The following is a 57671-nucleotide window of genomic DNA, read 5'->3' on the forward strand; positions in this document are numbered from 1 at the left end:
GCGTTCGCGGGATGCATGCCCGCACTCTGTCGCCGGAGGTGCCCACACGGACGACCGCGAGCCGATCTGTGGACAACCGCCGCGCCTCCCGGCCGCGCACCGTGCTCGCGAAAGCGACAGTTCACCGCCGACGGTTCGGGCGGAACTGTCGCTTTCCGATGGGAAACGTGCGCCGGGCGGTGAGAACTGTCGCTTTCGCGAGCACGGTGCGCGGCCGGGAGGCGCGGCGGTTGTCCACAGATCGGCTCGCGGTCGTCCGTGTGGGCACCTCCGGCGACAGAGTGCGGGCATGCATCCCGCGAACGCCGTCGACCTGTTCCGGACCGACCCCGTCGACCGAGCTGCGGCGCGGGACCTCCAGCGCCGTTGTCGGTCGGGCGACCTCGTGCGGGTCCGACACGGTGTCTACGTCGGGCGCGACGCGTGGGAGGGGCTCGACGGGCGGAGCCGCCACCTCGTCCGGATGCGTGCGGCATCCCCGCTGCTCCGTCCTGCCGCCGTCTGGGCGCTCGACTCCGCGGCGGCCGTGCTCGGCGTGCCACGGCTCGACGCATGGCCGGACCGCGTGCACGCCATGGTCCCGGGGATCGAGCACGACCTGCAGCGCGTCGGGCTCACCCTGCACGCCGGGGTCCCGCGCCCGTCGGGACGGCACTTCCACGGTGTCGGTTTCACGGACCTCGCCCAGACCACCGTCGAGATCGCACGACGGGGATCGCTCTCGACGGCGGTCGTCGTCCTGGACCACGCACTGCGCGACGGTGTGGACGTCGAGCTGCTCGGTCGGCTCGCGCTCGCGTCCGGTCCGTGGGGGAGTACCCGGGTTGCACAGGCCCTCGACCACTGCGACGCGCGGCACGAGTCGGTCGGTGAGTCGTACTTCGCCGCGCGCGCAGCGGAGTTGCGGTGCCCGCCGATAGAGCCGCAGCGCGAGTTCCGTCACGCGGACGGGACGGTCGACCGGGTCGACTTCTGGCTGCCGAGGGAAGGGATCGTCGTGGAGTTCGACGGACGGCAGAAGTACGAGGACCCGGCGATGCTCGCGGGCCGGAGCAGTGCTGGGGCGGTCTGGGTCGAGAAGCTCCGCGAGGACCGCATCCGCGCCCGACCCGAGGTCAACGGCTTCGTCCGTGTCCACTGGGGTCATCTCGTGAAGCCGGAGCTGCTGCGCGCACACCTGCGCCAGCACGGCGTCCCGTGTCGTTGATCCGACGCGGTCGCTGAGCCGCCGGATGTCCGGTGAGTCCCTCGGGAAAGCGACAGTTCGCGCCGGGGCCGCCCCGAGCCTCCCGTCAAAGCGACAGTCTCGTCCGGATGATCGGCGGCGAACTGTCGCTTTCGCGATCCGTCCGGGTGGTGGGGAACGGACCGGGGGCGGCGCGCGGGGGCGGCGCGCGAGGAAGGAGGTCGCGAAGGCGAGGGCGCCCGCGGGTCAGTGCAGGGTGCTGTGGCGGCGGCCGTAGGCCAGGTAGAGCACGGCGCCGACGACCATCCACACGCCGAACGCGATCCACGTCCCGGCGCCGAGGAACACCGCGAGCAGCACGCAGCACAGGGTGCCGAGCACCGGGACCACGGGGAACAGCGGGACGCGGTAGGAGCGCTCGAGGTCGGGGCGGGAGCGGCGCAGCACGATGACCGAGACGTTCACGAGGGCGAACGCCACGAGGGTGCCGATGCTCGTCGCGTCGGCGAGCTCGCCCAGGGGCACGAGTGCGGCCACGACGGTGACGACGATGCCGACGACGAGCGTGCCCGCGACGGGTGTCCCGGTCCGTGCGGAGACGCGGCCGAAGAGTTTCGGCACGAGGCCGTCGCGCGCCATCGTGAGCAGGATGCGGGTCTGCCCGTACAGGACGGTGAGCACGACGCTCGCGATGGCGATGACGGCACCGATCGAGAAGACGAGCGCGACGACGGGCTGCCCGGTGACCTCGACGACGATGCGGACGAGCGAGGCCTCGTCGGACGAGAACGACGTCCAGGAGCGGGCGCCGATCGCCGCGATCGCCACGAGGATGTAGAGCGCGGTGATGAGGGCGATCGACCCGATGATGGCGCGGGGGAGGTCGCGGCGGGGGTCCTTCGCCTCCTCGCCGGCGGTGGACGCGGCGTCGAAGCCGATGTACGAGAAGAACAGGCGCGATGCCGCCGCGGTGACGCCCGCGGCGCCCATCGGTGCCAGCGGCGTGAAGTTCTGCGCCTGGAACGCCGTGAACGCCACGACGACGAAGAACACGAGCAGGGCGATCTTCACCGCGACCATGAGCGTGTTCACCCACGCGCTCTCCCGCGCGCCGGGCAGCAGGACGACGGTCGCGAGGAGCACGAGCACCGCGGCGGGCAGGTTCACGACGCCGCCGTCCCCGGGCGGGGCCGCGAGCGCGGTGGGCAGGTGCAGCCCGAACACGCGCAGGGTCTCGTCGACGTACTCGCTCGCACCGACGGCGACCGCGGCGACGGAGACCGCGTACTCCAGGACGAGGCACCAGCCGCAGACCCAGGCGATGCCCTCGCCCATGGTCGCGTAGGTGTACGAGTAGCTCGACCCTGACGTCGGCACGGCCCCGGCCATCTCGGCGTACGACAGCGCGGACAGGAGCGCGGCGACGCCGGCGACCACGAAGGAGATCCAGACCGCCGGCCCGGCCAGCGGGACCGCGGTGCCGAGGACCACGAGGATGCCCGTGCCGAGCGTCGCGCCGACGCTGATCATCGTCAGGTGCCAGACCCCGAGCGACCGACGCAGCGGGCGGCCGTCGACCCCGGTGGACGCCTCGGCCTGCAGGCGCTCGACGGGCTTGCGGCGTGCGAGCTGCTCGCGGAGCGACGGGGGACGGGGCGGCGCGGACGTCATGGGACCTCGGACGGGGCGGTGGGACGGGGACGCACGATGGTGGCACGGCCCCTGAACAGGGTCAAATACGCCGGGGACGGTCGGTGTCGCAGGGCGGGGATAGGTTTGCCCCATGAGCATGGGGCACGGAGCACGCGGGGGCGGCGGTCCGCGCGGGGTCGGCCGGATCTCGAGCGGCGACACCGCCGCGCAGAAGGCCGCGAACGCCGAGGCTCCCCGGATCCCGCACCTGCTGCGCCGGATCGCCGGGCTGTTCGCGCCGCACCGTCGCGCGATCGTCCTCACGGTGGCGCTCGTGCTCGTCGGCGCCGCGGTGTCGGTCGTGCCGCCGCTGCTGACCCAGCAGGCCTTCGACCGCGGACTGTTCCCGCCGGGCGGCCGCCCCGACGTCCCGGTGCTGCTCGAGCTCGTCGGCGCGATGGTCTTCCTCTGGATCGCGAGCGCCGGCATCGGCATCTGGCAGACCTACCTGACCGCGACGGTCGGCAACCAGGTGATGGGGTCGATGCGGATGCGCCTGTTCGGGCACCTGCAGCGCATGGAGCTCGCGTTCTTCACCCGCACGAAGACGGGCGTCATCCAGTCGCGGCTGCAGAACGACGTCGGCGGCGTCGCGAGCGTGCTGAACAACACGATCTCGTCGGTGCTCGGCAACACCGTGACGGTGATCGCGGCCGTGGTCGCGATGCTGCTGCTGAGCTGGCAGATGACCGTCGTCGCCGTCGTCCTGCTCCCGCTGCTCGTGTTCGCGCAGCGGCGGGTCGGCCAGGTGCGGGCGCGGATCGCGGCGCAGACCCAGGAGTCGCTGTCCGACATGACGGCGATCACGCAGGAAGCCCTGAGCGTCTCCGGCATCCTGCTCGCCAAGAGCTTCAACCAGCAGCGCAGCGAGACGCAGCGCTACGAGGACGAGAACCGCAACCAGATCCGGCTGCAGGTCCGGCAGCAGATGTCCGGGCAGTGGTTCTTCGCCATCGTGTCGATCTTCCTGTCGATCATCCCCGCGATCATCTACCTCGTGGCCGCGTGGCTCATCATCGGCGACGTCCCGATCACCGCGGGCACGATCGTCGCCTTCACCACCGTGCAGTCGCGGCTCCTGTTCCCGACGGTCGGGCTCCTCCGGGTCGTACTCGACCTGCAGACCTCGGGTGCGCTGTTCGCCCGGATCTTCGAGTACCTCGACCTGAAGCCCGCGATCACGGACGCCCCGGACGCGCAGCAGGTCGACACCACGCGGGTCGGGCACGTCGCGTTCGACGACGTCACGTTCGCCTACCCGGACGGCGAGCCCGACAAGCCCACGCTCCGCGGGGTCTCGTTCGAGTTGCAGCCCGGGCAGTTCGCGGCCTTCGTCGGACCCTCCGGGGCGGGCAAGACCACCATCTCGTACCTCGTCCCGCGGCTGTACGAGGCGTCGTCGGGCACGGTCCGGTTCGCCGGCACCGACGTCCGCGCGCTGCAGCACGAGGACCTGATGCGGCACGTCGGCATCGTGAGCCAGGAGACCTACCTGTTCCACGCGACGATCGGCGACAACCTGCGGTACGCGAAGCCGGACGCCACCGACGCCGAGCTCGAACGCGCGGCACGGGCGGCGAACATCCACGAGACGATCGTGTCGTTCCCGGACGGGTACGACACCGTCGTCGGGGAGCGGGGCTACCGACTGTCCGGCGGCGAGAAGCAGCGGATCGCGATCGCGCGCGTGCTGCTCAAGGACCCGCCGGTGCTCGTGCTCGACGAGGCCACCAGTGCGCTCGACTCCATCTCCGAGTACGTGGTGCAGACGGCCCTCGACACGGCGGCGGCCGGACGGACCACCATCTCGATCGCACACCGGCTGTCGACCGTCCGCGACGCCGACGTCATCTTCGTGCTCGACCACGGGCAGATCGTGGAGCAGGGGTCGCACGACGAACTCCTCGGCCGCGACGGCACGTACGCGGCCCTGTACCGCCAGCAGGCCGCGCCGGTGACGGCCGACCGTCGCGGCTGACGCCCGCGCGGGGGCCGTCCCGGTCGGGAGGCGCGGCGCGGCTCCGCACCGTCCGTCCGGACCCAGCGCACGCGCCTCCGGGACCGGCGTCACCTGCCGGGACCGCGCCGCGCCTCCGGGACCGGCGTCACCTGCCGGGACCGCGCCGCGCCTCCACGGCCGGTGGGACGGTCCGGCCCGCGCTCGCACGGTCCGGCCCGCGCTCCCACGGTCCGGCCCGCGCTCCCACGGTCCGTCTCGCGCGCCCACGGTCCCACCCGGAAGCCGCGCGGACGACGCGGAGCGCCTCCCGGCGCCTCCCGGCGCCGCCCGGACGACGCGGGGCGCAACGTCCCAGCCGTGCCGCACCGCCGCCACCTAGACTCGCCGCGTGCGCTACGCAGACTCCGTCGTCGACCTGGTCGGCGACACCCCGCTCGTCCGGCTGAACCGCGTCACCGAGGGCCTCCGCGCCACCGTCCTGGTCAAGGTCGAGTACCTCAACCCGGGCGGCTCGTCGAAGGACCGCATCGCCACGCGGATCCTCGACGCGGCCGAGGCCTCGGGCGAGCTCCGCCCGGGCGGCACGATCGTCGAGCCGACGTCGGGCAACACGGGCGTCGGCCTGGCCCTCGTCGCCCAGCAGCGCGGGTACCGATGCGTGTTCGTGCTGCCGGACAAGGTCGGCGAGGACAAGCGCAACGTCCTCACGGCCTACGGCGCCGAGATCGTCGTCACGCCGACCGCGGTCGCGCCCGACCACCCGGAGTCCTACTACTCGGTGTCCGACCGCCTGGTGCGCGAGATCCCGGGTGCGTACAAGCCGAACCAGTACGCCAACCCGAACGGGCCGCGCAGCCACTACGAGACCACCGGGCCGGAGATCTGGCGCGACACCGAGGGGCGGATCACGCACTTCGTCGCGGGCGTCGGCACAGGCGGGACGATCTCGGGCACCGGGCGGTTCCTCAAGGAGGCGTCCGAGGGGCGCGTGCGGATCGTCGGAGCCGACCCGGAGGGCTCCGTCTACTCCGGCGGCACCGGCCGTCCGTACCTGGTCGAGGGCGTCGGCGAGGACTTCTGGCCGGCCGCCTACGACGCCGGGATCCCGGACGAGATCATCGCCGTCACCGACGCCGAGTCGTTCGCGATGACCCGCCGCCTGGCGCGCGAGGAGGGCCTGTTGGTCGGCGGTTCGAGCGGCATGGCCGTCGTCGCCGCCCTCCGCGCCGCCCGTGACCTGACCGAGGACGACGTCGTGGTCGTGCTGCTGCCGGACGGTGGCCGCGGCTACCTCGGCAAGATCTTCAACGACCGCTGGATGCGCTCGTACGGCTTCGCCGAGACCGACGACGCCCGCACGGTCGGCTCCGTCGTCGCGGGCAAGGACGGCCGGTTGCCGGACCTCGTGCACGCGCACCCGTCCGACACGGTCCGCGACGTCGTCGAGATCATGTCCACGTACGGCGTCTCGCAGATGCCGGTGCTCGCGGCCGAGCCGCCGGTCGTGATCGGCGAGGTGGTCGGGGCGGTCGCCGAGAAGGACCTGCTCGAGCAGGTCTTCACGGGCGCGGCGGCGATGACGGACGCGGTGAGCGGCTTCGTCGGCGACCCGCTCCCGCTGATCGGCGTCGGCGAGTCGCTCGCGGCCGCGCGGCGGGCGCTCGAGACCGTCGACGCCCTGCTCGTGGTCGACGACGGCAAGCCCGTCACGGTGCTCACCCGCCACGACCTCCTGACCTCCCTGTCCGAGTGACCCGCGACCACGACCCGCGACCGGGAACCGGGCGCGACCACCGGGCAGCGCCCGGGCGCGACCCGCGACCAGCCCGCCGCCAGACCAGCACGCACGACCCCGAGGAACCAGCACGCATGACCGAGTTCAGCACCCGCGCCGTCCACGCCGGCCAGACGCCCGACCCCACCACGGGCGCCGTGATCCCGCCGATCCACGTCACGAGCACCTACGTGCAGGACGGCGTGGGGAACATGCGCAACGGCTACGAGTACTCCCGCGGCGGCAACCCCACCCGCGACGCCCTGCAGACGCTGCTCGCCGACCTCGACGGCGGTGTCGCGGCGTACTCGTTCGCGTCCGGACTCGCCGCCGAGGACGCCCTGCTCCGCGCCTACCTGGAGCCCGGCGCCCGGGTCGTGATGGGCAACGACGTGTACGGCGGGACGCACCGCCTGGTGAACCGGCTGCACGTGCCGTGGGGCGTCGAGCTCGTGGTGGTCGACACCGGCGACGTCGACCGGGTCCGCGTCGCGCTCGAGGGTGCCCCGGCGAAGACCGTCCTCTGGGTCGAGACCCCGACCAACCCGCTCATGAAGATCGCCGACATCGCCCTGCTGTCCGAGATCGGGCACGCGGCCGGCGCGCTCGTCGTGGTGGACAACACCTTCGCCTCGCCGTACCTGCAGCAGCCGCTCGCCCTCGGCGCGGACGCGGTGTCGTACTCGACGACGAAGTACCTCGGCGGCCACTCCGACGTCGTCGGCGGTGCCGTGGTGCTCCGCGACGAGGAACTCGCGTCGCAGGTCGGCTTCCTGCAGTTCGGCGCGGGCGCGATCGCGTCGCCGTTCGACGCGTTCCTCACCACCCGCGGCATCAAGACCCTGCCGGTCCGGATGGAGCGGCACTCGTCGAACGCACAGGCCGTCGCCGAGGCGCTGGTCTCCGCCCCCGGCGTGGAGCGCGTCTTCTACCCGGGTCTGCCCGACCACCCGGGCCACGACGTCGCCGCGAAGCAGATGCGCGGTTTCGGCGGCATGCTCTCGGTCGCGCTCGACGGGGGACCGGAGGCCGCGAAGCGGTTCGTCGAGTCGACCGAGGTGTTCACGCTCGCGGAGTCCCTCGGCGGCGTCGAGTCGCTCATCGGGTACCCGAGCGAGATGACGCACGCGTCGGTGAAGGGCACGGAGCTCGCGGTCCCGGAGAACGTCGTCCGCCTGTCGGTGGGCATCGAGGACGCCGGCGACCTGGTCGCCGACGTCCTGCAGGCGCTGTCGCGCTGACGCACCGCACGCGCACCCGCCCCGTCGACGCGGCGCGCGTCCCGCAGGTGGGGACGGGCGGACGGGAGGCCCGTGGCGGCGCCGCCACGGGCCTCCCGTCCGGTCGTCGCTCGCGTGCACCGCGGCCGCCGCTCGCGCCGGTCGGTGGCCGCCGGTAGCGTGACGCGGGTGGGCGACGAAGCGGCGGGGCGGACCGGCATCCTGAGCGGGCGCTACGCGCTCGCGACCGTCGGCATGGTCGCGATCGTCGGGGTCGCCGCGTTCCAGAACCTCGCGATGACCACGGTGATGCCCGAGATCAGCCGCGACCTCGACGGGGAGACGCTGTACGCGCTCGCGTTCGCGGCCCCGCTCGCCGCCGGGGTGCCGGGCATGGTGCTCGCGGGCAACTGGGCCGACCGCGCGGGTGGCCGGGTCGTGGCGTGGGTGTCGGCTGCGCTGTTCGCGATCGGCACGGCGATCGTGATGCTCGCCCCGACCATGGTCGTGTTCCTGGTCGGACGCCTGGTCGAGGGGTTCGGTGCTGGCGCGATCGACGTCGTGCTGTACGTCCTCGTCGCCCGGATCTTCCCCGCCGAGCTGCACGGTCCGGTGTTCGCGGGGTTCGCGGCCGCGTGGGTCGTGCCCGCGCTCGTCGGACCGGCGCTCGCCGGGATCGTCACCGACGTGTGGGACTGGCACTGGGTCTTCGCCGGTGCCCTCGCGATCGCCGTGGTGTCCTTCGCACTGCTCGTGCCGACCCTCCGACGACTCGGTCCGCCCGCCGAGGGGGTGCGGCCGCCGTGGCAGCGCGTCCGGATCGGCTGGTCCGTCGGCGCCGCGGCCGCGATCCTGCTCCTCAACGTCGCCGCCGACCTCGCCTCGTGGGCGCGGATCGTCGCGGTCATCGTCGGGCTCGTCGGCACCTGGGCAGCGCTCCGCCCGCTGCTCCCGGTCGGCACCTTCCGCGCGGCGCCGGGCCTGTCGTCGGTGGTGCTCGTCCGCGGGCTCGTGGCGGCCGCGTTCTTCGGCAGCGAGGCGTACGTGCCGTTCCTCCTGCAGGCCCGGCACGACCTGTCCGCCTCCGCCGCCGGGCTCGCGCTGACGGTCGCGGCGCTGAGCTGGGCCGGTGCGAGCTGGCTGCACGGGCGGCTCGGCGAAGCGCGGCTCACCGCGGCACGGACCTTCGGCGGCGGGCTCGTGCTCGTGCTCGTCAGCCTGCTCACCGCGCTCGCCGTGGCGACCCTCGACCTGCCGTGGTGGGTGCTCGTCGTCGGCTGGTTCATCGGGGGAGCGGGCATGGGCGCCATCTACCCGCGGGCCTCGATGCTGACGCTGCGGTTCTCCGGCGAGGGTGACGACGGGTTCGCGAGCTCGGCCCTGACGATCGCCGACGCCTCCGGCAGCGTGGTCGGTCTCGCGGTCACCGGTCTGCTCTTCGTGGGCGCCGGCGGGGCCGAAGGGGCGTGGTCGTTCCCGCTCGTCTTCGTCGCGATGACCGCCATCGCCCTCGTCGCGACGGTGGCGGTCCGGCGGCTCGGACCCGTGCCTGCGGTCCCGTCGACGCCGTCCGGGGGGAGCAGGGTGCCGGCCGGGGCCGGCGGGTAGCGTGGCAGACGGACCGAGCGGAGGACCACCGTGCGCAGCGTCAGCCTGACCCGACCCCGGCGTCCGTGGCGCGTGTCCGTCGCGGCGCGGGCCGCGGTGGTGGCGGTCGCGGCGTGCACGGTGCTCGCGCTCGCCGGATGCCAGGGACCGACGACCGCCGCACCGACGCCCGTCCGGAGCAGCGACCTGACGAGCTCGGACGGCGGTTTCGACCAGCACGCCGTCGTCGGCGTCGTGCTGCCCGCCGGTCGGGAGGCACTCGGCACCGACCTGGACCGGCGCCTGTCCGACGCCGGGTTCCGACCGGACGTCCGGGTCGCGCCCGCCGACGACGGCCCCGGCGCGCAGCAGCGGGCCGTGACGGAGCTCGTGCGCGGGGGAGCGAAGGCGCTCCTGGTCGAGCCGGTCGACGCGTCCGCGCTGACCGGGGTGGTGCAGGCCGCGCACGACGCCGGTGTCGTCGTGGTCTCCCTCGGGCAGGCGCTGCCCGCGAGCGGGACCGGCGGCGACGGGGTGTCCGCCGACCACCGGGTGCCGGCCGACGAGGACCCGGACGTCGTGGCACGCACCGCGACCGACGTCGTGCGGACGCTGCAGCGGGGGCAACGGCCCGCGTCGGGCGACTGAAGGGCCCGGGCGTTCCCGGGTGGGGGACGGGTCCGGACGGCCCGGCTGCGGCGTCCGGTCAGTGCCACCAGGCCGGGAACGACCGCGTGATCGTGTCGACCAGCGAGCGGCGGGACCGTCGGGGGCCGCCGAGCCAGACCTCGATCGCGCCGACGAACCCCTGGGCCACGAAGCCCGCGGCGACGTCGTCGAGCAGGGCGGGTCGGTCGGCGGTCGGGAGCTCCTGGATGTGCTGCACGCTCGACACCGTGAAGTGCTCGACGAGCAGCCGGTGCAGCGAGGCGTCGGCCGAGTCGGGCAGGCCCTTGGCGTAGATGTCCCGGTGCGAGACGACGTGCTCGACGACCGCGTCGATGCCCCGTCGGGTGATCGCCGCGAGCTCGTCGGGACCGGCGCCCCGGTCGGTCGCGGCACGGCGGGCCGCGACGTCGTCCTCGCGGATGCGGTCGAGCTCGGGGGTCAGGACGTCGGCGAGCAGCGACCCGGGCGACACCGCGTGCGAGTAGAACGTCGCGCGGTTGATGCCGGCGGCGCGGGTGACGTCGGCGACCGTGATGGTCGAGACGGGTCGGTCGGCGGCGAGGCGGAGGATCGCCGCACGCAGCGCCGCCGTGGTGTGCAGGACACGGGCATCGACCACCGTCGTCCCCCTCTCGTCGGTGTGCGTCGGCCGCGCGGGCCGGGCAGTCCGACGCTACCGCACCGGGGGCCGCGGGACCGGTCACGGACGGGTCACGGAACGCGGTCCGGCCGCTCCGGTCGCCGACAGGTGTTCCGTGAGCGCGCACGCAGCCCGTAGGATGGTTCCACGGCCGAATCGATTCGATCCGACCCGGTCCGCGCACCGATCCGTTCGTGCCTCGGCCCGGTCCGATGACGCCGGCCTCCTCACCAGTCTCTCTCCTGTCGAAGGACCGCCCTCCCGTGACCGCGCCCGCCACCACCGGTTCGCTCCGCGTCGTGCTGCACCCCGGTGACTCGCTCACCCGGCGGCAGCGCCTCGTCTACGTCTTCGTGCTCGGGGCGCTCACCGCGCTCGGCCCGTTCACCATCGACCTGTACCTGCCGGCGTTCCCGTCGCTCGAGCGCGAGTTCGGGATCTCCGAGGGGGCGGTGCAGCTCACCCTGACCGCCACGACGCTCGGGTTCGCGTTCGGGCAGCTGCTCGTCGGGCCCTGGAGCGACAAGGTCGGGCGCCGCCTGCCGCTCATCATCGCGACGACCGTGCACGTCGGCGCCTCGATCGGGGCCGCGTGCGCGCCGAACGTCGAGGTGCTCGCACTGTTCCGCGTGCTGCAGGGCATGGGCGCCTCGGCCGGCGGTGTCGTCGCGATGGCCACGGTCCGCGACCTGTTCGGCGGCAAGCCCCTCGTCCGGATGCTCTCGCGCCTCGCGATGGTGAACGGCCTCGCGCCGATCCTCGCCCCGCTCATCGGCTCGCAGATGCTGCAGTTCGTCAGCTGGCGCGGGGTCTTCGTCTTCCTCGCCTGCTACGGCGCCGCGGTCGTGATCGCCTCGGTGCTGCTCATCGTCGAGACGCTCCCGCCGGCACGCCGCCACGAGTCCGGGCACTCGACCATCGGCCAGCGGTACCGGGCGCTGCTGTCCGACCGGATCTTCGTCGGGGTCGCCCTCATCGGGGCGATGGTCTTCAGCGGGCTGTTCTCGTACCTCAGCTCGTCGCCGTTCCTGTTCCAGACCGTCTACGGGCTCAACGCCCAGCAGTACGGCCTGCTGTTCGCCGTGAACTCCGTCGGCGTGGTCGTCGGGGTGCAGGTCTCCTCGCGCTTGGCGCAGCGCGTCGGGCCCCAGTGGATCCTGGCGTGCTCGACCGCGACGCTGTTCCTGTCCGCCACCGCCATCGTCGTGCTCGACCAGCTCGGCGCGGGCCTGGTCGGCGTGCTCGTCCCGCTGTGGTTCTTCATCGCCGCGTGCGGGTTCTCGTTCCCGCTCGTGCAGGTGATCGGCCTCGCGGCGCACGGCAAGGAGGCCGGGACCGCCGCGTCGCTCCTCGGCGCCCTGAACTTCGGCGTCGCCGGGCTGGTCTCGCCGATCGTCGGGTGGCTCGGCATCACCGCGGCGACCCCGATGGCCGCCGTGATGGCGTGCACCGCGGCGGTCGCGATCCTGGTGCTGTGGGTCGTCGTGCGGCCGAGGACGGTCCCGGCGCTCTCGCACTGACGTCGCATGGTGCGACAGGTCCGCTGTCGTCCGACGACCGCGGTGTCGTTCCGCGTCGATCTTCGCCAGGGGCCCGGACCGAGCGCCTCGTGCGTCCGTAGGCTGCGGACATGAGCGACGCGGTGGAGCAGGCACGAGCGGCTGCGGCCGAGGCACGGGCGGCAGCGGAGGAGGCCCGCCGGCTCGCCGACGAGGCAGCTCGGCGTGCCGAGGAGCTCGCGGCAGCGCTGGAGCAGGCGGCCGGAGCACCCGCGGGAGCGACGACCGAGCGCGACGGCACGACCGCGCCCGACGCGACCACCGGGGGCGACGCGACCGCCGCGCCCGTCGCGACCACCGCGACCACCGCGCTCGACGCGACCGACTCGGCGACGCAGGCCGCGTCGACGACCGGCACCGTGCCTCCCGACCGGTCGCCCGCACCTGCCGCGCCGAGCACTCCGGCCGACACGAGCACACCCACCGCACCGAGCACGGTGCCCTCGCCCGGCCCCCTCGGCCCGGACGCGGTCGCACGGATCCGTGACGGGTACACCGTGACCGGCAGTGCCCTCGAACTCGGCGCGCTCGTCAACGGCGAGGCGATGCCCGAGGTCCAGGTGCGGATCCCGCTCGGCATGCTGAACAGGCACGGCCTGGTCGCCGGGGCGACCGGTACCGGCAAGACCCGCACGCTGCAGGTGCTCGCGGAGCAGATCGCAGCGCACGGCGTCCCGGTCTTCGCGGCCGACGTGAAGGGCGACCTGTCCGGCCTCGCCACGGCCGGCGAGCCGAGCGACAAGCTCCTCGCCCGCACGGGCGGCATCGGGCAGCAGTGGCGGGGCGTCGCGAGCCAGGCCGAGTTCTACGCCCTCGGCGGGAAGGGCACGGGCGTGCCGGTCCGGGCGACGGTCTCCGGGTTCGGTCCACTGCTGCTGTCGAAGGTCCTCGGCCTGAACGAGACGCAGGAGTCCTCGCTCGGCCTCGTCTTCCACTACGCCGAGCAGGCCGGTCTGGCGCTCGTCGACCTCGCCGACCTGCGGAGCGTCCTGACGTTCCTGGTGAGCGACGAGGGCAAGCCCGAGCTGGCGGCCCTCGGCGGCCTGTCGAAGCAGACCGCGGGCGTGATCCTCCGCGAGCTCGTCACGTTCGCCGACCAGGGCGCCGACGCGTTCTTCGGCGAGCCCGAGATCGACACGCAGGTGTTCCTCCGCACCGCGGCCGACGGCCGGGGGATCGTGAGCCTGCTCGAGGTGCCGGGCGTGCAGGACCAGCCCGCGGTCTTCTCCACCTTCCTGATGTGGCTGCTCGCCGACCTGTTCAACGAACTGCCCGAGGTGGGCGACCTCGACGCGCCGAAGCTCGTGTTCTTCTTCGACGAGGCACACCTGCTGTTCTCGGGCGCCTCGAAGGACTTCACCGAGCAGATCGTGCGCACCGTCCGGCTCATCCGGTCGAAGGGCGTCGGCATCGTCTTCGTGACGCAGACCCCGAAGGACGTGCCGAACGACGTGCTCGCGCAGCTCGGGTCGCGCATCCAGCACCAGCTCCGGGCACACACCCCCGACGACGCGAAGGCGCTGCGGGCGACGGTCTCGACGTACCCCACGAGCGACTACGACCTCGGTGAGGTGCTCACCTCGCTCGCGACCGGTGAGGCGATCGTCACGGTCATGGACGAGCGCGGTGCACCGACACCGGTCGCCTGGACACGGCTCCGCGCCCCGCAGGGCTCGATGGCGCCGTTGCCGGCACCCGACCTGGAGGCGCGGGTCGCCGCGTCCCCGCTGCTCGCCACCTACGGCACGAGCGTCGACCCCGACTCGGCCCGCGAGGTCCTGGCACGTCGCCTCGAGGCCGCTGCGGCGCAGACGGCCGCCGCCGACGCGGCGGAGGCCGCAGCGACCGCGCAGGCCGAGGCCGAACGGGAGGCCGCGCGTGCGGCCGCTGCGGCGGCGAAGGAGGCCGCGGCGCGGGAACGGACCGAGGAGCGCGAGCGGCGCGCGGCCCAGCAGGAGTACGAGCGGGCACAGCGCGAGTTCGAGCAGGCGGAGCGGAGTGCGCGGGCACGGCGGTCGCCGCGGAGCACGGGTCGGACCTCGACCACACGGCGGGCGGAGGACCCGCTGACGGGCCTGCTCGGGTCGTCGCTCGGGCGGTCGATCGCGAAGGAGGTCGTCCGCGGGGTGTTCGCGACCCTGCGTCGGCGGCGCTGACGGTCCTGCCCGGCCGGTCCTGGCGGCCGCGGCGGTGTGCTCGGCGGTCGCGGCGTGGGAGGCGGTGTGCTCCGCGGTCGCGGCGTGCGAGGCGACGTGCGGGACGGTCGCGGCGCGCGGGGCGGTGGGCTCGGCGGCGCGTCAGGCTGCGAGCAGGCGCACCGTCTCGACGGCGAGGAGCCCGACGACGAGGACCACGGCCGCGAGTGCGGCGACGAGGGCACCGGAGCGTCGCTCGTACCACGCACGACTCGTCGGCCAGCGGCGCGCGATCTCGGCCGGCGGCACGACCCGCGGCTCCCGGTCGACCCGGACGTCGAGCTCGTCGACGACGCGGTCCAGCGCGGCGTCACCCCACACGTCGGCGCGCATCCGGAACAGGTGCCGTCCCGTGACGTCGAACGCGAGCAGCTCGCGCACCGTGCGGTCCGGGGTCGACCCGTGGGTCGAGGCGACGACGACGTGGTCGACGCGGTCGCGGGCGATCCGCCGGTTGGCCGAGACCACCCCGTTCAGTACGACGGCGTCGGCGGCGATGCCGAGGAACGCCGAGCGGAGCCGGACGAACAGCACGCCCACGACGACCGCGAGGACCACCACGAGTGTCGCCACGAGTGCCCACCACCGGACCGGCAGCGACACCCAGACGAGCGCGACGGCCAGGGGCACGGCGGAGAAGACGATGCTGAGGACCGTCGAGCGGACGAGGGACCGGCGGGGCCGGAGCAACACGTCGAAGGTGGGCGCGCGGAGGCGTCCCGTCACCGGTACCGTCGTGTCCCCCACGTGCTCTCCTCGTGCTCGGGTGCGCAGGCAGCGTCGTACGCTCCCCGCGGGCGACGCCCCTGCCGCCCGAGATGCACCGTGTCCGACCCGTCCCGGGGCCGTCCGTCGATCTCACCATAGGGCGTGACGGGGCAGGAGGACAGTGCGTTCCACCCCGGGTGCGCGTGTACCGGCCAGCTCATGGCGGACGGGGGGCACGACGGTCCCGCACACGGGGGACACGACGGCCCGGTCGGACGCCGCGGCCGGAGCGCCCCGGCCGGGAACGGCGTGCCGGGGCGATCTCCCGGGAACGACGAAGGGCACCCGTCGCCGGGTGCCCTTCGTCGTGCTGGCGGAGAATGGGGGATTCGAACCCCCGAGGGCTTGCACCCAACACGCTTTCCAAGCGTGCGCCATAGGCCACTAGGCGAATTCTCCTGGTGCCGTCTCGCGACGACACCCCATGGTACAGGTCTTCGAGGGTGTGGACGACCACGTCCCTCCACAGCCCGTCCGGTTCCCAGAGCGCCCGGCGGCCACCGGGCTAGCCTGGGGACGTGTCGACCCGCATATTCATCACGTCCGCAGAGGGGCACACCGGCAAGAGCACCGTGGCCCTCGGTGTCCTCGAGACCCTCGCCCGGTCCGTCGGCCGCGTCGGCGTGTTCCGACCGGTCGCCCGGTCGGTCGCCGAGCCCGACTACGTGCTCGAACTGCTGCTGCAGCACAGTGCCGTCGGGCTCTCGTACGACGAAGCCGTCGGCGTCACCTACGACGACGTCCACGCCGACCCGGACGCGGCGGTCGCCACGATCCTGACCCGGTTCGCCCAGGTCGAGCGCCGCTGCGACGCGGTCGTGGTCCTCGGCTCCGACTACACCGACGTGGGCAGCCCCACCGAGCTCTCCTTCAACGCGAAGGTCGCCGCGAACCTCGGCGCGCCGGTGCTGCTCGTCCTCGGCGGGCGCGACACGTCCGAGCGCGGTGCCCGCACCCCCGAGGCGATGGCGCAGGTCGCCGACGTGACCACGAGCGAACTGCGGGCGGAGCACGCCCAGCTGCTCGGCGTCGTCGTGAACCGTGCCGACCCCGACGCCCTCGACCCGATCGTGCACAGCGTCGAGCGCGCCGTGCACGACCACCACCCGGACACCCCGGTGTGGGCGATCCCCGAGGACAGCGTGCTGGTCGCCCCGACCGTGCGGGCGCTGCTCCAGGCGACCGACGCGACGCTCGTGCGGGGCGACGACGCCCTGCTCGACCGTGAGGCGCTCGGCACGGTCGTCGCCGGCATGAGCATGGAGAACGTGCTGCCGCGGCTCATCGACGGCGGCATCGTCGTCGTCCCGGGCGACCGCAGCGACGTGCTGCTCGCCACGGTGCTCGCGAACCAGTCCGAGACCTTCCCGAGCCTGGCCGGCGTCATCCTGAACGGCGGGTTCGACACGTCCCCGCAGATCACCCGGCTGCTCGACGGTCTGTCCAGCCCCCTGCCGATCGCGCGCAACGACCTCGGCACGTACGACACGGCGCTCCGGATCACGCACACCCGGGGCCGGCTCGCGGCGGACTCACCGCGGAAGGCCGACCTCGCGCTCGCGCTCTTCGAACAGCACGTCGACGCGGACGCCCTGCGGGACCGGCTCCAGCTCACGCCGTCCGGCGTCGTGACCCCGCTGATGTTCGAGCACGGGCTGCTCGACCGGGCGCGCGGCTACGGCAAGCACATCGTGCTGCCCGAGGGCGACGACGACCGCATCCTCCGGGCCGCCTCGACCCTGCTGCAGCGCCAGGTGTGCGAGCTGACGATCCTCGGCGAGCCGACCGCCGTGCGGGCCCGCGCGACCGAGCTCGGACTCGACCTCGACGAGGCGCACGTCGTCAGCCCGTTCGACCCCGAGCTGCGCGAGCGCTTCGCCGAGGAGTACACGCGACTGCGCGCCCACAAGGGGATGTCGATCGAGCTCGCGCGGGACACCGTGACCGACGTGTCGTACTTCGGCACGCTCATGGTGCAGCTCGGCCTCGCCGACGGCATGGTCTCCGGCGCGCGCCACACCACGGCGCACACGATCCGGCCGTCCTTCGAGATCATCAAGACCCGCCCGGACACCTCGATCGTGTCGAGCGTCTTCCTCATGGCGCTCGCCGACCGCGTGCTCGTCTACGGCGACTGTGCCGTGATCCCGGACCCCACCAGCGAGCAGCTCGCCGACATCGCGATCTCGTCCGCCGAGACGGCCGCGCAGTTCGGCATCGACGCGCGCGTGGCGATGCTCAGCTACTCGACCGGCGACAGCGGCTCCGGCGCCGACGTCGACAAGGTGCGTGCCGGGACCGCGTTCGTCCGCGAGCGTCGCCCGGACCTCCTGGTCGAGGGGCCGATCCAGTACGACGCGGCCGCCGACCCGACCGTCGCGGCGACCAAGATGCCGGACTCGCCGGTGGCGGGTCGCGCCACGGTGTTCGTCTTCCCGGACCTCAACACCGGCAACAACACCTACAAGGCCGTGCAGCGCTCGGCCGGCGCGGTCGCGATCGGTCCGGTCCTGCAGGGCCTGCGCAAGCCGATCAACGACCTGTCCCGCGGGGCGCTCGTCAGCGACATCGTCAACACCGTGGCGATCACGGCCATCCAGGCCGGCACCGCGACCGACGCGGCGTGACCGACCGACCGGCACCGTTCCTCCAGGCCGGGTGCCCCGTCGCGGACGCGACGCGACCCCGGACCGCGACCACCACCCGTCCGACCCAGGAAGGCACCACCCCGTGACCGCAGCCCTCGTCGTCAACTCCGGCTCGAGTTCGTTCAAGTACCAGCTCATCGAGCTCGAGGACGAGCGCACGCTCGCCTCCGGACTGGTCGAGCGCATCGGGGAGTCCTCCGGTGCCTGGAAGCACACCAACGCGCTGACGGGGGAGTCGACCTCGAACGACAGCGCCGACGTCCCCGACCACGCAGCCGGGTTCCAGGCGATGATCGACGCGTTCGCCAAGGTCGGCCCGTCGTTCGACGAGCACCCGCCCGCCGTCGTCGGACACCGCGTCGTCCACGGGGGCACCACGTTCGACCGCGCCACCGTCGTGACGGACGAGGTCGAGGGGCAGATCGAGGCGTTGAACAGCCTCGCACCGCTGCACAACCCGGCGAACCTCGAGGGGATCCGGGCTGCGAAGCAGGTGTTCGCCGACGTGCCGCACGTGGCCGTGTTCGACACCGCGTTCCACCAGACGATGCCGCCGCACGCCTACACGTACGCGATCCCCGCCGACCTCGCCGAGCGGTACCAGATCCGCCGCTACGGCATGCACGGGACGAGCCACAAGTACGTCTCCGAGCAGGCAGCCGCGTTCCTGGGCCGGCCGCTGTCCGAACTCAAGACCATCGTCCTGCACCTCGGCAACGGCGCGTCCGCCGCGGCGATCGACGGTGGCCGGTCCATCGAGACCTCGATGGGGCTGACGCCGCTCGAGGGCCTCGTGATGGGGACGCGCTCGGGCGACCTCGACCCGGCCGTCCTGCTGCACCTGCACCGCGAGGCCGGGCTCGACTTCGACGAACTCGACACCATGCTCAACAAGCAGTCCGGGCTGCTCGGCCTCACCGGCAACGGGGACATGCGGGACGTGCAGGACGCCGCCTCGCGGGGTGACGAGACGGCCGAGGCAGCGCTCGCCGTGTACCGGCACCGCATCCGGCGCTACGTCGGCGCGTACACGGCCCAGCTCGGCGGCCTCGACGCCGTGGTGTTCACGGCCGGCGTCGGGGAGAACAACGCCCTGCTGCGCCGACGGGTGCTCGCCGGCCTCGAGCACCTCGGCATCGAGGTCGACCCGGACCGCAACGAGCTCGCCTCACGCGAGGCCCGCCGGATCTCGACGGACGCCTCGCGGGTCGCGGTGCTCGTGATCCCGACGAACGAGGAACTCGAGATCGCGCGGCAGTCCGCCGCGGTCGCGCTCTGAACCGGGGGTGACCGAGCAGCACGCCCCGGGTCGGGTGTGCTGCTCGGTCACCGGCGTCAGCTGATCGCCTGCAGGGCGGCCGCGATCGGGGCGTCCCCGCTCGTGACCTCGAACTGCACGCCCACCGCGGTGTCGTCGAGGAGCGCGTGCAGCACGACCGCCGCGACGTCGGCACGGGGGATCGATCCGCGCGGCACGGTGCGGCCGACCCTGACCGTGCCCTGCGGTGGCGTGTCGAGCAGGGCACCTGGCCGGACGATCGTCCAGCGCAGGTTGCGCGCCCGGAGGTCCGCGTCGGCCTCGGACTTCGCGCGCAGGTAGACCTGGAAGACGTCGTCCTCGGAGCGGGCCGGCACGACCGCACGCTCCGGGTCGTACGTGTCCGCCGCCATCGAGGAGATCATCACGTAGCGGTCGATGCCCCGCCGCTCGGCGGCGTCGGCGAGCAGGATCGCCGCGTCGCGGTCGACGGTCTCCTTGCGCTCGGCGCCGCTGTTCGGGCCGGCGCCGGCGGCGAACACGACGGCGTCGACACCGCGCAGGCGGATGGCCAGCTCGTCGTCGTCGAGCTGTTCCAGGTCGGCGACCAGTGCGGTCGCGCCCTGCTGTTCGACGTCGGCGACGTGCGCCGGGTTGCGGACGATCGCGAGTGCGTCGTGGCCGGCGTCGGTGATGAGTCGGGCGAGGAGCAGGGCGATCTGGCCGTGTCCTCCGGCGATGGCGATCTTCATGCGTTCGATACTGCCCGTGACGTCCGGTAGACTTCCGGAGGCTCCTCACGTGACGCCATCCAGGCCAACTCCCCCAGGGCGGAAACGCAGCAAGGGTAACCGGGCTCTGGCGGGTGCGTGAGGAGTCTTCTTCGTTCCCGGGGTCCGTCCACAGCTGGTCGGATCCGGCGTCGAGGTGTCGGCCGTCCCGGCTACCCTTGTCGCGTGGTCACCGCCCTGTATCGCCGTTACCGGCCCGAGAACTTCGCCGAGCTGATCGGGCAGTCGCAGGTCACCGACCCGCTGCGCACCGCACTCCGGACGAACCGCGTGAACCACGCGTACCTGTTCAGCGGCCCGCGCGGGTGCGGCAAGACGACCTCGGCGCGCATCCTCGCCCGCTGCCTGAACTGTGCCGAGGGCCCGACGGACACCCCGTGCGGTGTCTGCCCGAGCTGCGTCGAGCTCGCCCGTGGCGGGAGCGGGTCGCTCGACGTGATCGAGATCGACGCGGCGAGCCACAACGGCGTCGACGACGCGCGCGACCTGCGGGACCGTGCGGTGTTCGCCCCGGCGCGGGACCGCTACAAGATCTTCATCCTCGACGAGGCGCACATGGTGACGCCGCAGGGCTTCAACGCGCTGCTCAAGCTCGTCGAGGAGCCGCCGGAGCACGTCAAGTTCATCTTCGCGACGACCGAGCCCGAGAAGGTCATCGGCACGATCCGGTCCCGCACCCACCACTACCCGTTCCGACTCGTCCCGCCGGCCACCATGCTCGAGTACGTCGAGCAGCTCTGCGCGACCGAGTCCGTCTCCGTCGCGCCGGGGGTGCTGCCCCTCGTCGTCCGCGCCGGTGGTGGATCGGTCCGCGACACGCTCTCCCTGCTCGACCAGCTGATGGCCGGCAGCGAAGACGGCGCGATCACCTACGAGCGCGCGGTCGCGCTCCTCGGCTACACCGACGCTGCCCTCCTCGACGACGTGGTCGACGCGCTCGCCGTCGCCGACCCCGCCTCGGCGTTCGCCGCGATCGACCGGGTCGTGCAGACGGGGCAGGACCCGCGGCGCTTCGTCGAGGACCTGCTCGAGCGCCTGCGCGACCTCATCGTCGTCGCCGCGACGAACGAGAGCGCGGCAGCGGTCCTGCGCGGGGTCTCGCCCGAGGAACTCGACACCATGACCCGCCAGGCCGGCGTGTTCGGCGCCACGGCACTGTCCCGGTCGGCGGACATCGCGAACCGCGCCCTCACGGACATGACCGGTGCGACCTCGCCGCGGTTGCACCTCGAGCTCATGACGGCGCGGATGCTCGTGCCCGAGGCCGACGACACCCAGCGCGGCGCGCTCGCGCGGGTCGAGCGGCTCGAGCGACGGGTGGGCGTCGGCGAGCCCGCCGAGCACCAGGTCGGAGGCGCGGCTCCCGATGCCGGGGCCCGGTCGCGTCCGGCGTCGGACGCCGGTCGGGGGACCGGCGCGGTGCCGCAGTCCGCTCCCGCGACCGCCACGCAGTCCACTCCCGCCGCAGGCGCGCAGTCGTCGGGTGCACCGGCAGCCGGCGGTGCTCGTGCCACCGCTCCGTCCGCCGCCGCGCCGGCGCAGCAGGCCGACCAGGGTCGGGCGTCCGGTGGAGCCGGTGTGGCCGACCCCGGGGCTGCAGCGCGCGATGCCGCCGCCTCCTGGGCAGCGGTCACCCCCGGCACGGCGGACCAGGGGACGCCGAGTCAGGGCGTGCCGGACCAGGCAGCGCCGAACCAGGCAGCGCCCACCACGAACGGGTCGACCGACGACCGTCCCGCTGGACTCGCTCGCACGGCGGCCGGTGCCGGTCAGGCGGACGACGGGGATCGGACCGCCGCCCCCGGTGCCGGCACGCAGGGCCCCGGTCGTGACGAACCGTCCGGCGAGGTCAGCCCGTCGTCGACCGGCCAGGGCACCGCGGTGGGCGACGAGCCCGTCGTCCGTCCGGTCGCCGCAGTCGGGTTCCAGCAGCTGCGTGACGCCTGGCCGCAGGTCGTCGAGCACGTCCAGCACGCGAAGCGCTCGGCCTGGTCGGTGGTCGTCACCGCACAGGTGACCGCCCTCCGCGAGGACGTGCTCACCCTCACGTTCCCGAGCCAGCAGGACGTCGCCTCCTTCAAGGAGATGAGCGACCCGTCGACGAGCGTGAGTGAACTGCTGCGGTCGGCGATCCTCGACGTGCTCGGGCTCCGTGTGAAGTTCGTCGCCAAGGGCCCCGGCCAGCAGGGACAGCCGCCTGCCGGGCGACCGCCGCAGGCACCGGCGCCGCAGGGATCTGCGCCGCAGGGATCTGCGCCGCAGGGATCTGCGCCGCAGGGATCTGCCCCGCAGGGCGCGGGTCGGCAGGCTGCGGGCCAGCAGGGTGCGGGTCCGCAGGGGGCGGGCGGCCAGCAGGACCGGCAGCAGGGCGCGCAGTCGCAGCGACCGGAGCAGTCGCAGCCGGGTGCGCAGCAGCCCACGACCGGACCGCGGCCATCGACGCAGCAGCAGGCTCCGACGCAGGAGTCCCAGCAGGCCGGGCAGTCCCGGCAGGCCGAGCAGTCCCGTCCGTCGCCGCAGCCGCAGCCGCAGCCGCAGCCCGACCGGAGCGCCGGGACCCCCGAGCCGTCCGGCTCGGCGCCGGCGCCGTCAGCGACCCCGCCTGCCTCCTCGACCCAGGCTGCCTCCTCGACCCCGGCTCCCTCGGGACCCGTCACCGACTGGGTCGTCGCCGCCATCCCTGCCACCGACCCGACCTCGGGTGCCGTCCCGGAGCACGTCGAACCGAGCTGGTCCGCGCCGTTCGGCACGACGGACACCGGTGAACCGGTCGCCCCCGTCCGGACGGTGTCCGACCCCGCCGTCGACGCCGCCCTCGCGGCACAGCTGCGCCCGGCGTCCTCACTCGGCGGGCAGCAGGCGGGCCGCCCCGCAGCGGCCGCAGGGGCCGCAACGCCCGACTCCGAGCGGCCACAGGCCTCCGGCTCCGCGACTGCGGACGCCCCCGTGGCCACGACCCCGGCCACCTCAGCGGGCGCGGGCGACGAGCAGTCGACGGCCGTACCGGCCGGCAACGGCACGGCCCCGACCGCAGCGTCAGCACCCACCGCACCGGGCACGGGCCCCGACGTCCCGGTCGACGACTACCCGCTCGACGACGACCCCTACGACGACGGGGCGCCGTACCCCGACCCGGGCGTCGGCGGCTCCCGCGGTGGAGCCGGTGGACCCGCGCCTGCCAGGTCCGGGGCAGCCCCCGCGTCGACGCCGTCCGCCGCCCCGGCTGCACGCCGGACCCCACCGGCCGCTCCGCCCCAGGTCCGCCGCACACCCGTGTCCGGCCGCTACGGTGAGGCAGTCGTCCGCGAGATCCTCGGTGCGCAGTTCATCGAGGAGACCGCCCTGCACGAGGAAGGCGCCTGATGTACGACGGGATCGTCCAGGACCTGATCGACGAGTTCGGCCGGCTCCCGGGCATCGGCCCGAAGTCAGCGCAGCGGATCGCCTTCCACATCCTGCAGACCGAGTCCTTCGACCCGAGCCGGCTCGCGGAGCTCCTCGCTGACGTCAAGGAGAAGGTCCGATTCTGCGAGGTGTGCGGCAACGTCACGGAGTCCGAGCGCTGCAGCATCTGTCGCGATCCGCGGCGGAACCCGGCGACCATCTGCGTCGTCGAGGAAGCCAAGGACGTCGCGGCCATCGAACGGACCCGTGAGTTCCGCGGGCTGTACCACGTGCTCGGCGGTGCGATCAGCCCGATCGACGGCGTGGGACCCGACGACCTCCGCATCCAGCAGCTCATGACCCGCCTGGCCGACGGCACCGTCGACGAGGTGATCATCGCCACCGACCCGAACCTCGAGGGCGAGGCGACGGCCACGTACCTGAGCCGCCTGCTCGTCCCGATGGGGATCCGCACCACGCGGCTCGCCTCGGGCCTGCCGGTGGGCGGCGACCTCGAGTACGCCGACGAGGTCACCCTCGGCCGCGCGTTCGAGGGCCGTCGGGTCGTCGGCGGCTGACGGACGCCGACCACTCCGGCCCACGCAGGATCGTTGCGTCCGGCCGGCCTCCGACGCAACATCCGCGGAACACGCACTACCATTGTCGAACCGCGTCACAGTCGCGGATCCTCGTCCCCGGGAGTACCAACCAGTGGCCCTGATCGTGCAGAAGTTCGGTGGTTCGTCCGTGGCGGACGCCGAGAGCATCAAGCGCGTGGCGAAGCGGATCGTCCAGACGAAGAAGGCGGGCAACGACGTGGTCGTCGCTGTCTCCGCGATGGGCGACACGACCGACGAACTCGTCGACCTCGCGCACTCCGTCACCCCGATCCCGGCCGGTCGTGAGCTCGACATGCTCCTGACCGCGGGGGAGCGCATCTCGATGGCGCTGCTCGCGATGGCGATCAAGAGCCTCGGCGTCGAGGCGTCGTCCTACACGGGCAGCCAGGCCGGCATGCTCACCGACGCACAGCACGGCAAGGCCCGGATCGTCGACGTCACCCCGAAGCGGGTCCGCGAAGCACTCGACGCCGGTCACGTCGCGATCGTCGCCGGCTTCCAGGGCTTCAACCGCACCACGGGTGAGATCACGACGCTCGGCCGTGGCGGCTCGGACACCACCGCGGTGGCCCTGGCCGCGGCGCTCGACGCCGACGTGTGCGAGATCTACACCGATGTCGACGGCATCTTCACGGCCGACCCGCGCGTGGTCCCGAAGGCCCGGAAGGTGGACCGGATCACGAGCGAGGAGATGCTCGAGCTCGCCGCGTCCGGTGCCAAGGTCCTCTACATCCGTGCTGTCGAGTACGCCCGTCGGCACGGCGTCACCCTGCACGTCCGCTCGTCCTTCAGCAACGCCGAGGGAACCATCGTCTACAACCCTGCAGAGGGGGAAACCGTGGAAGAACCGATCATCACCGGGATCGCCGGAGACCTCTCGGAGGGCAAGATCACCGTCGTCGGTGTGCCGGACACCCCGGGCAAGGCCGCCGAGATCTTCACGATCGTCGCCCGCGCGGGCGCGAACATCGACATGATCGTGCAGAACGTGTCCGAGGCCGTCACCGGCCGCACGGACATCTCGTTCACGCTGCCGAAGGACCAGGGGCAGGGCGTGCTGACCGCGCTCGAGGTCGCCAAGGCCGACATCGGGTACGAGGGCATCCAGTACGACGACCAGATCGGCAAGCTCGCGCTCGTCGGTGCCGGCATGCGGACCAACGCCGGCGTCTCGGCCGCGCTCTTCCGCGCGTTGCACGAGGCGTCCATCAACATCGAGATGATCTCGACCTCCGAGATCCGCATCTCGGTCGTGACCCGCGCCGACACCCTGAACGAGGCGATGCGCGTCGTGCACGCCGCGTTCGGGCTCGACGCCGACCAGGAAGCCGTCGTCTACGCCGGCACGGGTCGCTGACCCCGGCGTCGCGCCGCAGCCCGATCGACGACCCCACCAGGAGCACCACATGAGCACCCTCACCGTCGCCGTCGTCGGCGCCACCGGACAGGTCGGCGCGGTCATGCGTCGTCTCCTCGAGGAGCGCGCCTTCCCGGCCGACCGGGTCCGCTTCTTCGCGAGCGCCCGGTCCGCCGGCACGACGCTGCCGTTCCGCGGCGAGGAGATCGTCGTCGAGGACTCCGAGACGGCCGACCCGTCGGGCATCGACATCGCGCTGTTCTCGGCCGGTGCCACGGCGTCCCGTGCCCTCGCGCCGCGGTTCGCCGCCGCCGGTGCCGTGGTGGTCGACAACTCCAGCGCCTGGCGCATGGACCCGGACGTGCCGCTCGTCGTGAGCGAGGTGAACCCGCACGCGATCGACCAGGCACCGAAGGGGATCATCGCGAACCCGAACTGCACGACCATGGCGATCATGCCGGTGCTGAAGGTCCTCGACGGCGAGGCCGGCCTCCGCCGACTCGTGGCGACGACGTACCAGGCCGTCTCCGGCTCGGGCCTCGCGGGGGTCGAGGAACTCCTCGGGCAGGCACGCGCCGCCCTCGAGCAGGACACCGCTGCCCTCACGCACGACGGGTCCGCGGTCACCTTCCCGGAGCCGGTCAAGTACGTGCGGCCGATCGCGTTCGACGTCGTCCCGCTCGCGGGCTCCATCGTCGAGGACGGCCTGGGCGAGACCGACGAGGAGAAGAAGCTCCGCAACGAGAGTCGCAAGATCCTCGAGCTCCCGGACCTCCTGGTCGCCGGCACCTGCGTGCGCGTGCCCGTGTTCACGGGACACTCGATCTCGGTCCACGCCGAGTTCGACCGTCCGCTCTCGCCGGAGCGCGCGACCGAACTCCTCGCGGGCGCACCGGGCGTCGAGCTGTCCGAGGTGCCGACCCCGCTGCAGGCGGCGGGCCAGGACCCGACCTTCGTCGGCCGGATCCGCGCGGACCAGTCGGCCCCCGAGGGACGCGGACTCGCGCTCTTCGTCAGCAACGACAACCTCCGCAAGGGCGCCGCGCTCAACGCGGTGCAGATCGCCGAGACGATCGTCGCGCGCCGCTCGGTCGCCGCGTAGCGGCGGTCGCCGACGCGACCAGCAGACGGACGGGAGGCCCGTGGCGGATCCGCCACGGGCCTCCCGTCCGTCCCGTGGTCGGCCCGCACTCGGCCGCACGACGGTAGGATCGACGGGTGGCAGTGAAGCAGGTGGACCCCATCGACGTCGTCCTGGTCGGGGGAGGGATCATGAGCGCCACGCTCGGCGCCATCATCCATCGCCTCGAACCCACGTGGAAGATCCGCGTGTACGAGCGGCTCGGGTCGGTCGCGCAGGAGTCCTCGAACCCGTGGAACAACGCCGGGACCGGGCACTCCGCGCTCTGCGAGCTGAACTACACGCCCGAGATGCCCGACGGCCACGTCGACATCGCGAAGGCCGTCACGGTCAACGAGCAGTTCCAGGTCTCCCGGCAGTTCTGGGCGCACCTCGTCGAGACCGGGGCGCTGCCGCAGCCGAGCAACTTCATCAACCCCACGCCGCACATCTCCTTCGTGTGGGGTGCCGAGAACGTCGAGTACATGCGCAAGCGGTACGAGGCGCTCAAGGACCACCCGCTCTTCGCGGGCATCGAGTACTCCGACGACCCCGCGAAGATCCGCGAGTGGGCGCCGGCACTGGTGCCCGGCCGCAAGAAGGACCAGCCCATCGCGGCGACGTACTCCGCGGCGGGTTCGGACGTCGACTTCGGGTCGCTGACGCGTCAGCTGTTCGACGAGCTCGAGATCGCCGGCGTCGAGTTCGAGCCCTCGCACCAGGTCCGGAAGATCACGCGGTCGAAGGTGTCCGAGGGCTGGGCGCTCGACGTCCGGAACGAGGTCGGACGCTCGACGCAGCGGATCGCCGCGAAGTTCGTGTTCGTCGGCGCCGGTGGTGGGGCGCTGCACCTGCTCCAGAAGTCCGGGATCCCGGAGATCCGCGGGTACGGCGGCTTCCCGGTGTCCGGTGAGTTCCTGCGCACCGACGACCCGGAGGTCGTGCAGAAGCACGCGGCGAAGGTCTACGGCAAGGCCAGCGTGGGCGCGCCGCCGATGTCCGTGCCGCACCTCGACACGAGGATCGTCGACGGGTCGGCGTCGCTCATGTTCGGCCCGTACGCCGGGTTCAGCCCGAAGTTCCTCAAGCAGGGCTCGGTGCTCGACCTGTTCCGCTCGATCCGGCCGCACAACCTCCGGCCGATGCTCAGCGTCGCGTTCTCGAACTTCGACCTCGTCCGCTACCTGGTCGGGCAGCTGCTCGCGTCGAAGGAGACGAAGTTCGACGCGCTGCGCGACTTCATGCCCACCGCCGAGGCCGAGAACTGGCACCGCATCACCGCGGGACAGCGGGTCCAGGTCATCAAGCCCGACCGTGAGAAGGGCGGGGTGCTGCAGTTCGGCACCGAGGTCATCACGTCGGCCGACGGGTCGATCGCCGGGCTGCTCGGGGCGTCCCCGGGCGCGTCGACCGCGGTCCCGATCATGTTGACGATGCTGCAGCGCTGCTTCCCGGACCGCTGGGCCGGGTGGGAGCCCGCGGTGCGCGAGATGGTGCCGACGTACGGCAAGGACCTCGGCTCGGACGCGCAGCTCGCCGACGAGACGCTCGCACGCACGGCGAAGGTGCTCGGCCTGCACCACTGACCGGCCCGTCCCGGCCCACCACGGTTGCGCCGGGTTCGAACATGTGTTCGAATGGCGCGATGCGGTGGAGTGGACAGGCGATCGATGCCGAGCGGGACGACGCCCTGCCCGGCCTCGGCTCGAACAGCGGACTGGTCCGGAGCGTCACGACGCCGGAGTTCGCCGGCGTGACGTTCCACGAGGTCCTCGCGAAGAGCGCCCTCAACCGGGTGCCGGCGGCCGACGGCACGGGGACCTACGGGTGGACGATCAACCCGTACCGCGGGTGCAGTCACGCGTGCGTCTACTGCTTCGCGCGGCCGACGCACACCTACCTCGAGTTCGACGGCGGCGCCGACTTCGACCAGCAGATCGTCGTGAAGACCAACGTCGCCGACGTCCTGCGTCGGGAGCTGCGCCGGCCGAGCTGGGACCGCCACCCCGTCGCCCTCGGGACGAACACCGACCCGTACCAGCGCGCCGAGGGGCGGTACCGGTTGATGCCGGGCGTGATCCGGGCACTGGCCGAGTCCGGGACGCCGTTCAGCGTCCTGACCAAGGGCACACTGCTGCGCCGGGACCTGCCGCTCCTGGTCGAGGCCGCCCGTTCCGTCCCGGTCGACCTCGCGATGTCGATCGCGGTCTACGACGACGACCTCCAGCAGCAGGTGGAGCCCGGGACCCCGACGACCTCCGCGCGGTTGGCGACCGTCCGTGCGATCCGTGACGCCGGTCTCGACTGCGCCGTGTTCCTCATGCCCGTCCTGCCGTTCATCACCGACACCCGCGCGCACCTCGACGACGCCGTGGGTCGCGCCGCCGCGGCCGGCGCGACGAGCGTCATGTACTCGGCCCTGCACCTGCGACCGGGTGTGAAGCCGTGGTGGTTCGCGTGGCTCGAGCGGACCAGGCCCGACCTGGTCGCGCGCTACCGCTCGATGTACCTCGACAACACGTACGCGCCGGCCGACTACCGACGGTGGCTCGCCGAGCGCGTGCGGCCGATCCTGCGGGCGCACGGGGTCGACCTCGGACGGGTCGACCCCGCCACCGGGTCGATGGGGTTCCGTGACCGGCCGGACACGATGCGTCCGGCGCCGCTGCTGCGTCCGAGCGTGTCGTCCGCGTCGCCCGAGGAGCAGTCCCGCCCGTCGGCGTCGCCGCTGAAGCGCGCCGACCCGGGGTGGGACCGTCGCGCTGCCGCCGTGCCGGCGCCGTCGGGCCCGACCCTGTTCTGAGGAACGTCCGTGTTCCGCGTCCGGGGGACACCGCGTGTCAGCGATCGGCGGTACCATCGGGCGAGTCGCCGAACCGCGCTCGATTCGGGGTACACGGCCACCGCTCCCGGTGGCCGGGTCCGGCGGCTCAGACGTCTCCCGGAAGGACCCACCGCACGTGCTCGGCATCCCCACGCACCTCGCGCCCCGCGTGAATGCCTGGTCGACCGTGCGCGCCTTCCACGCCGCCGCCGTGGGCTCGGTCGTCGCAGCCGCGGTCGTGCTGCTGCTCTGGGGACTCGCTGACCCGCAGGTCCGGGTCGGGAGCGCCGTCCTGGCGCTCCTGCCGATGCTCGTGATGGTCGGTGTGCACGTGCAGTTCGCCACCTGGCGGTCGGCGGTGGCCTTCCTCGTCGTGGGCGGCCTCTGCACGTGGTGGTTCGCGTCCGCCGTCCAGGACCAGGTCCCGGCCGGCTGGGTGGTCGGCTACCTGCTGTCCCTCGCGGTCATCCCGCTCGTGCTCGTCGGCGGAGCGGGCGCGGTACCGGGCCGGGTCGTGCTGTGGTCGGTCGGCGGGTTCCTCGTCGGTCGGACCGCGACGTCCGTCGCCCTCGTGCAGGCCGGTGCGCCGCCGCAGCCGCTCGTGCTCGCCTGGGTGACCCTCGGCTTCGTGGTCGCCCTCGTGCTCGTCACCAGCCGCAACACCGCCCGGTCGGAGCGGGTCCAGCCCGAACTGCTCCGCTCGGCCCGCGAGGAACACGTGTCCGCCTACCGTGCGGGCGTCGAGGCCGAGGCCGCCGCGATCCTGCACGACACCGTCCTGAACCACCTCGGCGCGATCGCCCTCGCACCCTCGGGTCCGATGGACCCCCAGCTCGCACGGACGATCGAGTCCGACGTCGCGATGCTGACCGGCAGACAGTGGCTCGGCACGGACACGAGCGACGCGGAGCCCGAGCCGGACGCCGTGTCGCGCGCCTTCGAGGCGATGGTCGACGAGCACCGGGCCGAGGGGCTCGACGTCGTCGTGACGGGGGACGCCGGTGTCCTGGGCTCCCTCGGGAGCGACGCGTCGACCGCGCTGCTGCGCGCGGTGGGGCAGTGCCTCGCGAACGTCCGGAAGCACGCCGGCACCGACAGCGCCGAGGTCAGCGTGTTCGACGACGGCTCCTCGTGCACCGTCATGGTGGTCGACGACGGCCGCGGCTTCGACGAGCAGGAGACGGGTGCCGACCGCATGGGCCTCCGTGGTTCGGTCCGCGAGCGCATCGGTCGTGTCGGCGGCGACGTCCAGGTCTGGTCGTCGCCGGGGTCGGGGACGAGCGTCATGATGACCGTGCCCCGGTCCTCGTCCGCGGGCGAGCACGCCTCGGTCGGTGCCGGGCCCGACAGCGGGCGCCTGCGCTCCTCCGGGTCGTTCACCTGGCCGCCGCCCGGGTTCGACGGGGTCATCGACCGGGGGACCGGTCGGTGAGCCGCGTCGACACGACTCGTCTGCACGCCCGCGGTGACCGGACCGCCCAGCAGTACGACCCACTCGGTGCGATGGGGTCGCGACCGCTCGCCGTCGTGCTCGGTGCCGGTGCGGTGCTCTGGGCGCTGCTCGTCTCGGTGTTCGACCGCGACGTGGTCGGGAGCCCGACCCTCAGCGCGGTGACCGTCCTCCTCCTCGCCGCGTCGGGGGTCGTGGTGGTCGTGGCGTCCTCGCCGTTCCGGGCCCCGTTCCCGCGGTGGGCGTTCGCCCTGCACGTCGCCCTCCTCGCCGCGGCCGCGGCGACCAGCGTGGCCGCGCAGTGGGGGCCGGACCGGAACGCCCTCAACGACTTCATGTGCCTGCTCACCGCGACCGGGATCGTCATGACCGCTCCGTACCGTCCGTGGCGCGACCTCGCCGTCGGGGGAGTGGTCCTCGCCGTCGTCGACGGTGTCGCGTGGGGTGTCGCCGCCTCGGTCTTCCCGCACGCCACACCCGTATCGGTCGCGGCGTTCCTGGCGGCGGCTCCGACGCTCGTGCTCACCGGTGCGTCGGTCGTGTTCGCGTGGACGTTCGCCGGCCTCGCCGAGCGGGTGCAGATCCGTGCGGGTTCGTACTCGGTGGCGCGCGCCGAGCGGGACGGCATCGCGGCCAGTGTGCAGCAGGAGCGATCGAACGTCCTCGCCCGCGACGTGGCCCCGTTCTTCGCCGAGCTCCGCGACCGCGAGGTGATCACCGACGCCGACCGGGCGCGGGCACGGGCGATCGCGGACGGCATCCGACGCGGCATGGTCGCCGACGCGGACCGGACCTGGTTCGAGCACGCGGTCGCGGTGGACGGCGGGAGCACCACGGCCGTCGACGACCCGGAGGGCCTCATCGCCACGCTCGACGCCGACCAGCGCACGGTCGTCCGCACCTTCCTGCGTGCCGCGTTCGACGACGAACACGTCGACCCCGCGGGCTTCCACGCGACCGTCCGCCGCACCCCCACGCTCGACGGCGTGCCCGCGCGCGTCGCCGTCTCCATCGACCTGACCGTCGACGACTCCGACGTCGGCATCCACCGCACCTTCGACCCCTACTTCGCGGTCCTCCGCGTGACCTTCCCCGACCTCGACGTCGCGGTCCGCCCGTCGTCCCTCGCACTAAGGTTCTCCTATGACCAGCACTGACCCGACCCGGACCTCGGAGGGCGTGCCCCCGCTCCCGCAGCCCGGAACCCGACGCGTGCGGCTGGCGATCCTCGACGACCACGAGGTGCTGCTCGACAGCCTCTCGAGCTGGATCGCCGTGAACGCCTTCGACTTCGACCTGGCCCTCACCGCGCACACGTGGCTCGAGATGGTGCACAGCGAGAACTTCCCGACCGACCTGGTCTTCCTCGACTTCCAGCTCAAGGAACCCGTGTCGATCGAGGCGCGCGTCCGCACCTGCCGTGCGGCGGGCGCGAAGGTGATCGTCCTGTCGAGCGTCGACAGCCGTGAGTCCCGCGACCGTGCCCTCGCGGCCGGAGCGGCGGCGTTCCTGTCGAAGTCGCTGCCGATGCGCGAGGTGATGGACATCGCCCGCGAGGTCATGGGCGTCTCCCGCGAGACCCCGCCGCAGCGCGACTGGCGTCCGCTGCCCACCGGGGCGAACGCGCACCAGCGGCCCAAGCTCAGCAACGGCGAGGAAGAGGCCCTGCGGCTGTACGTCTCGGGCTACTCGACGAACGAGGTCGCCGCGCAGATGAACGTGCAGTACGAGACCGCGAAGACCTACCTGCGCCGCGTCCGCGAGAAGTACAGCAAGGTCGGGCGTCCGGCGTCGAAGAAGTCCGACCTGATCCGTCGGGCGGCCGAGGACGGGTTCCTCGCGTAGTGGCGAAGCTCTACTTCCGCTACGGGGCGATGAACAGCGGCAAGAGCACCGGGCTGCTGCAGGCCGCCTACAACTACGAGGAACGCGGGCAGCGCGTGCTGCTCGCGAAGCCGTCGGTCGACACCAAGGCCGACGGCGCGATCGTGTCCCGGCTCGGGGTGACGCGGTCCGTCGACCTGGTGTTCGGTGCCGCTGACGACGTGCGCGCCGCGGTGGCCGACGCCGGGGCGACCGACCCGGAGTCCGACCGGCTCGACGGCGTGGTCCGACCGGTGAGCTGCGTGCTCGTCGACGAGGCCCAGTTCCTCACCCCGCGACAGGTCGACGACCTGCTCCGGATCGCCGTGCTCGACGGCATCCCGGTCCTCGCGTACGGCATCCGGACCGACTTCCGCACCGAGGCGTTCCCCGGCAGCGCGCGCCTGCTCGAGGTCGCCCACTCGCTCGAGGAGTTGAAGACCATCTGCCGCTGCGGCCGGAAGGCCGTCTTCAACACCCGGAAGGTCGACGGCCGCTTCGTCTTCGACGGCTCGCAGGTGGCGATCGACGGCGCCGGGGTCACCTACGAGTCGCTCTGCGCGAACTGCTACCTCAGCGAGTCCGGTGGCCGCCTGGACGGCGACCTCGGGCACTGACCCCGGACGCTGACCACGTCGTGTCCGGGCCGGTCCTGCGGGGCCCGGCCACCGGGGTGGTCGGGCCACGGTCGGACGGGAGGCGCGGGTCGGCGCCGCCCCGTGCCTCCCGTCCGGAACGGGGCCGGGACGGCCCCGCGCGCACGGCGGTCGGCGAGCCGACCGGAATGCCCGACGGATGCCCGCGGTTGCCTCCCGCATGAGCGACGCAACCGTGCACCTGTCCGTCCTCGACCTGGCCACGCGTGAGTACGGCCAGACGAACACCGAGGCCCTGCAGGGCACCATCGACACGGCGGTGCACGCCGAACGGCTCGGCTACGAGCGGATCTGGGTCGCCGAGCACCACGGCATGCCGGGCATCACCTCGTCGGCGCCCGCGGTGCTGCTGAGCGCCGTCGGTGCGGCGACCTCCCGGATCCGCATCGGGTCGGGCGGCGTGATGCTGCCGAACCACGCGCCGCTCGTCGTCGCGGAGCAGTTCGGGACGCTGCGCGCGCTGTACGGGGACCGCGTCGACCTCGGCATCGGGCGCGCCCCGGGCACCGACGGCGCGACCGCGATGGCACTGCGCCGCACCGACCGGCTCGACGTCGACGACTTCCCGCAGCAGCTCGCCGACCTGATCGGCTTCTTCACGGGGATGGACGCCGAGAACCCGCTGTCGCGCATCCGGGCGGTCCCCGGGTACGGCGACGTGCCCGAGTTCTGGCTGCTCGGGTCCTCCGGGTACAGCGCGCAGGTGGCGGGAGCGCTCGGCGTCTCCTTCGCCTTCGCGCACCACTTCGCGTCGGACAACACCGAGGCGGCGCTCGCGCTGTACCGCGACTCGTTCCGGCCCTCGCGCTTCCGGCAGACCCCGAACGCGCTCATCGGCGTGCAGGTCGTCACCGACGAGGACCCGGCGGTCGTCGAGGAGCAGAGCGCCCCCGGGATGATCTCGTTCATCCGGATGCGCCAGGGGATGAAGCCCGAGCCGGTGTCGATGGACGAGGCGCGCGCGTACACGTTCTCGGACCTCGAGCGTCGGTTCATCGCCGCGCGCACCGAGCGGCAGGCGTACGGTTCGCGGGACCAGGTCGCGGCGAAGATCAACGAGCTCGTGGCGTCCACGGGTGCGGATGGTGTGATCGTCGCTCCTGGGGCCGCCCAGGCGCGTTACCGGCACCAGGCGCTCGACGTCGTGGCGTCGCTGCAGGCCGAGGGGCGGCTCGTGCCGGCGGGGGTCGCCGCGGCGTAGCTGCTCGGCGGGAGAGCGGGCGCCGGCGCGCGGTCCTCGCGGCGTCGGCCCGCGGCCCTGGCGGCGTCGGCCCGCGCTGCCGTCTCGGCGTGAGCCCCGGGCTGTGGGCCGGGACGCGCGATGCGCGGGGACGCGCCGGAGCGCCTCGTGCCGCGCGGTGCCGGCGCACAACCGGAGGCACGTCGCACCACGGGATCGCGTGGCGCGACGTGCCTCCGGTTGTGCCGGAGCAGGTCGCGCCACGCAGGCGCGCACCGAGCGCCCCGCACCGGACGGGCGGCGCGCACCGCGCACGGGCGGCGCGCTGCTGGGCGTCTGCGCGCACGGGCGGCGCGCCGCTGGGCGTCTGCGCTCTCGGTACAGGGGTGACAGGTCCGGACACGACAGGTCCGGACATGACAAGAGGCCCTGGTTCCGGAGAACCAGGGCCTCTTGCGTACTGTCTCAACACAGTGTCGGGGTGACAGGATTTGAACCTGCGACCTCCTCGTCCCGAACGAGGCGCGCTACCAAGCTGCGCCACACCCCGCGGTGTGATCACTCCGAACCGGAGCAACCCCAGAAGTCTACCGGATGATCGGGGGTGCTCACGACCATCGCGGTGACGCCCGGGCGCGTCGTCCGGACGCGTCAGTCCGTCCGCGCGGTCAGGGTCACGACGACCGCCTCGGGGCGGCACGAGAACCGCACGGGCGCGTAGATCGACGTCCCGATGCCCGCAGAGACCTCGAGCCACGACCAGTGCGCCCGGTGCTGCCACTTGTGCAGCCCGCTGACGTACCGGCGGGGCAGGTCGGAGTTCGTGACGAGCGCCCCGACGCCCGGCACCTGGACCTGGCCGCCGTGGGTGTGCCCGGCGAACACGACGTCGGCACCCTGGTCGACGAACGCGTCGAGCACGCGGCGGTACGGCGCGTGCGTGATGCCGATCGCGACGGGGGAGGGGCCGTCCTCGTCCTCGGTCCACGGGACCGTGCTGCGCATCTCGTCGACGTTGGTCGGCAGCAGGTCGAGTCGGTCCCAGCCGCGGTGCGCGTCCGAGGTACCGAACAACTCGAAGCGCGAGCCCTTGAGTTCGATCGCGTGCGCCTGGTCGTTGACGTCGAGCCAGCCGAGCGACTCGAAGAACGCCGTCTGCCGGTCGACGTCGAGCTCGACCGGACGGGCGCCTGAGTGATGCCGACTCGGCCCGGTGAAGTACTTGAACGGGTTCCGGGGCTGCGGACCGAAGAAGTCGTTCGAGCCGTGCGCGAAGGCTCCCGGCACGCCGCGGAACGGCTCGAGTGCGTACTCGATCGCCGCGTTGGCCGTCGGGTGGCCCAGGTTGTCGCCGGTGTTCACGACGAAGTCGGGCTCCACCAGGCTCAGGTCGCGCAGCCACTGCTGCTTGTCGGCCTGCCAGGGCGCCATGTGGATGTCGGACAGGTGCAGCACCGTGACGTCACGGGAGCCCGGCGCGAGGACGGGCACGGTCTCCCACCGGATGCCGAAGCGGCGACGCTCGACGAGGGTGCCCCACGCCGTCGTCGCCGCTCCGATGGTCGCGCCCGCTGCGATGATCCCGAGCGCCGCGCGACCGCGGGTCACTGGCAGCCCTTCGGAGCCTTGCCGTCCTTGTCGCCGAACAGCTGCAGCGTCACGGGCGTGGACTTCGCCGCGCTCGTGCCGGCTCCGGGGTTCACCCCCGCGACCGTGCACTCCGCGCCACCGGCGGCGAACTGGTCCGACACGGCGACCGAGGTGAACCCGGCACCGCCCAGGGCGCCCTGCGCGTCCCGGAGGCTCTTGCCCGCGACGTCGGGAACGGTCGCCTGCGAGCCGTCCGTCGTGTACACCGTGACCGACGAACCGGCCGAGAGCAGCGATCCGGCACCGGGGGAGGTGCTCGACACCGTCCCGGGCGTCCCGGACCCCGGCTGCGCGCCACCGTCGACGTAGGTGAAGCCGGCGCCGGCCAGGATCGAACGGGCCTCGTCGGCCGTCTTGCCGGTCACGTCGGGGACGTTCTGGCTGTTGCCGCGGAGGGCGGCCTGCGACGGGGTCGGGAAGGGCCCGGCCTCGTACATGGCGTTGATCGGGATCATCGCCTGCTGCCAGACGTGGGCACGCTGCGACGCGTAGGAGCCGTACCCGGCTCCCGGGAGGTAGTGGCGGAGGTTGTTCTTGCCACCGTCGGTGTTGCCCTGCCAGTAGGCGGTCGCGACCTTCGAGCTCGCGCCGACGAGCCAGATCTGGTCGGCGTCGTCGGTGGTGCCCGTCTTCGCGAACAGCTGCGTGCCGTCCGGGGTCTGGGCGCCGACCGCGGTACCGGACTGGATCGTCCCGCGCATGGCGAACGCGGCCGATGCGGCGACACCCGGGTCGAGCACCTGCTTGCACTGCTTCGGCTGACCGCCGAGGTCCTTGCCCTCGGCGTTCTTCACGTTGTCGATGGCGATCGGGGCGCAGTAGGTGCCGTTGTTCGCGATCGTCGCGTACGCCGACGCCATGGTCAGGGGCGCGATGTTGTTCGTGCCGAGGATCGACGACGGGTAGGCGTTCAGCTCGGTCTTCTCGTCGGCCGAGTGCACCCCGAGGTCCTGCGCGGTCTGCCGGATGTCGCAGAGGTCGAGCTTCGCGGCCATCGAGGCGAACGCCGCGTTGACCGACAGCGCCGTGGCGCGGGCGACGGTGAAGTTGCCGTTCTCACCCGCGGAGTCGTTCTTCGGCGCCCAGGCGGAGTAGATCGTGTCGCCACACTGCGTCCAGCGCGAGGTGTTGTGCGGCGTCCCGTTCACGGACTCGTTGAGGCCGTGACCGGCCTTGAGCCAGTCGAGCAGCGTGAAGACCTTGTAGGTCGAGCCGACCTGGAAGCCGATCGACCCGCCGTACTCCTTGTCGACGCTGTAGTTGATCGACGTCGCGGTCGGCGGTGACTGCAGGGACTGGTCGTAGTCCTTGTTCTGCGCCATCGTCAGGATCCGGCCGGTCGAGGCCTCGACCGAGTTCAGGGCGCCACCGAGCTTGAAGCGGCTCTCGGTGTTCGGGTCGAACTTGTTGAGCAGGTCCTTCTGCTGACCGTTGAGGTCGAGGTTCAGGGTCGTCTGCACCGTGAATCCGCCGTTGCGCCACGCGGTCGCGCGGTCCTTCTCGGTCGCGCCGAGCTGGGACATCTGCTTGACGACCTTGACGGCGTAGTCGCAGAAGAACTGCGAGCCGTTGCCCGCGGCCGACTGGCAGCCCTGGCTCGGCTGCGTCAGGCGCACGTAGTCGGCCGGCTTCGAGGCGATGGCCTGGTCGTACTGCTCCTGCGTCAGGTGCTTCTGCGCGAACATCGACTTCAGGATCACGTCGCGACGGGCGACGTTGGCGTCGTAGTACTTCGGGTCGGACAGGTTGCGCGTGTTCGGCGACTGCACGATCGCGAGGATCGACGCGGCCTCCTGGGGGCTGAGGTCGGTCGCGCTCTTGTTGAAGTAGTGCTGCGCCGCGGCCTGCACGCCGTAGGTCTGGTCACCGAAGTAGGCGATGTTGAGGTACCCGGTGAGGATCTCCTTGTGCGAGTACTTCTTCGCCAGGCCGATCGCGAGCTTCATCTCCTCGAGCTTGCGGGGGATGGTCTGCTCGACCGCGTCGTTGTAGGCCTTCTGGCGCTCCTCCTGCGAGGGCAGCTCGAGGGCCTGCTGCATCTTGATGTTGCGCACGAGCTGCATCGTGAGCGTCGAGCCACCGCCGGACTCGCCGAGCCCGCCCGCGAGGGATCCGACACCGGCACGGACCAGGGACGTCATGTCGACGCCGCCGTGGTCGTAGAAGCGCTTGTCCTCGCCGTCGATGGCCGCGTTCTTCAGCTGGTCGCTGATCTGGTCGAACTGCAGCTCCTGGCGGTTCTGGTCGTAGACCGTCGCCAGGTGGACGGACTGGCCGCCCGAGTACGCCAGGACCTCGTTGCGCTGCGGCAGGTCACCGATCTCGATGTACTCCGGCAGCGACTCGAACACGCCGATGGTGGAGGTCGTGGTGACCCCGGCGACCGCGATCGCGGGCGTGACGCCGATGGTCACCAGCAGGCCGGCGAGCGCGCTGAAGCCGACGAAGCCGATGAAGGCGCCGATCGCAGAGACGGGCTTGGTCCGCGAGGCAGACGTCTTCTGGGCAGACATAGGATGCAGCCTAAACGACACCCCCGACCGGAAGGCTGGCAAGGATCTCCATGATGCGCTGGGAATACCTCACGACGCCGCTGATCATCCACAACACGACCGCGATCCTCAACAACTTCGGGGACGAGGGCTGGGAGCTGGTCCAGGTCGTCACCGGCCCCGAGGGCGGGCTCGTCGCCTACCTCAAGCGTCCGAGGGCCGAGGCGTGAGCGTCGCCGCCCGACTGGCCGAGCTCGGCCTGACGCTGCCGCCCGTCGCGGCACCCGTCGCCGCCTACGTCCCGGCGGTCGTGTCCGGGCACCACGTGTACACGGCGGGACAGCTCCCGTTCGTGGACGGAGCCCTCCCCGTCACGGGCAAGGTCGGCGCCGACGTCGACGCCGAGACCGCGACCGCGCAGGCGCGGACCGCGGCGCTCAACGCCCTCGCGGCCGTCGAGTCGGTCGCCGGGTCGCTCGACCGCGTCGCCCGGGTCGTCAAGGTCACCGTGTTCGTGGCGTCCGACCCCTCCTTCACCGGCCAGCCCGGGGTCGCCAACGGCGCGTCCACCCTGGTCGGCGACGTCTTCGGTGAGGCCGGCGTCCACGCGCGCAGCGCGGTGGGCGTCGCCGTCCTGCCGCTGGACGCACCGGTCGAGGTCGAGCTCGTCGTCGAACTGACCGACTGACGGCGGTTCCCCGCCCCGTCACGCAGGTCGCGCCTCCAGTCCGGTCGGACGGGAGGCGCGACCTGCGTCCGGCGGCCTACATCAGTTCCGCGATGGTCGCCATGATCGTCGGGTCGGCCAGCGTCGTCGTGTCGCCGATGCGGCGGCCCTCGGCCGCGTCGCGGAGCAGACGGCGCATGATCTTGCCGGACCGCGTCTTCGGGAGCTCCGGCACGACGACCACCTGGCGTGGTTTCGCGATCGCGCCGATCCGCTTGCCGACCCAGTCGCGCAGTTCCTTCGCGACCGCGTCGCGGTCCGCGCCCTCCGCCGCCTCGGCGGTGAGGATGACGAACGCGACGACGGCCTGACCGGTGGTCTCGTCGGCGGCGCCGACGACGGCGGCCTCGGCGACGCCCTCGTGGCCGACGAGCGCGGACTCGATCTCGGCCGTCGACAGGCGGTGGCCCGACACGTTCATGACGTCGTCGACGCGACCCTGCACCCAGAGGTCGCCCTCGCCGTCGAGCCGCGCACCGTCGCCCGCGAAGTAGCGGCCGGGGAAGCGTGACCAGTAGGTCTCGACGAAGCGGTCCGGGTCGTTCCAGATGCCGCGGGCCATCGACGGCCAGGGCTCGGTGATGGTGAGGTACCCGCTCTCACCGGGGTCGGCGCGGTGGCCGTCCTCGTCCACGATCTCCGCGACGATGCCGGGCAGCGGGGTCTGGGCCGCGCCGGGCTTGAGCTTCGTGACGCCCGGCAGCGCCGAGATCATGATGGCGCCGGTCTCGGTCTGCCACCACGTGTCGACGATCGGCGTGCGGTCGTGGCCGATGACCTGGCGGTACCACTGCCACGCCTCGGGGTTGATCGGTTCGCCGACGCTGCCGAGCAGTCGGAGGGACTCGAGGCTGCGGGCCTCGGGGATCTGCCGTCCGGCCTTCATCGCGGCCCGCACCGCGGTCGGGGCGGTGTAGAGGACGGTGACGCCGTAGGTGTCGACGACGTCCCACCACCGGCCGGGCTTCGGCTCGTCCGGGGTGCCCTCGTACAGGACCTGTGTGACGCCGTTCGCGAGCGGCCCGTAGACGACGTAGGAGTGCCCGGTGATCCAGCCGATGTCGGCCGTGCACCAGTAGACGTCCTTCTCCGGGTGCATGTCGAAGACGTTGCGGTGCGTGTACGCGGCCTGGGTCAGGTAGCCGCCCGAGGTGTGCACGATGCCCTTCGGCTTCCCGGTCGTGCCCGACGTGTAGAGGATGAACAGGGGGTTCTCGGCCGGGAACGGCTGCGCCTCGTGCTCGGGGGCGGCCTTCGCCAGCTCGTCGTGCCACCAGCGGTCGCGCTCGGTCCACCCGACCCGGTTGCCGCCGCGCTTCACGACGAGGACGTGCTCGACGGAGTCGGTCCCGGGGCCCGCGAGCGCCTCGTCCACCGCCGGCTTGAGCGGTGAGACGGCACCGCGTCGCCAGCCGCCGTCCGCGGTCACGACGACCTTCGCGCCGGCGTCCTCGATGCGCGTGCGGAGGCTCTCGGCGCTGAAGCCGCCGAAGACGACCGAGTGCACGGCGCCGATCCGGGCGACCGCGAGCATCGTGACGACGGCCTCGGGGATGAGCGGCAGGTAGACGACGACGCGGTCGCCCGCACCGACGCCGAGGTCCGTCAGCATGTTCGCCGCGCGCTGGACGTCGGCGGTCAGCTCGGCGTAGGTGATCCGACGCGTGTCGCCCGGTGCGCCCTCGAAGTGGATCGCCACCCGGTCGCCGTTTCCCGCGCGCACGTGGCGGTCGAGGCAGTTCTCGGCGACGTTGAGCGTGCCGTCGTCGAACCACTTCGCGAACGGGGCACCGGACCAGTCGAGGGTCCGGGTGAACGGCGTGCGCCAGTCGAGCAGGGTCCGGGCCTGGTCGGCCCAGAACGCCTCGCGGTCGGCGGCGGCCGACTCGTGCAGGTCCGCGTGGGCGACGGCGTCCGCGACGAACTCGGCGGGCGGCGCGAAGGTCGGGCCGTCCTCGTGACGGGCGTCGGCCTGGGTCGGTGTGGACATCGGGGTCCTCTCGCGTCGTTGCGGCAGGGGTGCAGTCGGAGACTACCCCTCGGGGAGGGGTGGGCCGGCGGGGCGGCCGGGGTGTGTGCGCTGTCCGGGCGGTGTCCGGGTCAGCGTGGGTGGATCGGTTCGGCCGGGTCCGGGGTTGCCGAGCACGGGGCGTCATGGGGTACACTTGTCCTCGCCGGACTCGTTTCCGGTGGCATCGGCTCGGATTCCCCCCAATCCGCTGGTGTCCAGGCGGCACCAGTTCCCCCCAACCGGTGCCGCCTCTTCTTTTTCCCCGACGGGTGTCGCAGAACCCGCCGTGCGGTCCGGGCGCGATCCGCGCGCTGGTGCCGAACGGTGGACAGGTCTGTCCACGCGTCGACGGACACGCGCCGCGGCCGTCGAGCCCGGAGCGAGGTACTTGCGAGGGCCTCCCGAGCTCCCGTCGGTGTACCGCGGTGCCCTGCCCGCCGGTCAGCCGAACGGGGTACGGGATTGCGTTTCGGGGGACAAAACAGCCATCGGCTGGGGACAGCGGCGAACGATCCACGTGCTGGTCCGCGGTGCGCCGTCCGTGCCGAGGCGCTGCCTACCGTGCCGTCCATGCACCGACACCGAGCCGACGGACCGCCCGACCCCGCGCCACGACGTCGCGCCGCCACGACGCGGGGCGCCGGCCGCGAGCGGGACGGGCCAGCGGGCGGTGGGGGCACCGGCATCCGCAGGGTCGACCCGGTCGGTGGCAGCGACGACCGGGCGACCGCCCCCGTGACCGCTGCCGCGACCGGACGCGCGACCGCTGACGTGGCCGGACGGGCGACCGCCGCCGTCACCGGAGCGGTCGGTCGAGGCGCCGGCCCGTCGCCCGTCGTCGACCGGCCGCCCGTGCCGGCCCGGTCGGCGGTCGCCGTGCGCTCGGCGGTCGACTGCCCGGCTCGGGACCCACGCGCGGCGGTCGCGGGACGGACCGACGACGGCGGGCGCCCGGACGGCGCCGCACCCGAGCGGCGGGGCGCCCGACGGAGCAGGACCGCCGTCCACGACCCCCCGTTCCTGCCGCGCGTCGGCAGCCCCACACGCCGACGGGCGGTCGACGCGGCGGCCTTCGAGGAGCTGGCGGCCGTCGTCGCGGACGCCGAGGTGACCGACGTGCTGGTCGTCGGCGACTCCGGCACCTGGGTGGACCGTGGACTCGGACTCGAGCGGGCCGGGCCGATCCTGCCCGAGCGGCGCGTCCGTGCGCTCGCAGCCGAGCTCGTGGCGCTCGGGGGACGCCACGTCGACGAGACGACCCCGTGCGCGGACGTCCGGTTCGGCGACGGGATCCGGGTCCACGCCGTCCTCGCACCCGTCGCGGTGCACGGCACGGCGCTCTCGGTCCGACTCCCGCGGCCGGAACGGCCGACGTTGGCAGCCCTCGAACGCACCGGCACCTTCCGGCTCGTCGGGCGCACGGTGCTCGAGGACGCCGTCGCGGCGCGGCGGAACCTCGTCGTCACCGGGGCGACCGGCAGCGGCAAGACGACCGTGCTGGGCGCACTGCTCGCCGCCGTGCCCAGCACCGAACGGATCGTGACGGTCGAGGACCTCGCAGAACTGCGGATCGACCACCCGCACGTCGTCGCGCTCGAGGCACGTCAGTCGAACGCGGAGGGCGTGGGCGCGATCGGGCTCGACCGCCTGGTGCGTGAGGCGCTGCGGATGCGCCCGGACCGGATCGTCGTGGGGGAGTGTCGCGGCGCGGAGGTGCGCGAGCTCCTGTCCGCGTTGAACACCGGGCACGACGGCGGCGCCGGCACGCTCCACGCGAACGGCCTGGCCGACGTCCCGGCGCGACTCGAGGCGCTCGGTGCGACCGCGGGGTGGAGCCCGGACGCCCTCGCGCGACAGGTCGTCAGCGCCCTCGACCTCGTCGTGCACGTGGAGCGGCACGGTCGGTGGCGCGGCGTCACCGCGCTCGGGGCGTTCGCACTCGAGGACGGCCGGCTCGTCGTGCGCCGTGTGGACCGGTGACGCCGGACGGTCCGGCCGCGGCCCGGGTCCTCGACCGCGTCGCGGTGCTCGTCGGCGCCGGCGTCCCGCCACCGCGCGCCTGGGAGCTGGTCGGCGGTCGGCCGGCCACGGGCGGTCCGGCGTGGAACGACGTCCGTCTCGTGCTCGACGTCGCGGAACGGAGCGGCGCGCCGACGGCGGGGACGCTCCGTGGGCTCGCGTCGGCGATGCGCCGGACGTCCGCCGCCGACCGGGCCGTCCGGGTGGCGCTGGCCGGCCCCCGGGCGAGTGCACGCGTCGTGCTGGCGCTCCCCGCGTTCGGCATCGGGCTCGGCGCCGCGTGGGGTGCCGGGGCCGTCGAGGTGCTGCTGACGCGGCCGGTCGGCTGGACCTGCGTGGTCGTGGCGGGCGTCCTGGTCGCCGTCGGTCGACGGTGGTCCGGTGTGCTGGTCCGGCGGGCGAGCCCGGACGGGCGGATCCCCGGCGTCCTGCTCGACGCGTGGGCCGTGGCGCTCGCCGGGGGCGGGTCGTGGTCGAGCGCAGGTGCCACGGTGGCGGCCGTGCTCGCCGAGCACGGGTTCGACGGCGTCGAGCGTCCGGCACGAGGCGGTTCGCCGGCCGTCGCCCGGGGGCGGGACGCCGCGGCCGACGCCCGCCTGCACGAGGTGCTCGACCTGAGCCGACGCGCCGGGGTCCCGGCGGTCCCCCTGCTGCGTGCCGCTGCCGAGGACGTCCGCGACGACGCAGCCGCCGCGGGTCTCGCAGCCGCGGAACGCCTCGGCGTCCGGCTCGTCCTGCCCCTGGGGGTGTGCGTGCTGCCCGCCTTCGTGCTCGTCGGGGTGGTGCCGGTCGTCGTCGGCGTCCTCTCCTCCACCGTCGGCGGCCTCGGCTGACCTGTCCACAGGAAGCGGGATCGGCGCTCTGCGGCAGGCGGAGATCGGCGATCGTCGGAGGACCAGACACCGAGCGGAAGGAGCAGGACGTGCAACAGACCATCAACCAGGAGGACACCATCGGACACGAGCGTCGTCGCCGGGGCGTCTCGGTGGTCGACCTCGGCGACGACCGCGGGTCGGCGACGGCGGAGTACGCGGTCGTGATCCTCGCGGCGGTCGCCTTCGCCGGGGTGCTCGTCGCGGTGATGCGTTCGGGCGAGGTCCAGCAGATCCTCACGGACCTGGTCCGCGGGGCCCTCACGCCGTGAGCGGCACGACTGCTCCGGCCGGTCGGCGTCCGCGCGGAGCCCGCCCGCGACGGGACCGGCGTCCCGGGGACCGGGGGAGTGCGACCGTGGAGTTCGCGGTCGCACTGCCCGTCGTCACCCTCGTGGTGCTCGGTCTCGTCACCGCGGTCGTCCTGGTCGACCGCGTGGGCCGGATGCAGGCCGCCGCGGGGGCGGCGGCGCGCGCGCTCGGCCGTGCCGACGAGGCGGCCGCGACCCGGGCGGTCAGCACCATCGCCCCCGGTGCGAGCACCACGGTCCGCCGGGTCGACGGCATCGTCTGCGTCGACGTGCACGGGAGCGCCGGCGGCCTGTTCGCCGCGGTGCCCCTGCGCGCCACCGGCTGCGCGGCGGACGGCGGCCGGTGAACCGCGGGCTCGCGCGGTCCGAGCGCGGTTCGGCCACGGTCGTGCTCGTCGCCGCGGTCGCACTGGCGTTGCTGGTCGGCTCGGCAACCGTCCTCGGCGCCCGTTCCCGGGTGCTCGGCGTGCAGGCCCAGGTGGCCGCGGACGCCGGGGCGACCGCGGCCGCCGCTGTCGCGGTCGGTCGGGTGCCGGGGCGTCCGTGCGTCGTCGCCGACCGTGTCGTCGCGGCCGGCGGTGCGCGGTCGACCTCCTGCGAGACTGCGGGCGCGACCGCGCGTGTCGCCGTCGAGACCGGATCCGGACCGTTCGTCGCCGACGCGGTCGCCGTCGCCGGTCCCGCCGCCGGGTCGCCCGAACACAGTGTGTATGGTGTGCACGTCGGCCCCCGGTCACCGTCGTCCCGGTCGACCCGGACCTCGTTGCGGTCCAGGGCCGGCGCGCACCATCGATCAAGGAGTCACGTGCCAGGCACGAAGAAGCTCGTGATCGTCGAGAGCCCCGCGAAGGCGAAGACGATCGCGCAATACCTCGGTGACGGATACGAGGTCCAGGCGTCAGTCGGACACATCCGCGACCTCGTCGAGCCCAAGAACCTCCCGGCGGAGCTCAAGAAGGGCTCGCTCGGCAAGTTCTCCGTCGACGTGGACAACGGCTTCGAGCCCTACTACGTGGTGTCTGACGCGAAGAAGAAGACGGTCTCCGAGCTGAAGCGGGCGTTGAAGGACGCCGACGAGCTCTTCCTCGCGACTGATGAGGACCGCGAGGGCGAAGCCATCGCGTGGCACCTCCTCCAGGTGCTCAAGCCCAAGGTCCCCGTGAAGCGCATGGTGTTCCACGAGATCACCAAGGAGGCCATCCAGCGTGCGCAGGAGGCCACCCGGGAGCTCGACACGGCGCTCGTCGACGCGCAGGAGACCCGGCGCATCCTCGACCGGCTCTACGGCTACGAGGTCTCGCCCGTGCTCTGGCGCAAGGTCGGTCCCGGCCTGTCCGCCGGCCGCGTGCAGTCGGCCGCGACCCGTCTCGTCGTGGACCGCGAGCGCGAGCGCCTCGCGTTCGTCTCGGCGAACTACTGGGACCTGACCGCTCGGTTCGAGAAGGTCGGGGACACCGCGTTCACCGCGCGGCTCGCCCGGCTCCAGGGGACCCGCGTCGCCTCGGGCCGCGACTTCGACGACCGCGGCACGCTCAAGGGCGAGGCCGTCCGGCTCGACGAGGCGTCGGCCGCCGCGCTGACGACCGTCCTCGAGCAGGCCGGCGACGCCGTCGTCCGCAGCGTGGAGTCGAAGCCCTACACGCGCCGTCCCGCAGCGCCGTTCACGACCTCGACCCTGCAGCAGGAGGCGGCGCGCAAGCTCCGCTTCTCCGCCCGTCAGACGATGAGCGTCGCGCAGGGGCTGTACGAGAACGGCCACATCACCTACATGCGTACGGACTCGTCCTCGCTGTCGCAGCAGGCCGTGACCGCCGCCCGCAAGCAGGCCTCGGCGCTGTACGGCCCGGAGACGATCCCGGACAAGCCGCGCAGCTACAGCGGCAAGAGCAAGAACGCGCAGGAGGCGCACGAGGCGATCCGCCCCGCCGGCGACACCTTCCGGACACCGTCCGAGATGAACGGCGTCCTCCGCGGCAACGACTGGAAGCTCTACGACCTGATCTGGAAGCGCACCGTCGCGTCCCAGATGGCGGACGCCAAGGGGTCCACGGCGTCGGTGGTCCTCGGGATCACGTCGTCCGACCCGGTCGCCGGGGTCGCCGCCACGGCGAACGGCACCGACGCGGAGTTCACCGCGTCGGGCACCGTGATCACCTTCCGCGGCTTCCTCAACGCCTACGAGGAAGGCCGCGACGAGGACCGCCACGCCGGCGGGGCCGACGGCGCGGACGCCAAGCTGCCGCAGATGGCGCAGGGCGACCACCTCGGCGTGAGCGAGGTCGAGGCGAAGGGGCACGACACCTCCGCACCCCCGCGCTACACCGAGGCGAGCCTCGTCAAGACGCTCGAAGAGCTCGGGATCGGTCGTCCGTCCACGTACGCGGCGATCATCTCGACGATCATGGACCGCGGCTACGTCACGCAGCGGGGCAGCGCTCTCGTCCCGAACTGGATCGCGTTCAGCGTCGTCCGGCTCCTCGAGGACCACTTCTCCGACCTCGTGCAGTACGACTTCACCGCGAGCATGGAAGAGGACCTCGACCGCATCGCGAGCGGTGAGGAGGACCGGTCCGACTGGCTCAAGGAGTTCTACTTCGGCGGCGGCGACCACCGCGGGCTCCGGACCGTCATCGACAACCTCGGTGAGATCGACGCGCGCGACATCAACTCGGTCGAGCTCGCCCCCGGCCTGACCCTGCGCATCGGTCGCTACGGCCCCTACATCGAGGTGCCGAGCGACGACCCGGAGAAGCCCCGACGGGTGAACGTCCCGGAGGACCTCGCGCCCGACGAACTGACGGTCGACAAGGCCAAGGAACTCGTCGACGCGCCCGTGCTCGGGGACCGCGTGGTCGGTGTGAACCCGGAGACCGGCAAGGAGGTCCTCGCGAAGGACGGCCGGTTCGGCCCGTACGTCACCGAGCGCACCCCCGAGCCCGAGCCGGTCGTCGACCAGGCCACGGGCGAGGTCGTCGAGACCCCGGCTGCGACGGCCGACGCCGCAGCGGCGACGGACGGCACGACCGCGGCGAAGACGACCGCGAAGAAGGCCCCGGCGAAGAAGACCACGAAGAAGCCCGCCGCGCCGAAGGAGCGCACGGCGTCCCTCTTCAAGTCGATGGACCCGCAGACGGTCGACCTCGAGACCGCGCTCAAGCTCCTCGACCTGCCTCGCGTGGTGGGCAAGGACCCGGAGTCGGGTGAGGACATCACCGCGCAGAACGGTCGCTACGGCCCGTACATCAAGAAGGGGACGGACACCCGGACCCTCCCGAGCGAGGACGCGATCTTCGACGTCGACCTGCCGGGCGCGCTCGAGCTGTTCGCGCAGCCGAAGTACGGCGGACGCAAGGCCGCGACGGCAGCCCTCAAGGAGTTCGACGCCGACCCCGTGTCCGGCAAGCCGATCAAGGTCAAGGACGGCCGCTTCGGTCCGTACGTGACCGACGGCGAGACGAACGCGACCATCCCGCGTGGCGAGGACGTCGAGACCGTCGACCACGAGCGTGCGATCCAGCTGCTCGCGGACAAGCGTGCCAAGGGTCCGGTGAAGAAGAAGGCGCCGGCCCGCAAGCCGGCCGCCAAGACGGCCAAGAAGAAGTGACCGGCAGCTTCATCACCCTCGAGGGCGGCGACGGCGCCGGCAAGACGACGCAGGCCGCCCTCCTGACCGACTGGCTCGAGGCACACGGCCGGACCGTCGTGCGCACCCGGGAGCCGGGCGGCACGGACCTCGGGCAGCGGATCCGCGAGATCGTCCTCCACGAGCGCGGTCACGTCGCCCCGCGTGCCGAGGCCCTGCTGTACGCGGCCGACCGGGCGCAACACGTCGAGACCGTCGTCCGTCCGGCGTTGGCCCGCGGCGAGGTCGTGCTGCAGGACCGCTACGTCGATTCCTCGGTGGCCTACCAGGGCGTCGCGCGCGACCTCGGCGCCGAGCAGATCCGTTCGGTGTCCGACTGGGCCGCGGACGGGCTGGTCCCGGACCTGACCGTCCTGCTCGACCTCGACGTCACGGTCGGACGAGCGCGCGTGTCCGCGGCACGGGGAGACACCTTCGACCGTCTCGAGTCCGAGGCGGCCGTGTTCCACGAGCGGGTCCGTCGCGCCTTCCTCGACATGGCCGCCGCGGAACCCGCGCGGTTCCTCGTCGTCGACGCCGCCGCCGACCCGGACGTCGTGCAGCAGCGCATCCGGGAGGCCGTCGCTCCGCTCGTCGGGATCGCCGAGGAGGACCCGTCGTGACGGTGGTCGGCGGCAGGATGGCGTCGTGAGTGTGTGGGACGGCCTGACCGGGCAGGACGACGCGGTCGCTGCGCTCCGCAGCGCCGCCGAGGGTCCCGAGGACACCGGCGGCATGACCCACTCGTGGCTGATCACCGGTCCGCCCGGGTCGGGTCGCTCGAACGTCGCCGCCGCGTTCGCCGCCGCACTGGTCGGTTCCGGCCCGGACGACGACCACACGCTGCGCCTCATCACCGCCGGGACACACCCCGACGTGTCGGTGCTGACCACCCAACGGGTCATCATCACCATCGAGGAGATCCGCAAGCTCGTCACGTCGTCGTACTACTCGCCGTCCGTCGGGCGCTACCGCGTCGTCATCGTCGAGGACGCAGACCGCATGACGGAGCGCACGTCGAACCTCCTGCTCAAGGCGCTCGAGGAACCGCCCGAGCGCACGGTCTGGATCCTCTGTGCGCCGAGCGAGGCCGACCTCCTCCCGACGATCCGGTCCCGCGTCCGCTCGGTCCGGCTGCGGGTCCCCGGCATCGACTCGGTCGCCGACCTCATCGTCGCGCGGACCGGGGTCGACCGGGAACTCGCCACCGACGCCGCGCGGCAGGCACAGAGCCACATCGGCATGGCGCAGCGCCTCGCGACGAGCGCGGACGCCCGTGACCGGCGTCGCCGGACGCTCACCACCGTGCTGCGCGTCCGGTCCGTGGGCGACGCGGTCCTCGCGGCCGCGGAACTCCTCGCGGTCGCCGACGAGGACGCGAAGGCCATCACCCAGCAGCGCGATGCCGAGGAACGCGACGCCGCCCTCCGCTCGCTCGGCGTCGAACCCGGCGGGACCGTGCCGCCGGCACTCCGATCGCAGTTGCGCGCGATGGAGGAGGACCAGAAGCGTCGTGCGACCCGGAGCCTGCGCGACGGGCTCGACCGCATCCTGGTCGACGTGTCCTCGCTCTACCGCGATCTCCTGCTGCTCGGCCTCGGCGTCCCGACGGAGCCCGTCAACGAGTCGATGCGCGCCGAGCTCGACCGCGCGCTCGACGCCGTGCCGCCCGCTTCGGCACTCGAGGTCCTCGACGCGGTGTCCCTCGCGCGGAACCGGATCGCGGCGAACGTCGCGGCGCTGCTGGCCCTCGAGGCACTCCTCGTCACGGTCGCCCGCGCGACCCGCTGAGCCGTCCGCACCGGCCGGGAACGGTCCGCCACGCACGGGCTCCCGCCCGTTTCGCGTTCACCCGCCCCGGCCTGTATAGTCGTCTCCCGTGCCACTCCGGCAACGGAGTGTCCGCCGCCTTAGCTCAGTCGGTAGAGCGATTCACTCGTAATGAATAGGTCGTCGGTTCGATTCCGACAGGCGGCTCCGCCACGAAGCCCCGTCCGCACCGGTCACCACCGGAGCGGCCGGGGCTTCCGTCGTCTCAGCAGGAGTCGTCTCAGCAGGAGTCGTCTCAGCAGCGTCGTCCCGGCGGGGGCGTCCCGGAACCGGCGGGGGCGTCCCGGAAGGCGTCGTCCCGGCGTGGGCGCCTCCGCGGGCGTCGTCCCCACGGCCCCACGTCCCCACGGCCATCCACCACCGTCCTGGTAGACAGGACCCATGACGGTTCGCTGGGGAGTCATCGGCACGGGTGGCATCGCCCACTCCTTCGTGGCGGACTGCACCGCCGCGGGCATCACCTTCGTCGCGGTCGGCAGCCGCAGCCAGGAGCGGTCCGATGCCTTCGCGGCCGAGCACGGCATCCCGCACGCACACGGGTCGTACGAAGCGCTCGTCGCCGACGACGAGGTCGACGCGGTCTACGTCGCCACCCCGCACTCCCGGCACGCCGAGGACGCCCTGCTCGCGATCGGCGCGGGCAAGCACGTGCTCGTCGAGAAGGCGTTCACCATCACCGCGGCCGAGGCCCGACGCGTGGTCGACGCGGCCCGCCGCGCGGACGTCGCCGTGATGGAGGCGATGTGGACCCGCTTCCTCCCGCAGTCCCGGATGATCCGGCAGGTCCTGGCCGAGGGTCGCATCGGCCGCCCGCGGGTCGTCGAGGCCACCCACCACCAGGCGCTGCCGAGCGATCCGGCACACCGGCTCAACGACCCCGCGCTCGGCGGTGGCGCGATGCTCGACCTCGGCGTCTACCCGATCTCGTTCGCGGTCGACGTGCTCGGCGTCCCGACGGCCGTCAGCGCGTCCGGCACCCTGAGCGAGCAGGGGGTCGACACGCAGATGGGCGTCGTGCTCACCCACGAGGGCGGCGCGCAGTCCGTGCTCCACTTCGCCCTCGACGTCCGCAGCCCGAACACGGCGTCGGTCATCGGCGAGGACGGCCGCATCGACGTCGACGCCACCTGGTACACGCCGACGACGTGGCGGATCCGGGACCGGGACGGTGCGGTGGTCGAGGAGTTCGACGGTCGCGAGGAGCTCGCGGGCTACGCCCACGAGGCACGTGCGTTCGAGGAGATGGTCACCTCCGGGACGCACGAGGGCGGTCCGATGGACCCCGAGGAGACCGTCGCCGTGATGGCCGTGATGGACGAGGCCCGTCGGCAGGTCGGCGTCCGCTACGCGGCCGATGCGGAACCGGGTCTGGAGGCTCCTCCCGCTGTTCCGTAGGATCGGTCACGATGTCCGACCAGCAGCCCTCGCCGCAGTCCGTCCCCGACCGCGTCCGCGCGACGGTCGCCGCCCTGCGGGCCTCCGTGGCCCGGCGCCCCGTCCCGTGGATCGCCGGTGCGCTCGCGGGCGTCCTCGTTCTCGGCTCGGGCGGCGCGGTGGCCGTGGCGTCGGCGACGATGCCGGGGGACCGGACGGACGGTCGCTCCACCGCGGCGGCCGGACCGCGCGCGACGCGTCCGGCCTCGGCGACCCCGACACCCACGCCGACGCCGACCGCGGACACGCGTGCCCTCCCCGCCACCGTGGGCGGACCGGACCCGCTGCGGACGTGCACGATCGACGCAGAGGCGTCCGCGCCCGGTCTCGGTGCCTTCGAGGGGTACGTCATGAACGCGGCGACGGGCCAGGTGCTGTTCTCGCGCAAGGGCGACCAGCCGGCGCAGACCGGCAGCGTGATGAAGACGCTGACGACGGCGACCGCCCTGTCGGTCCTCGGGGGCGACCACCGCATCCCGACCACCGTGACGAAGGAGTCGGACGGCACGATCGCGATCGTCGGACACGGCGACGCCACCCTCTCGGTCGGCGGCGGCACCGTGTACCCGGGTGCGCCGACCCTCGCCCAGCTCGCGCAGCAGGTGAAGGCCTCGCTCGGCGACGCCCCGGTGTCGACCATCGTCACCGACGACACGTACTGGAACGACAGCGACGCCTGGGATCCGACCTGGCCGGTCAGTGAGCGGACGATCGGGTACCAGCCCGAGGTCACCGCCCTGATGGTCGACGGCGACCGGGCGAACCCCGCGGCCGCCACCTCGCCGCGGTCCACCGACCCGGTCGGCCGTGCGGGCGCCGCGTTCCGCACGGCACTCGCGAACGCCGGCGTGGTGGGTGCCGGGAACGCGCAGATCGTGCAGCGCGCGACGACGAGCTCGGACACCATCGCGACGGTGTCCTCGCAGCCCGTCTCGACGCTCGTCGGGCAGATGATCCCGAACTCCGACAACACGCTCGCCGAGATGCTCGCCCGTGTCTCCTCGAAGGAGTCCGGCTCGGACGGTTCGGCGGCGTCCCTGACCGGCGTGTACCAGAAGGCCCTCGCGTCCTACGGCGTCGACCCCGCGGGCATCGTCATCAAGGACGGTTCGGGGGAGAGCGCGTCGAACGCCGTCTCGCCGGACTTCGTCGCGCACCTCATGGTCCAGGTCGCGGCCGGGTCGAAGGGCCTCGGCACGCTGGCGCAGTCGCTGCCGGTGGCGGGCCAGTCCGGGACGCTCGCGAGCCGCTTCACGGGAGCGAACGCGGTGGCGCGGGGCAAGGTGCACGCCAAGACCGGGTGGATCGACAGCGCGAACACCCTCGGCGGGTACATCGACGCCGCGGACGGCACCCGGCTGACGTTCGCGTTCTACGCCATCGGGTCGTCGCGGGCGGCGGCGCTCCCGGCCCTCGACGCGGTCACCACGGCCGCCTTCCGGTGCGGCGGGCAGCTCACCGGCTCCTGATCCGCGTTCGCCGTCCGCGGAGTCGACGGCAGGTCGTGGCCGGGCCCCACGGACGCGGAGCCGGCGGGTGCAGGATGGACGCATGGCCAGGGCACTGCTCGTCGTCGACGTCCAGAACGACTTCACCGAGGGCGGTGCACTCGGGGTGACCGGTGGCGCCGCACTCGCGAAGCGCATCAGCGTCTTCCTCGGTCGACACGCCGACGAGTACGACCTGGTCGTCGGATCGCGTGACTGGCACCACGGCGACGACGACAACGGCGGGCACTTCGCCGGGCCGGCGGGTCCGGACTTCGTCGACACGTGGCCCGTGCACTGCGTCGGCGGTACCGAGGGCGCGGCGTACCACCCCGACCTCGACACGAGCGTCGTCGACGTCGACGTGTACAAGGGCCAGGGACGGCCGGACTACTCGGCGTTCCAGGCGGTCACCGAGGACGGCACGCCGCTGCCGGAGCTCCTGGCCGAGCGGCGGGTGACCACGGTCGACATCGTCGGCATCGCGACCGACCACTGCGTCCTCGCGTCGGCGCTCGACGCGCGCGCCGCAGGGTTCGACGTCGCCGTGTACGAGGACCTCGTCGCGGGCGTCGACCCGGACCGGAGCGCCGCCGCGCTCGACGACATCAGGGCGGTCGGCGGGCACGTCGACCGCAGCGACACGGACGAGGGGCTCGCGAGCCCCGGAGGAGCAGTACTGTGACCGACACCACCGACACGGACACGACGACCGCGGACGCGGCCGCCCCCGGCACCACGACGACCGTCGCCGACGAGCACGTCTCGGTCGACGGCGTCCCGACCGGCCTGTTCATCGGCGGCCGGTGGCGGGCGGCGTCCGGCGGTGCGACCTTCCCGGTCCGCGACCCCTCCACCGGTACGGTCCTCGCCGAGGTCGCCGACGCGACGCCCGAGGACGGCACGGCGGCCCTCGACGCCGCGGCCGCAGCGCAGGCGGGATGGGCTGCGACGCCGCCGCGCACGCGCTCCGACGTCCTGCGCCGCGCGTTCGAGCTGGCGCACGAACACGAGGACGACCTCGCGGCCCTCATGACGCTCGAGATGGGCAAGCCGCTCGCCGAGTCGCGCGGCGAGGTCGCGTACGGTGCGGAGTTCCTCCGCTGGTTCTCCGAGGAGGCCGTGCGCATCCACGGCGACTACCGCACGAACCCGGAGGGCACCGGACGCGGCATCGTGCTCCGCCGGCCGGTCGGCCCGGTCTACGCGATCACCCCGTGGAACTTCCCGCTCGCGATGGCCACGCGCAAGATCGGCCCGGCGCTGGCCGCCGGCTGCACGGTGGTCCTCAAGCCCGCCGAGCTCACCCCGCTGACGACGCTGTTCCTGGTCGAGCTGTTCCGTCGCGCCGGGCTCCCGGACGGGGTCCTCAACGTCGTCCCGTCGCTCGACGCGAAGGGGCTCTCGGCACCGCTCCTGGCCGACCGCCGCCTGCGCAAGCTCACCTTCACGGGGTCGACACCGGTCGGTTCGGCACTCCTCAAGCAGGCTGCCGACACCGTGCTCAGGACGAGCATGGAGCTCGGCGGCAACGCGCCGCTGCTCGTGTTCGACGACGCCGACCTCGACGAGGCGGTCGCCGCGGCGATGCAGGCCAAGTTCCGGAACACGGGCGAGGCGTGCACGGCCGCGAACCGCTTCTTCGTGCAGGAGGGCATCGCGGACGCGTTCACCGCTGCCCTCACCGCGAAGGTCGAGGAGCTGCGCGTCGGTCGTGGCACCGAGGACGGCACGACCCTCGGTCCGCTCATCGACGACCGTGCGGTGGACAAGGCCGCCCGGCTCGTCGACGACGCCGTCGCGCGCGGCGCCCGGCTCGTCACGGGCGGGGAGCGGGTCGACCGCCCGGGCACGTACTTCGCACCGACCGTGCTCGACGACGTCCAGCCGGGGTCCGACGTCCTGACGACCGAGATCTTCGGGCCCGTGGTGTCGATCACCCGCTTCGCGACCGAGGAGGAGGGTGTCCGCCTCGCGAACGACACCGAGTACGGCCTGGTCGCCTACGCCTTCACGTCGGACCTCCGTCGTGGGCAGCGCCTGGCCGAGCGGCTCGAGACCGGCATGCTCGGCCTGAACACGGGCGTGGTGTCGAACGCCGCGTTCCCGTTCGGCGGCGTGAAGTCCTCGGGGCTCGGCCGTGAGGGCTCGCACGAGGGCATCGAGGAGTACCTGGAGTCGGTCTACGTCCTGACGCCCGACCCCTTCGCCGCCTGACCCGTCCCCGGGTCTCGCGACCCCCGGGGCCGGACCGGCCGGGACCGCCCCCGGCGCCTCAGACCAGGAGCTGGTGCTTCGCCAGGTCGCGGTACAGCGGCGTGGACTGCACGAGCTCGGAGTGCGTCCCGGTCCCGACGACCCGGCCGTGCTCGAGCACGACGATGACGTCCGAGTCGACGACCGTGGACAGCCGGTGCGCGATCACGAGCAGCGTGCGGTCGGTGGCCACGGCGTCGATCGCGAGCCGCATCTTCTGCTCGTTCACGCCGTCGAGCGAGGACGTCGACTCGTCGAGCAGCAGGATCGGGGGAGCGGCGAGGAGCGCCCGGGCGATCGCGAGCCGCTGGCGTTCGCCACCGGACAGCATCACGCCGTCCTCGCCGACCTGTGCGTCGAGGCCGCGCGGGTCGCGGTGCAGGACGTCGCCGAGGTTCACCGCCTCGAGGACGCGCACGCACTCCTGCTCCGAGGCGTCGGGGGAGCCGAGCAGCAGGTTCGCCCGGATCGTGCCCGCGAGCACCGGGGCGTCCTGCTCGACGTAGCCGATCTGGGCGCGCAGCTCCGCGCGGTCGAGCCCGCGGACGTCCACGCCCCCGAGCCGGATCACCCCCGAGGTCGGGTCGTAGAAGCGCTCGATGAGCGCCAGGGTGGTCGACTTGCCGGCACCCGAGGGACCCACGAGCGCGACCCGGGCGCCGCGGGGCACCCGGAAGGAGACGTCGTCCAGCACCACGTCGTCGTCGGCGCCGGCGTCGGTGACCGGCACCGCGCCTCCAGGCCGGCCCGTCCCGCCGGCACCGCCGGCGGCCTCGGATCCGCCACCCGCACCGGCTGCACCGTCCGCACCCGACGTCCGCGCGTACCGGAAGGTGACGTGCTCGAAGGCGATCGCGTCGTCGGTCTCGATCGCCGGTGCGGTGCGGACCGCGGCGTCGTCCTGGTCCTCGGTCGGCAGGTGCAGGATCTCCTCGATCCGGCCGAGCGCCCCGAGTGCCTGCGCGACGGCGACGGCCGCGCCGAGCGCCTGTCCGAGCGGCATCACCATCATGAACAGCAGCAGGATGAACGTGATGAGCGTGGCGATGGTGATCTGCCCGGCGGCGACCTGCGCGCCGCCGACCCCGAGGACGGCGATGAACGCGACCTGCATGACGATGCTCGCGACCGGGACGACGAAGGCCGACATCTTCGCGATGTCGAGCCCGCGGCGGTAGGCCTCGGTGGCGTGGCCGTCGACCTCGGCGACCTCGCGCGCGGTGGCACCCGCGGCACGGATGGTCCGGACGGCGCCGATGCCGCGCTCGACCGCGGCGGTGAGGTCGCCGACCTTCTCCTGCGCGCGCTTCGAGGCGATCCGGATGCGCCGGCTGAGCCCGCCGACGACGACGATCGCGACGAGGACGATGACGACGGTGATGCCGAGCAGCAGCGGGTCGATGACCGCCATCGCGATGATCGCGCCGACGAAGGTGAGCGCGCCGCCGATCGACTCGATCAGGCCCTGGGTGAGCACGGCCCGCAGCAGTGTGGTGTCGCTGCCGACGCGGGACACGAGGTCGCCGGTGCGGCGGGTGTCGAACTCCGAGATCGGCAGGTTGAGGATGCGCGCGATGAGCTTGCGGCGCGTCGAGAGCACGACGCCCTCGCCCGCGCGCTGGAGCAGGAAGTGCTGGACGCCGTTCAGCAGTCCGGACACGAGCACCAGGGCCACGAGCGCCCAGACGAGCACCGAGAGCGTGTGCCCGTGCTGCACCGCGGTGACGACCTGGTTCACGAGCAGCGGCTGCGCGAGGGACGCCCCGGCGCCGAGGACGCTCAGCACGATGATGACGACCATCGCGGGCTTGTTCTCGAACAGGTAGGTCAGCAGACGGCCGAAGCTGGCACGGGGCCCGTCGGACTGCTTCCGGCGTGTGAAGGGGAGGCTCATCGTTCCTGGTTCCTGCCGCCCGGGCGGGGTGTGGCGGCCGCCGACCATCCTCGCACCGACCGGTGGGTGCGCGCTGCGCGCGGGCCGCTCACGTCGGTCGGGGGCCCTCCCGACCACGCGTCGTCGAGTGGGTGGACCGGCGCGGACGGCGGGTGGCGTGCGGTGGACGCGACCCGACGTCGGACGGCGGGTGGCGTGCGGTGGACGCGACCCGACGTCGGACGGCGGGTGGCGTGCGGTGGACGCGACCCGACGTCGGACGGGAGGCGCGGTGCCGGCCCGCACCGCGCCTCCCGTCCGCAGGGGGTCGCGTCAGCGACCCGTGGTCGCGCCGTCCTGCGCGGTCACGTCGGCGTCGCCGAGCCGCGCGTGCTTCGTCTCGCGCACGAAGAGCAGGGCGACGAACGTCACCACCGCGGCGGCCGTCAGGTAGAGCCCGACCAGGAAGATGTTCCCGTCCGGCTGCCACAGCTTCAGCGCGATCGTGGGTGCGAGCGAGGCGCCGATGATCGATGCGATGTTGTACGCCAACGCGGAACCGGTGTAGCGGACGTTCGTCGGGAAGAGCTCGGGCAGGAGCGCACCCATCGGGCCGAAGGTCAGGCCCATGAGCGACAGCCCGACGACGAGGAACGTGACGACGGTGATCGGTCCGGTGGCGGCGG

At 73.0% G+C, this 57671-nt stretch carries 43 protein-coding genes, 3 tRNA genes and 1 other RNA gene (1 of these 47 running past the window's edge); 36 read left to right on the forward strand and 11 right to left on the reverse strand.

Annotation, left to right across the window (positions count from 1 at the left end; translation table 11 throughout):
• The first annotated feature begins 289 nt into the window (after positions 1 to 289).
• Complete coding sequence (locus BEP24_RS03390; protein WP_065960283.1) at positions 290 to 1207, forward strand: type IV toxin-antitoxin system AbiEi family antitoxin domain-containing protein; 918 nt, start codon at positions 290 to 292, stop codon at positions 1205 to 1207.
• Between the two features lie 225 nt (positions 1208 to 1432).
• On the opposite strand, the gene BEP24_RS03395 is transcribed toward BEP24_RS03390, so the two are convergent.
• On the reverse strand, positions 1433 to 2857 hold the full coding sequence (locus BEP24_RS03395) for an amino acid permease (RefSeq protein WP_065960284.1): 1425 nt from the start codon (positions 2855 to 2857) through the stop codon (positions 1433 to 1435).
• A gap of 118 nt (positions 2858 to 2975) precedes the next feature.
• On the opposite strand from BEP24_RS03395, the gene BEP24_RS03400 reads away from it, so the two are divergent.
• The 5 genes from BEP24_RS03400 (at position 2976) to BEP24_RS03420 (ending at position 10067) form a co-directional block, all read left to right on the forward strand.
• Positions 2976 to 4856, forward strand: a complete 1881-nt coding sequence (locus BEP24_RS03400; protein ID WP_083230048.1) for an ABC transporter ATP-binding protein — start codon at positions 2976 to 2978, stop codon at positions 4854 to 4856.
• A 370-nt stretch (positions 4857 to 5226) separates the two neighbouring features.
• Entirely contained in the window at positions 5227 to 6591 is a 1365-nt protein-coding gene (locus tag BEP24_RS03405; RefSeq protein ID WP_065960289.1) for a cystathionine beta-synthase, read from the forward strand.
• Positions 6592 to 6707: 116 nt separating this feature from the next.
• Complete coding sequence (locus BEP24_RS03410; RefSeq protein ID WP_065960291.1) at positions 6708 to 7853, forward strand: cystathionine gamma-synthase; 1146 nt, start codon at positions 6708 to 6710, stop codon at positions 7851 to 7853.
• 168 nt (positions 7854 to 8021) lie between these two features.
• Positions 8022 to 9440: an MFS transporter gene (locus BEP24_RS03415; protein ID WP_065960293.1), complete on the forward strand. Its 1419-nt coding sequence runs from the start codon at positions 8022 to 8024 to the stop codon at positions 9438 to 9440.
• A gap of 30 nt (positions 9441 to 9470) precedes the next feature.
• Positions 9471 to 10067 carry a substrate-binding domain-containing protein gene (locus BEP24_RS03420; protein WP_083230037.1) on the forward strand — a complete coding sequence of 199 codons (597 nt, stop codon included), beginning with the start codon at positions 9471 to 9473 and terminating at the stop codon, positions 10065 to 10067.
• 58 nt (positions 10068 to 10125) lie between these two features.
• On the opposite strand, the gene BEP24_RS03425 is transcribed toward BEP24_RS03420, so the two are convergent.
• A complete protein-coding gene (locus BEP24_RS03425) occupies positions 10126 to 10707 on the reverse strand; it encodes a TetR/AcrR family transcriptional regulator (protein ID WP_065960297.1) in 582 nt (193 codons plus the stop codon).
• Positions 10708 to 10991: 284 nt separating this feature from the next.
• Between BEP24_RS03425 and BEP24_RS03430 the strand changes: the two genes are divergently transcribed.
• Positions 10992 to 12248: a multidrug effflux MFS transporter gene (locus tag BEP24_RS03430; protein ID WP_253181550.1), complete on the forward strand. Its 1257-nt coding sequence runs from the start codon at positions 10992 to 10994 to the stop codon at positions 12246 to 12248.
• 110 nt (positions 12249 to 12358) lie between these two features.
• Positions 12359 to 14443 carry a helicase HerA-like domain-containing protein gene (locus BEP24_RS03435; protein WP_065960298.1) on the forward strand — a complete coding sequence of 695 codons (2085 nt, stop codon included), beginning with the start codon at positions 12359 to 12361 and terminating at the stop codon, positions 14441 to 14443.
• Between the two features lie 141 nt (positions 14444 to 14584).
• Here BEP24_RS03435 and BEP24_RS03440 read toward each other — a convergent pair whose 3' ends face one another.
• Both BEP24_RS03440 and BEP24_RS03445 read right to left on the reverse strand, forming a co-directional pair.
• Positions 14585 to 15229 carry a hypothetical protein gene (locus tag BEP24_RS03440; protein ID WP_141693339.1) on the reverse strand — a complete coding sequence of 215 codons (645 nt, stop codon included), beginning with the start codon at positions 15227 to 15229 and terminating at the stop codon, positions 14585 to 14587.
• Positions 15230 to 15561: 332 nt separating this feature from the next.
• Positions 15562 to 15649 (reverse strand) — tRNA-Ser (locus BEP24_RS03445).
• Between the two features lie 119 nt (positions 15650 to 15768).
• Between BEP24_RS03445 and pta the strand changes: the two genes are divergently transcribed.
• Positions 15769 to 17877 carry a phosphate acetyltransferase gene (gene pta, locus BEP24_RS03450; protein WP_065960303.1) on the forward strand — a complete coding sequence of 703 codons (2109 nt, stop codon included), beginning with the start codon at positions 15769 to 15771 and terminating at the stop codon, positions 17875 to 17877.
• Between the two features lie 103 nt (positions 17878 to 17980).
• Positions 17981 to 19177, forward strand: coding sequence for an acetate kinase (locus BEP24_RS03455; protein WP_065960304.1), 1197 nt, complete (start codon positions 17981 to 17983; stop codon positions 19175 to 19177).
• 56 nt (positions 19178 to 19233) lie between these two features.
• On the opposite strand, the gene BEP24_RS03460 is transcribed toward BEP24_RS03455, so the two are convergent.
• On the reverse strand, positions 19234 to 19908 hold the full coding sequence (locus BEP24_RS03460; RefSeq protein ID WP_065960307.1) for an SDR family oxidoreductase: 675 nt from the start codon (positions 19906 to 19908) through the stop codon (positions 19234 to 19236).
• Positions 19909 to 19944: 36 nt separating this feature from the next.
• On the opposite strand from BEP24_RS03460, the gene ffs reads away from it, so the two are divergent.
• The 12 genes from ffs (at position 19945) to BEP24_RS03520 (ending at position 34422) form a co-directional block, all read left to right on the forward strand.
• Positions 19945 to 20041, forward strand: an RNA gene (gene ffs, locus BEP24_RS03465) — signal recognition particle sRNA small type.
• A gap of 71 nt (positions 20042 to 20112) precedes the next feature.
• The gene (locus tag BEP24_RS17950) at positions 20113 to 23310 is read left to right on the forward strand and encodes a DNA polymerase III subunit gamma and tau (protein ID WP_065960309.1); all 3198 of its coding nucleotides are present in this window, start codon (positions 20113 to 20115) and stop codon (positions 23308 to 23310) included.
• Positions 23310 to 23909, forward strand: a complete 600-nt coding sequence (recR, locus tag BEP24_RS03475) for a recombination mediator RecR (RefSeq protein WP_065960312.1) — start codon at positions 23310 to 23312, stop codon at positions 23907 to 23909. Before BEP24_RS17950 ends, recR begins: the two co-directional genes overlap by 1 nt.
• 133 nt (positions 23910 to 24042) lie before the next feature.
• Positions 24043 to 25308, forward strand: coding sequence for an aspartate kinase (locus BEP24_RS03480; RefSeq protein WP_065960315.1), 1266 nt, complete (start codon positions 24043 to 24045; stop codon positions 25306 to 25308).
• A 49-nt stretch (positions 25309 to 25357) separates the two neighbouring features.
• The gene (locus BEP24_RS03485; RefSeq protein ID WP_065960317.1) at positions 25358 to 26410 is read left to right on the forward strand and encodes an aspartate-semialdehyde dehydrogenase; all 1053 of its coding nucleotides are present in this window, start codon (positions 25358 to 25360) and stop codon (positions 26408 to 26410) included.
• A gap of 116 nt (positions 26411 to 26526) precedes the next feature.
• A complete protein-coding gene (locus tag BEP24_RS03490; RefSeq protein ID WP_083230039.1) occupies positions 26527 to 28014 on the forward strand; it encodes a malate:quinone oxidoreductase in 1488 nt (495 codons plus the stop codon).
• A gap of 59 nt (positions 28015 to 28073) precedes the next feature.
• Positions 28074 to 29231 (forward strand): Rv2578c family radical SAM protein, encoded by a 1158-nt coding sequence (locus BEP24_RS03495; protein ID WP_065960319.1) that lies wholly within the window; start codon positions 28074 to 28076, stop codon positions 29229 to 29231.
• A 157-nt stretch (positions 29232 to 29388) separates the two neighbouring features.
• Complete coding sequence (locus BEP24_RS03500) at positions 29389 to 30684, forward strand: ATP-binding protein (protein ID WP_065960321.1); 1296 nt, start codon at positions 29389 to 29391, stop codon at positions 30682 to 30684.
• Complete coding sequence (locus BEP24_RS03505) at positions 30681 to 31859, forward strand: hypothetical protein (protein ID WP_065960323.1); 1179 nt, start codon at positions 30681 to 30683, stop codon at positions 31857 to 31859. Before BEP24_RS03500 ends, BEP24_RS03505 begins: the two co-directional genes overlap by 4 nt.
• Positions 31846 to 32547: a response regulator gene (locus BEP24_RS03510; RefSeq protein WP_253181551.1), complete on the forward strand. Its 702-nt coding sequence runs from the start codon at positions 31846 to 31848 to the stop codon at positions 32545 to 32547. The genes BEP24_RS03505 and BEP24_RS03510 overlap by 14 nt, the downstream gene beginning before the upstream one ends.
• The gene (locus BEP24_RS03515) at positions 32547 to 33182 is read left to right on the forward strand and encodes a thymidine kinase (RefSeq protein ID WP_065960325.1); all 636 of its coding nucleotides are present in this window, start codon (positions 32547 to 32549) and stop codon (positions 33180 to 33182) included. The genes BEP24_RS03510 and BEP24_RS03515 overlap by 1 nt, the downstream gene beginning before the upstream one ends.
• A 199-nt stretch (positions 33183 to 33381) precedes the next feature.
• Entirely contained in the window at positions 33382 to 34422 is a 1041-nt protein-coding gene (locus tag BEP24_RS03520; protein ID WP_065960327.1) for an LLM class flavin-dependent oxidoreductase, read from the forward strand.
• A gap of 455 nt (positions 34423 to 34877) precedes the next feature.
• Here the strand turns inward: BEP24_RS03520 and BEP24_RS03525 are convergent.
• The 3 genes from BEP24_RS03525 to BEP24_RS03535 all read right to left on the reverse strand — a co-directional run bounded on the left by BEP24_RS03525 (position 34878) and on the right by BEP24_RS03535 (position 38564).
• Positions 34878 to 34951, reverse strand: a tRNA-Pro gene (locus BEP24_RS03525).
• Positions 34952 to 35052: 101 nt separating this feature from the next.
• The gene (locus BEP24_RS03530; protein WP_065960329.1) at positions 35053 to 36009 is read right to left on the reverse strand and encodes a metallophosphoesterase; all 957 of its coding nucleotides are present in this window, start codon (positions 36007 to 36009) and stop codon (positions 35053 to 35055) included.
• On the reverse strand, positions 36006 to 38564 hold the full coding sequence (locus tag BEP24_RS03535) for a transglycosylase domain-containing protein (protein ID WP_065960331.1): 2559 nt from the start codon (positions 38562 to 38564) through the stop codon (positions 36006 to 36008). The genes BEP24_RS03530 and BEP24_RS03535 overlap by 4 nt, the downstream gene beginning before the upstream one ends.
• 50 nt (positions 38565 to 38614) lie before the next feature.
• On the opposite strand from BEP24_RS03535, the gene BEP24_RS17390 reads away from it, so the two are divergent.
• Both BEP24_RS17390 and BEP24_RS03540 read left to right on the forward strand, forming a co-directional pair.
• A complete protein-coding gene (locus BEP24_RS17390; RefSeq protein ID WP_171898715.1) occupies positions 38615 to 38773 on the forward strand; it encodes a hypothetical protein in 159 nt (52 codons plus the stop codon).
• Positions 38770 to 39231 (forward strand): RidA family protein, encoded by a 462-nt coding sequence (locus BEP24_RS03540; protein WP_065960333.1) that lies wholly within the window; start codon positions 38770 to 38772, stop codon positions 39229 to 39231. The genes BEP24_RS17390 and BEP24_RS03540 overlap by 4 nt, the downstream gene beginning before the upstream one ends.
• A 76-nt stretch (positions 39232 to 39307) precedes the next feature.
• On the opposite strand, the gene acs is transcribed toward BEP24_RS03540, so the two are convergent.
• The gene (acs, locus tag BEP24_RS03545; RefSeq protein WP_065960335.1) at positions 39308 to 41260 is read right to left on the reverse strand and encodes an acetate--CoA ligase; all 1953 of its coding nucleotides are present in this window, start codon (positions 41258 to 41260) and stop codon (positions 39308 to 39310) included.
• Between the two features lie 591 nt (positions 41261 to 41851).
• Between acs and BEP24_RS17955 the strand changes: the two genes are divergently transcribed.
• From BEP24_RS17955 to BEP24_RS03605, 12 genes are all read left to right on the forward strand, one after another.
• The gene (locus BEP24_RS17955) at positions 41852 to 43261 is read left to right on the forward strand and encodes a TadA family conjugal transfer-associated ATPase (RefSeq protein WP_083230040.1); all 1410 of its coding nucleotides are present in this window, start codon (positions 41852 to 41854) and stop codon (positions 43259 to 43261) included.
• A complete protein-coding gene (locus BEP24_RS03555) occupies positions 43258 to 44133 on the forward strand; it encodes a type II secretion system F family protein (RefSeq protein WP_065960336.1) in 876 nt (291 codons plus the stop codon). The genes BEP24_RS17955 and BEP24_RS03555 overlap by 4 nt, the downstream gene beginning before the upstream one ends.
• 119 nt (positions 44134 to 44252) lie before the next feature.
• On the forward strand, positions 44253 to 44444 hold the full coding sequence (locus BEP24_RS03560) for a DUF4244 domain-containing protein (RefSeq protein ID WP_065960394.1): 192 nt from the start codon (positions 44253 to 44255) through the stop codon (positions 44442 to 44444).
• An 86-nt stretch (positions 44445 to 44530) separates the two neighbouring features.
• Positions 44531 to 44830, forward strand: a complete 300-nt coding sequence (locus tag BEP24_RS03565) for a hypothetical protein (protein WP_065960338.1) — start codon at positions 44531 to 44533, stop codon at positions 44828 to 44830.
• 458 nt (positions 44831 to 45288) lie between these two features.
• Positions 45289 to 48087 (forward strand): type I DNA topoisomerase, encoded by a 2799-nt coding sequence (gene topA / locus BEP24_RS03570; protein ID WP_065960396.1) that lies wholly within the window; start codon positions 45289 to 45291, stop codon positions 48085 to 48087.
• On the forward strand, positions 48084 to 48728 hold the full coding sequence (gene tmk / locus BEP24_RS03575) for a dTMP kinase (RefSeq protein WP_065960340.1): 645 nt from the start codon (positions 48084 to 48086) through the stop codon (positions 48726 to 48728). Before topA ends, tmk begins: the two co-directional genes overlap by 4 nt.
• Positions 48729 to 48753: 25 nt before the next feature.
• The gene (locus BEP24_RS03580) at positions 48754 to 49896 is read left to right on the forward strand and encodes a DNA polymerase III subunit delta' (RefSeq protein ID WP_065960341.1); all 1143 of its coding nucleotides are present in this window, start codon (positions 48754 to 48756) and stop codon (positions 49894 to 49896) included.
• Between the two features lie 113 nt (positions 49897 to 50009).
• A tRNA-Thr gene (locus BEP24_RS03585) sits at positions 50010 to 50082 on the forward strand.
• A gap of 234 nt (positions 50083 to 50316) precedes the next feature.
• Positions 50317 to 51330 (forward strand): Gfo/Idh/MocA family oxidoreductase, encoded by a 1014-nt coding sequence (locus BEP24_RS03590; protein ID WP_065960343.1) that lies wholly within the window; start codon positions 50317 to 50319, stop codon positions 51328 to 51330.
• Between the two features lie 11 nt (positions 51331 to 51341).
• Positions 51342 to 52838, forward strand: coding sequence for a D-alanyl-D-alanine carboxypeptidase/D-alanyl-D-alanine-endopeptidase (gene dacB, locus BEP24_RS03595; RefSeq protein ID WP_253181552.1), 1497 nt, complete (start codon positions 51342 to 51344; stop codon positions 52836 to 52838).
• Between the two features lie 82 nt (positions 52839 to 52920).
• On the forward strand, positions 52921 to 53541 hold the full coding sequence (locus tag BEP24_RS03600) for an isochorismatase family protein (protein ID WP_065960345.1): 621 nt from the start codon (positions 52921 to 52923) through the stop codon (positions 53539 to 53541).
• A gap of 104 nt (positions 53542 to 53645) precedes the next feature.
• The gene (locus BEP24_RS03605; protein WP_065960400.1) at positions 53646 to 55073 is read left to right on the forward strand and encodes an NAD-dependent succinate-semialdehyde dehydrogenase; all 1428 of its coding nucleotides are present in this window, start codon (positions 53646 to 53648) and stop codon (positions 55071 to 55073) included.
• Positions 55074 to 55131: 58 nt separating this feature from the next.
• Here BEP24_RS03605 and BEP24_RS03610 read toward each other — a convergent pair whose 3' ends face one another.
• Together BEP24_RS03610 and BEP24_RS03615 are read right to left on the reverse strand one after the other, a co-directional pair.
• Positions 55132 to 57006: an ABC transporter ATP-binding protein gene (locus BEP24_RS03610; RefSeq protein ID WP_065960348.1), complete on the reverse strand. Its 1875-nt coding sequence runs from the start codon at positions 57004 to 57006 to the stop codon at positions 55132 to 55134.
• A 312-nt stretch (positions 57007 to 57318) separates the two neighbouring features.
• Positions 57319 to 57671 carry the end of an MFS transporter gene (locus BEP24_RS03615; protein ID WP_065960351.1) on the reverse strand. The gene runs 1057 nt beyond the window's last position, so only the last 353 of its 1410 coding nucleotides appear in the window; the start codon falls outside the window, past its right edge — the gene reads right to left on this strand; the stop codon is at positions 57319 to 57321.

The organism is Curtobacterium sp. UCD-KPL2560 (assembly GCF_001705035.1).
Classification (GTDB): Bacteria; Actinomycetota; Actinomycetes; order Actinomycetales; family Microbacteriaceae; genus Curtobacterium.

Coding starts and splice junctions, on each gene's coding strand:
- BEP24_RS03590 (WP_065960343.1), top strand. CDS start 50,317: ATGACGGTTCGCTGGGGAGTCATCGGCACGGGTGGCATCGCCCACTCC.
- BEP24_RS17390 (WP_171898715.1), top strand. CDS start 38,615: ATGATGCGCTGGGAATACCTCACGACGCCGCTGATCATCCACAACACG.
- BEP24_RS03435 (WP_065960298.1), top strand. CDS start 12,359: ATGAGCGACGCGGTGGAGCAGGCACGAGCGGCTGCGGCCGAGGCACGG.
- BEP24_RS17955 (WP_083230040.1), top strand. CDS start 41,852: ATGCACCGACACCGAGCCGACGGACCGCCCGACCCCGCGCCACGACGT.
- BEP24_RS03410 (WP_065960291.1), top strand. CDS start 6,708: ATGACCGAGTTCAGCACCCGCGCCGTCCACGCCGGCCAGACGCCCGAC.
- BEP24_RS03390 (WP_065960283.1), top strand. CDS start 290: ATGCATCCCGCGAACGCCGTCGACCTGTTCCGGACCGACCCCGTCGAC.
- dacB (WP_253181552.1), top strand. CDS start 51,342: ATGTCCGACCAGCAGCCCTCGCCGCAGTCCGTCCCCGACCGCGTCCGC.
- BEP24_RS03400 (WP_083230048.1), top strand. CDS start 2,976: ATGGGGCACGGAGCACGCGGGGGCGGCGGTCCGCGCGGGGTCGGCCGG.
- BEP24_RS03510 (WP_253181551.1), top strand. CDS start 31,846: ATGACCAGCACTGACCCGACCCGGACCTCGGAGGGCGTGCCCCCGCTC.
- recR (WP_065960312.1), top strand. CDS start 23,310: ATGTACGACGGGATCGTCCAGGACCTGATCGACGAGTTCGGCCGGCTC.
- BEP24_RS03535 (WP_065960331.1), bottom strand. CDS start 38,564: ATGTCTGCCCAGAAGACGTCTGCCTCGCGGACCAAGCCCGTCTCTGCG.
- BEP24_RS03460 (WP_065960307.1), bottom strand. CDS start 19,908: ATGAAGATCGCCATCGCCGGAGGACACGGCCAGATCGCCCTGCTCCTC.
- BEP24_RS03600 (WP_065960345.1), top strand. CDS start 52,921: ATGGCCAGGGCACTGCTCGTCGTCGACGTCCAGAACGACTTCACCGAG.
- BEP24_RS03520 (WP_065960327.1), top strand. CDS start 33,382: ATGAGCGACGCAACCGTGCACCTGTCCGTCCTCGACCTGGCCACGCGT.
- BEP24_RS03610 (WP_065960348.1), bottom strand. CDS start 57,006: ATGAGCCTCCCCTTCACACGCCGGAAGCAGTCCGACGGGCCCCGTGCC.
- BEP24_RS03495 (WP_065960319.1), top strand. CDS start 28,074: ATGCGGTGGAGTGGACAGGCGATCGATGCCGAGCGGGACGACGCCCTG.
- acs (WP_065960335.1), bottom strand. CDS start 41,260: ATGTCCACACCGACCCAGGCCGACGCCCGTCACGAGGACGGCCCGACC.
- BEP24_RS03485 (WP_065960317.1), top strand. CDS start 25,358: ATGAGCACCCTCACCGTCGCCGTCGTCGGCGCCACCGGACAGGTCGGC.
- BEP24_RS03395 (WP_065960284.1), bottom strand. CDS start 2,857: ATGACGTCCGCGCCGCCCCGTCCCCCGTCGCTCCGCGAGCAGCTCGCA.